The sequence below is a fragment of the Thermostichus sp. MS-CIW-15 genome, assembly GCF_054060575.1.
Genome location: NZ_JBSSDI010000006.1, coordinates 56804 through 112778, shown reverse-complemented (window position 1 = coordinate 112778; position 55975 = coordinate 56804). Strand labels below are relative to the sequence as shown.

51 protein-coding genes and 1 pseudogene (2 of these 52 cut by a window edge) are annotated in these 55975 nt (G+C 60.9%); 28 read left to right on the top strand and 24 right to left on the bottom strand.

All coding sequences use genetic code 11. The features are described from left to right. From ACVW0R_RS03765 to ACVW0R_RS03755, 3 genes are all read right to left on the bottom strand, one after another. On the bottom strand, positions 1–83 hold the beginning of the coding sequence (locus ACVW0R_RS03765; protein ID WP_240530337.1) for a hypothetical protein. Its footprint begins 754 nt before the window's first position; 83 of the gene's 837 nt are visible here — the first part of the coding sequence; it begins with the start codon at positions 81–83; its stop codon lies off the left edge, out of view. 224 nt (positions 84–307) lie between these two features. Then, a complete protein-coding gene (gene nrdR / locus ACVW0R_RS03760) occupies positions 308–910 on the bottom strand; it encodes a transcriptional regulator NrdR (protein WP_011429961.1) in 603 nt (200 codons plus the stop codon). 68 nt (positions 911–978) lie between these two features. Further along, on the bottom strand, positions 979–2520 hold the full coding sequence (locus ACVW0R_RS03755; RefSeq protein ID WP_011429960.1) for a cryptochrome/photolyase family protein: 1542 nt from the start codon (positions 2518–2520) through the stop codon (positions 979–981). Between the two features lie 86 nt (positions 2521–2606). Here ACVW0R_RS03755 and ACVW0R_RS03750 point away from each other — a divergent pair, with 86 nt between their 5' ends. Continuing rightward, on the top strand, positions 2607–5000 hold the full coding sequence (locus ACVW0R_RS03750) for an ArnT family glycosyltransferase (protein ID WP_457501671.1): 2394 nt from the start codon (positions 2607–2609) through the stop codon (positions 4998–5000). Here the strand turns inward: ACVW0R_RS03750 and ACVW0R_RS03745 are convergent. Further along, positions 4882–5910, bottom strand: coding sequence for a LysR family transcriptional regulator (locus ACVW0R_RS03745; protein WP_011429958.1), 1029 nt, complete (start codon positions 5908–5910; stop codon positions 4882–4884). The genes ACVW0R_RS03750 and ACVW0R_RS03745 overlap by 119 nt on opposite strands. Before the next feature lie 283 nt (positions 5911–6193). On the opposite strand from ACVW0R_RS03745, the gene ribH reads away from it, so the two are divergent. Continuing rightward, complete coding sequence (gene ribH, locus ACVW0R_RS03740; protein WP_011429957.1) at positions 6194–6784, top strand: 6,7-dimethyl-8-ribityllumazine synthase; 591 nt, start codon at positions 6194–6196, stop codon at positions 6782–6784. On the opposite strand, the gene htpG is transcribed toward ribH, so the two are convergent. Next, complete coding sequence (htpG, locus tag ACVW0R_RS03735) at positions 6778–8637, bottom strand: molecular chaperone HtpG (protein WP_457392005.1); 1860 nt, start codon at positions 8635–8637, stop codon at positions 6778–6780. The two genes, ribH and htpG, sit on opposite strands and share 7 nt — an antisense overlap. 104 nt (positions 8638–8741) lie before the next feature. Further along, positions 8742–10187, bottom strand: a complete 1446-nt coding sequence (locus ACVW0R_RS03730; RefSeq protein ID WP_049749735.1) for an LCP family protein — start codon at positions 10185–10187, stop codon at positions 8742–8744. Positions 10188–10236: 49 nt separating this feature from the next. Between ACVW0R_RS03730 and ACVW0R_RS03725 the strand changes: the two genes are divergently transcribed. The 4 genes from ACVW0R_RS03725 (at position 10237) to ACVW0R_RS03710 (ending at position 15366) form a co-directional block, all read left to right on the top strand. Next, the gene (locus ACVW0R_RS03725) at positions 10237–10935 is read left to right on the top strand and encodes a 4'-phosphopantetheinyl transferase family protein (RefSeq protein WP_240527694.1); all 699 of its coding nucleotides are present in this window, start codon (positions 10237–10239) and stop codon (positions 10933–10935) included. A gap of 43 nt (positions 10936–10978) precedes the next feature. Next, a complete protein-coding gene (locus tag ACVW0R_RS03720; protein ID WP_457501670.1) occupies positions 10979–11428 on the top strand; it encodes a plastocyanin/azurin family copper-binding protein in 450 nt (149 codons plus the stop codon). A gap of 68 nt (positions 11429–11496) precedes the next feature. After that, a complete protein-coding gene (locus ACVW0R_RS03715) occupies positions 11497–13962 on the top strand; it encodes an HD family phosphohydrolase (protein WP_011429952.1) in 2466 nt (821 codons plus the stop codon). A 180-nt stretch (positions 13963–14142) separates the two neighbouring features. After that, positions 14143–15366 carry a glycosyltransferase gene (locus ACVW0R_RS03710; protein ID WP_457501669.1) on the top strand — a complete coding sequence of 408 codons (1224 nt, stop codon included), beginning with the start codon at positions 14143–14145 and terminating at the stop codon, positions 15364–15366. A gap of 139 nt (positions 15367–15505) precedes the next feature. Here ACVW0R_RS03710 and ACVW0R_RS03705 read toward each other — a convergent pair whose 3' ends face one another. The 3 genes from ACVW0R_RS03705 to ffh all read right to left on the bottom strand — a co-directional run bounded on the left by ACVW0R_RS03705 (position 15506) and on the right by ffh (position 19383). Continuing rightward, a complete protein-coding gene (locus tag ACVW0R_RS03705) occupies positions 15506–17377 on the bottom strand; it encodes a peptidoglycan D,D-transpeptidase FtsI family protein (protein WP_228375456.1) in 1872 nt (623 codons plus the stop codon). Between the two features lie 89 nt (positions 17378–17466). Beyond that, entirely contained in the window at positions 17467–17922 is a 456-nt protein-coding gene (locus ACVW0R_RS03700; protein WP_011429948.1) for a tRNA (cytidine(34)-2'-O)-methyltransferase, read from the bottom strand. A 9-nt stretch (positions 17923–17931) separates the two neighbouring features. Next, positions 17932–19383 carry a signal recognition particle protein gene (ffh, locus tag ACVW0R_RS03695; protein WP_414346866.1) on the bottom strand — a complete coding sequence of 484 codons (1452 nt, stop codon included), beginning with the start codon at positions 19381–19383 and terminating at the stop codon, positions 17932–17934. Positions 19384–19549: 166 nt separating this feature from the next. On the opposite strand from ffh, the gene ACVW0R_RS03690 reads away from it, so the two are divergent. The 5 genes from ACVW0R_RS03690 (at position 19550) to ACVW0R_RS03670 (ending at position 25903) form a co-directional block, all read left to right on the top strand. Further along, positions 19550–20998: a carotenoid oxygenase family protein gene (locus tag ACVW0R_RS03690; protein WP_011429946.1), complete on the top strand. Its 1449-nt coding sequence runs from the start codon at positions 19550–19552 to the stop codon at positions 20996–20998. Between the two features lie 530 nt (positions 20999–21528). Beyond that, the gene (locus ACVW0R_RS03685; protein ID WP_414401482.1) at positions 21529–22329 is read left to right on the top strand and encodes a hypothetical protein; all 801 of its coding nucleotides are present in this window, start codon (positions 21529–21531) and stop codon (positions 22327–22329) included. Positions 22330–22412: 83 nt separating this feature from the next. Beyond that, positions 22413–22697 (top strand): DUF7219 family protein, encoded by a 285-nt coding sequence (locus ACVW0R_RS03680; RefSeq protein ID WP_011429944.1) that lies wholly within the window; start codon positions 22413–22415, stop codon positions 22695–22697. 86 nt (positions 22698–22783) lie between these two features. Further along, complete coding sequence (locus ACVW0R_RS03675; RefSeq protein ID WP_011429943.1) at positions 22784–24511, top strand: ABC transporter permease; 1728 nt, start codon at positions 22784–22786, stop codon at positions 24509–24511. Positions 24512–24529: 18 nt separating this feature from the next. After that, positions 24530–25903 (top strand): ABC transporter ATP-binding protein, encoded by a 1374-nt coding sequence (locus tag ACVW0R_RS03670; protein ID WP_099812237.1) that lies wholly within the window; start codon positions 24530–24532, stop codon positions 25901–25903. 262 nt (positions 25904–26165) lie between these two features. Here ACVW0R_RS03670 and ndk read toward each other — a convergent pair whose 3' ends face one another. The 3 genes from ndk to ACVW0R_RS03655 all read right to left on the bottom strand — a co-directional run bounded on the left by ndk (position 26166) and on the right by ACVW0R_RS03655 (position 27941). Then, positions 26166–26615: a nucleoside-diphosphate kinase gene (gene ndk, locus ACVW0R_RS03665; protein ID WP_011429941.1), complete on the bottom strand. Its 450-nt coding sequence runs from the start codon at positions 26613–26615 to the stop codon at positions 26166–26168. A gap of 74 nt (positions 26616–26689) precedes the next feature. Beyond that, a complete protein-coding gene (locus tag ACVW0R_RS03660) occupies positions 26690–27349 on the bottom strand; it encodes a HupE/UreJ family protein (protein ID WP_414347757.1) in 660 nt (219 codons plus the stop codon). 79 nt (positions 27350–27428) lie between these two features. Further along, positions 27429–27941: a hypothetical protein gene (locus ACVW0R_RS03655; protein WP_457501668.1), complete on the bottom strand. Its 513-nt coding sequence runs from the start codon at positions 27939–27941 to the stop codon at positions 27429–27431. 66 nt (positions 27942–28007) lie between these two features. Between ACVW0R_RS03655 and ACVW0R_RS03650 the strand changes: the two genes are divergently transcribed. The 5 genes from ACVW0R_RS03650 (at position 28008) to ACVW0R_RS03630 (ending at position 32873) form a co-directional block, all read left to right on the top strand. Next, entirely contained in the window at positions 28008–28328 is a 321-nt protein-coding gene (locus tag ACVW0R_RS03650; RefSeq protein WP_457501667.1) for an MGMT family protein, read from the top strand. A gap of 87 nt (positions 28329–28415) precedes the next feature. Continuing rightward, on the top strand, positions 28416–30473 hold the full coding sequence (locus ACVW0R_RS03645; protein WP_457501666.1) for a bifunctional metallophosphatase/5'-nucleotidase: 2058 nt from the start codon (positions 28416–28418) through the stop codon (positions 30471–30473). A 151-nt stretch (positions 30474–30624) separates the two neighbouring features. After that, positions 30625–31815: an FAD-dependent oxidoreductase gene (locus ACVW0R_RS03640; protein ID WP_071813508.1), complete on the top strand. Its 1191-nt coding sequence runs from the start codon at positions 30625–30627 to the stop codon at positions 31813–31815. Beyond that, the gene (thiS, locus tag ACVW0R_RS03635; protein ID WP_011429935.1) at positions 31803–32000 is read left to right on the top strand and encodes a sulfur carrier protein ThiS; all 198 of its coding nucleotides are present in this window, start codon (positions 31803–31805) and stop codon (positions 31998–32000) included. The genes ACVW0R_RS03640 and thiS overlap by 13 nt, the downstream gene beginning before the upstream one ends. 45 nt (positions 32001–32045) lie before the next feature. Continuing rightward, positions 32046–32873, top strand: coding sequence for a thiazole synthase (locus ACVW0R_RS03630; protein ID WP_041438213.1), 828 nt, complete (start codon positions 32046–32048; stop codon positions 32871–32873). A 12-nt stretch (positions 32874–32885) separates the two neighbouring features. On the opposite strand, the gene ACVW0R_RS03625 is transcribed toward ACVW0R_RS03630, so the two are convergent. Next, a complete protein-coding gene (locus tag ACVW0R_RS03625; protein ID WP_457501665.1) occupies positions 32886–33518 on the bottom strand; it encodes a class I SAM-dependent methyltransferase in 633 nt (210 codons plus the stop codon). 176 nt (positions 33519–33694) lie between these two features. Between ACVW0R_RS03625 and ACVW0R_RS03620 the strand changes: the two genes are divergently transcribed. From ACVW0R_RS03620 to ACVW0R_RS03610, 3 genes are all read left to right on the top strand, one after another. Then, positions 33695–34426, top strand: coding sequence for a M50 family metallopeptidase (locus tag ACVW0R_RS03620; RefSeq protein ID WP_457501664.1), 732 nt, complete (start codon positions 33695–33697; stop codon positions 34424–34426). Between the two features lie 124 nt (positions 34427–34550). Beyond that, positions 34551–34682 (top strand): hypothetical protein, encoded by a 132-nt coding sequence (locus ACVW0R_RS03615; RefSeq protein WP_011429930.1) that lies wholly within the window; start codon positions 34551–34553, stop codon positions 34680–34682. Positions 34683–34783: 101 nt separating this feature from the next. After that, entirely contained in the window at positions 34784–35917 is a 1134-nt protein-coding gene (locus tag ACVW0R_RS03610) for a glycosyltransferase family 4 protein (protein WP_011429929.1), read from the top strand. 29 nt (positions 35918–35946) lie between these two features. Here ACVW0R_RS03610 and ACVW0R_RS03605 read toward each other — a convergent pair whose 3' ends face one another. The 5 genes from ACVW0R_RS03605 to ACVW0R_RS03585 form a co-directional block, all read right to left on the bottom strand. Continuing rightward, positions 35947–36933 (bottom strand): ABC transporter ATP-binding protein, encoded by a 987-nt coding sequence (locus ACVW0R_RS03605; RefSeq protein ID WP_011429928.1) that lies wholly within the window; start codon positions 36931–36933, stop codon positions 35947–35949. A 103-nt stretch (positions 36934–37036) separates the two neighbouring features. Next, a complete protein-coding gene (locus tag ACVW0R_RS03600) occupies positions 37037–37993 on the bottom strand; it encodes an NmrA family NAD(P)-binding protein (protein ID WP_011429927.1) in 957 nt (318 codons plus the stop codon). 280 nt (positions 37994–38273) lie between these two features. Then, positions 38274–38564: a 4a-hydroxytetrahydrobiopterin dehydratase gene (locus ACVW0R_RS03595; RefSeq protein WP_011429926.1), complete on the bottom strand. Its 291-nt coding sequence runs from the start codon at positions 38562–38564 to the stop codon at positions 38274–38276. Positions 38565–38631: 67 nt separating this feature from the next. Then, positions 38632–39153 (bottom strand): GNAT family N-acetyltransferase, encoded by a 522-nt coding sequence (locus ACVW0R_RS03590; RefSeq protein WP_011429925.1) that lies wholly within the window; start codon positions 39151–39153, stop codon positions 38632–38634. A 2-nt stretch (positions 39154–39155) separates the two neighbouring features. Next, complete coding sequence (locus ACVW0R_RS03585; protein ID WP_011429924.1) at positions 39156–39326, bottom strand: hypothetical protein; 171 nt, start codon at positions 39324–39326, stop codon at positions 39156–39158. Positions 39327–39448: 122 nt separating this feature from the next. Between ACVW0R_RS03585 and ACVW0R_RS03580 the strand changes: the two genes are divergently transcribed. The 5 genes from ACVW0R_RS03580 to ACVW0R_RS03560 all read left to right on the top strand — a co-directional run bounded on the left by ACVW0R_RS03580 (position 39449) and on the right by ACVW0R_RS03560 (position 44393). After that, a complete protein-coding gene (locus ACVW0R_RS03580; RefSeq protein WP_011429923.1) occupies positions 39449–39640 on the top strand; it encodes a hypothetical protein in 192 nt (63 codons plus the stop codon). Positions 39641–39842: 202 nt separating this feature from the next. Then, positions 39843–41474: a CocE/NonD family hydrolase gene (locus tag ACVW0R_RS03575; RefSeq protein ID WP_457501672.1), complete on the top strand. Its 1632-nt coding sequence runs from the start codon at positions 39843–39845 to the stop codon at positions 41472–41474. Positions 41475–41579: 105 nt separating this feature from the next. Continuing rightward, positions 41580–41840 carry a DUF6761 family protein gene (locus ACVW0R_RS03570; RefSeq protein WP_011429921.1) on the top strand — a complete coding sequence of 87 codons (261 nt, stop codon included), beginning with the start codon at positions 41580–41582 and terminating at the stop codon, positions 41838–41840. Positions 41841–41942: 102 nt separating this feature from the next. Further along, complete coding sequence (locus ACVW0R_RS03565; RefSeq protein WP_414346991.1) at positions 41943–43766, top strand: glycosyltransferase family 39 protein; 1824 nt, start codon at positions 41943–41945, stop codon at positions 43764–43766. A gap of 153 nt (positions 43767–43919) precedes the next feature. Then, a complete protein-coding gene (locus tag ACVW0R_RS03560; RefSeq protein ID WP_457501663.1) occupies positions 43920–44393 on the top strand; it encodes a transposase in 474 nt (157 codons plus the stop codon). Between the two features lie 419 nt (positions 44394–44812). Here the strand turns inward: ACVW0R_RS03560 and ACVW0R_RS03555 are convergent, their stop codons facing one another. Further along, on the bottom strand, positions 44813–46669 hold the full coding sequence (locus ACVW0R_RS03555; RefSeq protein ID WP_099887177.1) for a hypothetical protein: 1857 nt from the start codon (positions 46667–46669) through the stop codon (positions 44813–44815). Between the two features lie 46 nt (positions 46670–46715). Beyond that, positions 46716–47204, bottom strand: a complete 489-nt coding sequence (locus tag ACVW0R_RS03550; RefSeq protein ID WP_099884079.1) for a Tic20 family protein — start codon at positions 47202–47204, stop codon at positions 46716–46718. 249 nt (positions 47205–47453) lie between these two features. Here ACVW0R_RS03550 and ACVW0R_RS03545 point away from each other — a divergent pair, with 249 nt between their 5' ends. Beyond that, positions 47454–47909, top strand: coding sequence for a hypothetical protein (locus ACVW0R_RS03545; protein WP_071813507.1), 456 nt, complete (start codon positions 47454–47456; stop codon positions 47907–47909). Here the strand turns inward: ACVW0R_RS03545 and ACVW0R_RS03540 are convergent. Continuing rightward, positions 47877–49082, bottom strand: a pseudogene (locus ACVW0R_RS03540) (RNA-guided endonuclease InsQ/TnpB family protein). The gene ACVW0R_RS03545 and the pseudogene ACVW0R_RS03540 overlap by 33 nt on opposite strands. Before the next feature lie 234 nt (positions 49083–49316). On the opposite strand from ACVW0R_RS03540, the gene hemH reads away from it, so the two are divergent. Together hemH and ACVW0R_RS03530 are read left to right on the top strand one after the other, a co-directional pair. After that, positions 49317–50342 (top strand): ferrochelatase, encoded by a 1026-nt coding sequence (gene hemH / locus ACVW0R_RS03535; RefSeq protein WP_011429913.1) that lies wholly within the window; start codon positions 49317–49319, stop codon positions 50340–50342. Positions 50343–50511: 169 nt separating this feature from the next. Beyond that, positions 50512–51849: a tRNA nucleotidyltransferase/poly(A) polymerase family protein gene (locus tag ACVW0R_RS03530; RefSeq protein WP_011429912.1), complete on the top strand. Its 1338-nt coding sequence runs from the start codon at positions 50512–50514 to the stop codon at positions 51847–51849. Here ACVW0R_RS03530 and ACVW0R_RS03525 read toward each other — a convergent pair. Then, positions 51846–52577 (bottom strand): response regulator, encoded by a 732-nt coding sequence (locus tag ACVW0R_RS03525; protein WP_049749731.1) that lies wholly within the window; start codon positions 52575–52577, stop codon positions 51846–51848. The two genes, ACVW0R_RS03530 and ACVW0R_RS03525, sit on opposite strands and share 4 nt — an antisense overlap. Before the next feature lie 275 nt (positions 52578–52852). Here ACVW0R_RS03525 and ACVW0R_RS03520 point away from each other — a divergent pair, with 275 nt between their 5' ends. Further along, positions 52853–53755, top strand: coding sequence for a 4-hydroxybenzoate solanesyltransferase (locus tag ACVW0R_RS03520; protein WP_011429910.1), 903 nt, complete (start codon positions 52853–52855; stop codon positions 53753–53755). Positions 53756–53771: 16 nt separating this feature from the next. Here ACVW0R_RS03520 and ACVW0R_RS03515 read toward each other — a convergent pair whose 3' ends face one another. Then, on the bottom strand, positions 53772–55673 hold the full coding sequence (locus ACVW0R_RS03515; RefSeq protein ID WP_457501662.1) for a R3H domain-containing nucleic acid-binding protein: 1902 nt from the start codon (positions 55671–55673) through the stop codon (positions 53772–53774). A 15-nt stretch (positions 55674–55688) separates the two neighbouring features. Further along, on the bottom strand, positions 55689–55975 hold the end of the coding sequence (locus ACVW0R_RS03510) for a Light dependent period protein LdpA domain-containing protein (protein ID WP_011429908.1). It continues 724 nt past the right edge of the window; 287 of the gene's 1011 nt are visible here — the last part of the coding sequence; the start codon falls outside the window, past its right edge; its stop codon occupies positions 55689–55691.

The window sequence follows — 55975 nt, the reverse complement described above, 5'->3', positions numbered from 1 at the left end:
CGAAAGCTGCTGTTGCCGGGCAAGCCATTGGGGTTGCCGTTGCGAGCTTCAGAGGGGCTAGAACCCCGAAAGTCGTACTGCATAAGTTGAATCAATCCGTCAGAAAGGATGAAAAGCTGAGGAAGGTGGGCAGGCGGGGATCCCGAACAGACAAGGCCGCAAGGATCACCCAGGGGTAGCGCTGAACACCGACCGGCCGAGGATGCCTAGCGCTATGCTTAGTGTAAGCGGCAATTGCTAACCCAAGCATACCGCTAAGCTTTTTGGATGGGAGCCCCTTTCTAGCAGTTTTTCTCGCCCGCAAGCGTTATTTCGGGATCTCCGAGAGATTGCTCGAGGTGTCGTTTTGATCGAGGAGTTGGGGAATACCCCCCACCCAGTCTGGAGAAGCTGTGGATTCCGACTCTGAAGGGGGAGAGTTCCGCAACGGCCGCTCCAGATCTCGTCGTAGGTGGGTTTCCAACCGTTCCAACTGTTCCAGTTCGGTAACAAAGTCTTTTATACCCTGGAACTTGCGGTACACGGAGGCAAAGCGCACATAGGCAACTTCGCTCAGGCGCTGTAGGCGCTCCAGTACCATCTCGCCAATGCGTAGGGTAGTTACCTCTTGAACGTCTTCCAGTTGCAGTTTTTCTTCGATTTCGTTGACCAACTCCTCCATCTGCTTGACGCTAACCTGGGTTTTTTGGCAAGCGCGCATCACCCCCTGCAAGATCTTGTTGCGGTTAAAACTCTCTCGGGATCCATCCCGTTTAATGACCATGATGGGCATGAATTCGATGCGCTCATAGGTGGTGAAGCGATAGCCACAGGACATGCACTCCCGCCGCCGCCGCACGCTTTGGCCACCTTCTGCCGAACGGGACTCTAAAACACGAATTTCTTGCTTGCCGCAGCGGGGACATTTCATGACGTGGGCTCCTTGAACCAAGTAACACGTGAAGAGAGGGTGCTCCAATTCTAGTGAATACCAGACAGCTAGGCATTGGGGGTGGACTCCCACCAAGCAGCGGCTTGCGCTTGGATTTGGGCCCTCTGCTCTGGCTGGAGGCGATCCAGGTGGGCCAGTACCCCTTTCATTCTTCCCAAGGGAAGCAAAAGGGGCCGGTGGCGCAACAGGAAATCCCAGTAGAAGGTATTGAAGGGACAGGCCCGTTCGCCCACCTTTTCGCTGGGATTGTAGCGGCAATGGCGGCAGTAGTCACTCATTTTGCGGATGTACTGGGCGGAAGCGGCGTAGGGTTTGGTGGAAAGCATGCCCCCGTCGGCAAAGAGGCCCATGCCGATGACGTTGGGCTGCATCACCCAGTCGTAGCTGTCGATGAACACGTCGTGAAACCACGCTTCTACGGCTTGAGGTTGGATACCGCTGATGAGCGCGAAATTGCTGAGCACCATTAGGCGCTGGATGTGGTGGGCATAGCCATGGCGGCGAATTTGCCTCAGGGTGTGCCGCAGGCAGGCCATGTCCGTTTCGCCTGTCCAAAAAAAGTCGGGCAGGGGGCGGTAGTGGCCAAAAAAGTTGGTCTGGGCATAGCCCTGGGGCATTTGGTATTCGTAGAAGCCGCGCATGTATTCCCGCCAGCCCAGGATCTGGCGGATGAAGCCTTCGGCAGAGGGGAGAGGGATCCCGCCGCGATGGTAGGCCTGCTCGGCAGCGGTGATGACTTCTTGGGGGGTGAGGAGCCCTAGGTTGAGGTAAGGGGAAAGGAGGGAGTGGTAGAGGAAGTCTTCTTCGACTTGCATAGCGTCCTGCCAGGGGCCGAAGTGGGGCAGGCGGTGCTGGATGAAGTCCTCAAGCACCTGCAGGGCTTGGGCACGGGTGACGGCCCAGCCAAAGCCTTCCAGGGATCCAAAGTGGTGGCCGTAATGGCGCCGCACTTTCTCCATCACCGCCTGCGTGATGGCGTCGGGGGGAAACGTCAGAGGCGGCGGGTAGCGCCGGCCAGGTTGGGGAGGCTGCCGGTTTTCCCGGTCGTAGTTCCAGCGCCCGCCGAGGGGCTGGGAGCCGTCCATGAGGATGCGGAAGCGTTTGCGCCCTTGGCGATAGAAGTCCTCTAGGAGGAGGCGCTTGCGGCCTGAGGCCCAGTCGATAAATTGGCGGGCTGTCCAGAGAAAGTGGTTATTTTCCAAGACCAGGAGGGGGCAGGGGAGGGCAGACCTCAGCTTTTCCACCTCATCCCGGACGGGAATATCGGTGGGCTGCATGAGGCGGATCTGTTGCAATCGATGTTGCCTAGCCCAGGCTTGCAGGGGTTCGGCATAGTCTTCGGCTTCCGCATAGGTGACGGGGTGGCCGCGCTGTTGCAATTCTTGGGCAAAGTGGCGCATGGCCGACCAGACCAGGACCAGCTTTTGCTGGTGATGGTTGCGGGAGCTGGCCCAGGCGTGGGACTCGACAAGGAGAACGGGAACGCGGTGGGGGGGGAGGGCTGAGAGGGAGGCCAGGGCAGATTGCTGCGGATGCAGTTGATCCGAAAGGATCCAAACTCCTTCTGAACCCGTGGTCGAGACGGTCATGGGGAATTCTGGATAGCTTAGATAGCTGGATCCAGGTTGAGTTTAGCTCTGGGGCAGAACGCTAAAGGGAGGGGATCCAGCCGGCTATGGGCGAGATAGCCAGAAGGAAGGTCCAAAAGGGGCAAGGGATCCCCTTTCTCCAGGTCTGGGCCGGGCTGGGGATGGTGGCGCTGCTGCTGCTGCTGGTTTGGAACTGGAGCGATCCCCTGCCGCCGGCCTGGGATGAGGCGCAGCACCTGTTGCAGGCGCAGGCGTTTGGGGATCACCTGAGCCGGTTTCGCTGGGAAGGGCTGTGGTGGCAGCAGTTTTTGCACTTGAACCAGCGCTACCCGCCTCTGGCCTATTGGTTGGGGATCCCGTTGGCAGCGCTGCATCCGTTTGGCCGGGCCGATGGGCAGTTGCTCAATTTGGTGTTGCTGGGGATCCTGACCCTGGCCACCCAGCGGCTGGGGTGGCGGGCCTATCGCTCTTGGGAAGTGGGCTGGCTGGCGGCAGTGTTGGTGCTTCTCTATCCGGGGATCACGGCTTTGGCTCATGTCTACATGCTGGAGCTGCCGCTGCTGGTGGCGGTGACGCTGGCTTTTTGGGCGCTGTGGGCCTACGCGGAGGAGCCGTCCTGGCGGGGGGCGGTGGGGGTGGGGGCGGGGCTGGCGGCGGTGCTGCTGACCAAGTGGACGGGGGTGCTGTTTTTGCTGCCGCCGCTGCTGGCTGTTCCGCTGGGGGTGAGGATCCCTTGGCCGCTGCGGCTGGCCCACCTGGCCCTGGGAATGGGGGTGACGCTGCTCTTGTGCTGGCCCTGGTATGGAGCTAACTGGCTGTTTGTGCTCAGCAATGGGTGGGCCTATGCCGACACCGCCCACTACTACGTCACCTGTGCGGCGGGATCCCTGTGCTGGTGGACGGCCTACTTGCGCTGGTTGCCCCTGCAGATGGGCCCTTGGCTATGCCCCTTGCCACTGCTGAGCTTGTGGGGATCCCCAAGCCGGCGGGAGGCTCTCCTCTGGGGCCTCTACGGCTCGGGCTACTTGCTCTACACCCTGGTGGCCATCAAGGATGTGCGCTTTACGCTGCCGCTATTGCCCCTGCTGGCCCTTCTCTCGGCGGGTGGGCTGGACAAAGTCTGGCGTTGGCTGGGGGGACGCTGGGGGCAAAAGGCGCTGCGCCAGGGAGTTGGCATAAGCCTAGCTCTGGGATCCCTGGCCCTCTTTAACCTGGGGCAGCCCCTCACTCCCGGCGTAGCTCCTCTCTGGAAAGGGATCCAAATGCACTGGCAGGGGCAGCACCCTCAACAGGAGCTGACGCGGTGGATTGGATCCCGGGTGCAGCCAGGTTTGACCGCCACCCTAGGCGTTCTTCCCAACACCGAGCTGATCTCGTCGGAAACTCTCAGCTACTTGGCGGCCCTACAGCGCTGGCCCATCACCTTCCGCGGCGCCGGCCAAACCCCCTGGCCAGAGGTGGAGCTGGCGCTTCTGGATGGGTTTGTGGATGCGCCAGGGGAGCAAGGAATTGTCGGCCCCTACGGTCCAGCTAAGGAGCAAATTCGGCAACTCCTAGACAAAAGTCCTGACTGGCAGCAAGAGCATTTTGATCTGCCGGCGGTGGGCCGGCTGTCCACCTACTTCCCCAGCAAGCCCAGGGTTGTGCTGCAAGAGTTGCCCGCTGCGGCAGAGGCGGTGGATCTGCTAGAGCTCCAGGTCTTGCCAGAGGAAGGGATCCCAGCCTGGCACTTGCGCTGGCAGGGGCCAGCCCAGGACTTGGCGCAAACCCTCGTCTGGGCGCGACTGGAAGATCCCCAGGGGCAGGTCTTGGCCAAGCGGGCCTGGGTGGTGGGACAGAACCGCCTGTTGCCCTACGCCGCCGGCAGTTGGCAGGTGGAGGAGATCTTGGCCTGGCCAGAGCTGGCAACCAAAGAAGGAATCCTCCACCTGGAGTGGCAACCTCCCCAGGGAAGGCGTCGGTCGTTCAGTCAGCCCTGGGAGGGATCCCGCAGCGGGAAAGGGGGATCCCTTATCTCCCCTGGAGATCCCCTCTTTCTCCTACAACAGGCAGCTAGGGCGGCTGCGATTGGGGATCTGGAGGCGCTCTCCCTCTACCTCAACGCCTGGACGACGTTGCAATATCCAACTTTCCTCACCGATCCGGATCGGGTTTTGATCCGGCAACTGCTGGAGGGAGAAGAGCAATGGGCAGCCGCCCAGAGCTGGCGGGAACGGCAGATCCAAAGCCACTACGAGCTGGCGTTGCTGGAGGTGGCCCTGCTGCGGCCGCAAGCAGCCCAGCGGCATTTTCAGCGGATTGTCGAGCTGGATCCCGAAGACAATTGGGCACGGGCCTATTTGGCATTTTTACGGGTCTTTTTTACCCATGATTTTCGGAGCCTCCAGGGGTTGCAGCAAGAGCTGGCGGCTGCAATTTATCCCCTTTGCCAGAAAGCCAATCCGGATTGGGACTTGAGTTGGCTCTGCGCGGCTCTTTAGGAGGAAGATCCAGATCTATTTGAGAAACTTGAGAAAGCAGGAAATCGGCAAAAGCTTTGGCTACCACCGAGAGGCGCTTGGAGCGCAAATAGACCAAATGCCAAAATCCACGGATGGGAAACTCTTCCACATCCAAAATGGTCAAATGGTTTTGCCAATCTCCCAGAGCCAACACATGCTGAGACAAAACCGAAATGCCCAGCCCGCCGATAATGCCCTGGCGAATGGCTTCGCCACTGCCTATCTCCATGCGGATGTTGAGCTTGAGGTTATGTTTGTCGAAGAGCCGCTCCACCGCCATGCGGGTGCCGGAGCCGGGCTCGCGGGCCAAGAAGGGCTCTTGAGCAATACGGGCCAGGGGGATCCGCTTCTGGCCCGCCAAAGGATGGTGAATAGGAGCCATCACCACCAAGGGATTTTCTAGAAAAGGTTGCGCCACCACGTCCAAATCTTCCGGGGGCATCCCCATCACATAGAGATCGTCCATGTTGTGGCTGAGTCGCTCCAAAACCTGCTGCCGGTTCAGCACCTTGAGGGATACATCGATGCCGGGATACCGCTGACAAAACGTGCCCAGCAGGCGGGGAATAAAGTATTTGGCCGTAGTGACCACACCAATGCTCAGTCGCCCTTGTTTTAACCCCTTCAGGTCGGCGAGGGTCATCTCAAATTCGTTCAACTGCTCAAAGATTTTTTGACAAGTTTGGTACAAAGCTTGCCCCGCCTCTGTGAGATAGAGCCGCTTGCCCACCTGCTCAAACAGCGGCAGCCCCACCGATTTGCTCAATTGCTTGATCTGCATGGAAATCGTGGGCTGGGTCAGGTAAAGCTCCTCAGCGGCACGGGTGAAGCTGAGATGACGGGCAGCAACCTCGAAGATTTGCAACTGGTGCAGCGTAATGGCCTTCATGGAGAATCAAGGATCACTAAAGGTTTACTCTTAAATCATAAAACTCAATCTATGACCCTTGGCGAGATTTCCCTGAGAGCTCGCCGGCTCGAGCGGGTCTCCGCGGGCTCTTCTTCTGGAGGACGGAGAGGGACTGGCGAGCCGTTTAGCTACTGTGAGAATGTCGAAGGCCAGGTGCTACCACCCCTTTTTGGGCAGATCTGGAGGAGAAGGGTAAATTAGGATAGGAAGACACGGTTGTGCGGTGTGGAGCAGCGCCTGGTTTTTTCCCGGAGCAGCGCAGATGGCAGTTTACGAAGGCAATTTTGTTCAGACGGGGGATCTGCGTCTGGCCATTGTTATCAGTCGGTTTAACGATTTGATTGCCGGCAAATTGTTGGAGGGGTGCCAAGATGCCCTGAAGCGGCATGGCATCGATGTCAGCTCGGAGAGCCAGCAGGTGGACTATTACTGGGTGCCCGGCAGCTTTGAGGTGCCTATGTTGGCCTGCCAACTGGCGCAGTCCCGCCGTTACGATGCCATCATCTGCCTGGGGGCGGTCATTCGGGGCCAAACCCCCCATTTCGACTATGTGGCAGCAGAGGTGGCCAAGGGGATCGCGGCAGCCAGTTTTCGCACCGGCGTGCCGGTCATCTTCGGGATCCTCACCGCCGATACCCTACAGCAGGCGCTGGAGCGGGCTGGGATCAAGAACAACAAAGGCTGGGAATACGCCATGAGCGCTCTGGAGATGGCCACCCTGATGCGCCAAGTAGCTCCCCTCTTGCAAGGGAGCGACAGGGCTGCCAGCAATGGGGCGGCCTCCCGCCCCTCTCTGCCCGGTGGAGCGGAAGCCCTGCAGCCGGGGGTAACTCTGGAGGGTGCCGCCTACTGACGGCGGGTTAAACGGGTGAGCACCTCGTTGGAACGCTGCACAAAGGCCCGTGCGGCTGCCGGGTCAAAGCTTTTCTGGGTAATCAGCGCCAGATCGTAGATGTGGTTGCAGATGAGGTTGACCAGCTCCGGATCCCGCCCCTCCTCGGCCAGAGCCTGCAGGTTTTGGATCAAGGGGTGGGCGGTGTTGAGCACCAGCGTGTGCTCTTCCAAAAACTCCATTGGCTTCTGTTGCAGGATGGCATTAAGCTCCTGCAGGCGCCGCAGCGCCTCCGGCAGCAGGATCATAGCCGGAACCGACTCCGACTTGAGGGCCTCGGCTTTGATCTGCAGCTTCTCTTTGCCCAAAGCCTGACGAAAGAGATCCACCAGCTTTTCGCTGCGGGTTTTTTGTGTTACCGGGTCGACGAGCTCGGCAGCTTTGTCTTTTTGGATCAGCGTCTCGTCCAGCTCGGAATCCACCCGCTTAAATTGGATCCCTTCTTCCCGATACTCCCGCTCCAGGAAGCTGCTGAAGTGGCTGTCGATCCAGCTATCCAGCATAATGACTTCTAGTCCTTGGGAGCGGTGCAGGTCGATATAGGCGCTCTGGGCTGCCTCGTCGGTGGCGTAGTAAACCCGCTTATTCTGTTTCTCCCGCGTGCGCTCCAGGTACTCTTTGAGGGTCACGTACTCAGGTTTATCGGCAGGGGATCCGGCCAATCGGAAGATGAGAATGTCTTTAATCTGGGCGAAGAACTTGTCGTTGTTCATCGCCCCAAATTTCATGAAGAGGCTGATATCCGGCCAGACCTTGACATATTTTTTGTAGTCTTCTTTGTAGAGCTCGTTGAGGCGATCCGCCACCTTTTTGGCCACGTGATCCCCAATGCGCCTGACGGTACGGTCATTTTGTAAAAAACTGCGGGAGACGTTGAGGGGAATGTCTGGGCTGTCGATGGCGCCGCGCAGAGGCAGGAGGAATTTGGGAATGACTTCTTCGCAGTTATCCTGGACAAAAACTTGGTTGCAATACAGCTTGACCTGACCCTTAGTGGGATCGATATCAGGCCGCAGCTTGGGGAAGTAGAGGATCCCTTGCACGATGAAGGGGTAATCTGTGTTGATGTGTACCCAGAAGTGGGGATCCTCTTGGAAGGGATAGAGGTAGCGGTAAAACTCTAGGTAATCCTCATCCTTGAGCTCAGAGGGAGGAATCTTCCAGAGGGGCTTTTGCCGGTTAATGACTTCTCCGTTGAGTTTAATGGGGACGGGAATGAAGTCGCAGTATTTGCGCACCAATTCGCGGATGCGGCCCGGCTCCAGGTACTCCTCGCTATCCGGGCTGAGGTAAAGGGTAACCGTGGTGCCGATGGCGGAGCGCTGGGAATCGGAAAGGGTAAAAGTTGGGCTGCCGTCGCAAGACCATTTCACAGGGGTGCTGCCCGGCTGATAGGAAAGGGTGTCGATCTCCACCCGCTGCGCCACCATAAAAGAGGAATAGAACCCCAGGCCAAAGTGGCCGATGATCGCCTGTTCTGCGTCTTTGCCTTTGTACTTTTGAAGGAACTCCTCAGCGCTGGAAAAGGCCACTTGGTTGATGTATTTTTTCACCTCTTCGGCAGTCATGCCGATGCCAGTGTCGCTGACCGAGAGGGTCTTGGCCTCTTTGTTGAGCGCAATCGTGATTTCTGGCTCCGGGGGATCCGCCACTTCGCCAGCCAGTTTGGCCATCTTCAGCTTGGCAATGGCATCGGCGGCGTTGGAGATCAGCTCTCGCAAAAAGATCTCCCGATCCGAATAGAGAGACTGCTTGATGATGGGGAAGATGTTCTCGGTGTGGATGGTGATGGATCCCTGTTCCAGCACAGTCATAGATGGCTCAGCACGCAAACAAGCTAGTGCCAATCTACAGAGGCAACAGAGGCCCCGACAAGCCGAACTGTTTCCAGAAATCCGCACTCGCCACCGAACCGGCCCTAGAGCTGAGCCCCTCTGGCCGGACTCTGCGCCTGGTCAATATCGAGGGTAAGCTGCTGGGCCCAATCTTGGCCGATGCGAATGGTGATGTCGGAGTTGAGCACGCCGGTGGATTCCACCCGCAGCTCTCCTAGCCCAAGGGCGGCCCGCACCTGCTTGGCTCCCTCGCGATCCCCGCTTTGGGCGAGGATCTCTGTTTGCGGCAACACCTGGGGGCTGTCTTCGACGGCAAAAACCTGGGTATAACCCTGTCTAACCAGTTCTTGCACCATGCGGCGGGCCATTCCCGGCTTGCCGGTAGCATTTTGCACGGCTATGCGCAGGCGTTGCGGCGGAATGCGGGCTACCTCTGCCTCTAGGCCAAAGTGGGAGACAGCCACCCGTCGGATCGCGGCTGGATCCGGCAGCCAATAGCTGGTGGAAAATTCTCCTGGCTGACTGAAGCGGCCCGGCAACAGCACCAGGTCGATGCGATCGCCCCCAGAGGTGAGGACAAACTTGGCCAAGCTCAGAACCTCTTCCCAGGTGAGGTTGGTATCCAGGTGGGTGCGGACGACCTGCAAAACCTTCGGGATCCGAGGCCAAACGGCGGGGGAGAGCAGTTCTCGACTCAGGGCCCGCAGCAGTTCCTGTTGCCGTTGCACCCGACCAATATCCCCCAACCCCAGGTGATCGCGGCGAAAGCGGGCAAAGTGGTGGGCTTGTTCGCCGTTGAGGCGTTGCCAGCCGGGCTCCAGGTTGATGAATAGCCGCTGCGTGTGATCTACGTAGTGCATCGGCTCCGGCACGTAGACTTCCACACCGCCCACCGCATCGATCAGCTCTTCCAGGGCATCGGTATTGAGGCGAACGTAGCGGTCAATCGGGATCCCGCCCAGCAAGGTGCTGACCACCTGGGCCGTTAGAGCTGGTCCACCCACCAGGTTGGCTGCATTGATCTTGGTGACACCAAAGCTGGGCAAGCGCACGCGGGTATCGCGGGGGATGGATAGGACGGTAATCCGCCGCGCTTGGGGATCGAAGCGGGCCAAGAGAATGGTGTCGGTGCGGGTGTTGAGACGCTCCCGTTCTCTGGACAAGGGCAGGGCGGGATCCGGGTTGTCGGTGCCGAGAATGAGAATATGCAACGAGCGATCCAGAGCTGCCGCCCGCAAAGCATCCGGACGGAAGGCTTCTTGTTCGCCGGGAGTGAGGGAAGTGGGGATCACCGGACGGGGCAACATCACAGCCAAGAAGGCGCCGGCGGAGCCCGCCAACACAGCCGTGAATCCCAACAACAGCCAAAGGATCCCCTGGCGAATGGCCTGCTGACGAGCGGCGCGGACACGGTCTGGGCGGGGTGGATAGTGGAAAGAGGACATCAGGTCAAACCGGGCCTCGCGAGCGCCTGCAGGGAGGGGTGTACTGTCTAGGTGGTGTTGCCAACCCCACCAATTCAAGGTCATGTTACCGCATCCTTATTCTCTAGGACTGTCCATACCCAACTTCGGCGAGATGGCAGCTTCCCCGGCGGGATCCCTGCAACTGTTGCTGGCGAAGTCGGAGGTGCACTTGTGGCTCCAAGTCTTGCCGCCGCTGGCGGAGTTGCTCTCTCAGCTTGATCTTCTTTCTCAGGAGGAACGGCAGCGCGCGGAGCGTTTACAGCGGCTGGAGGCTCGGCGTCGCTTTCTGGGTGGTCGTTTGCTACTGCGAACCCTGCTTGGCCGCTACAGCGGCCTCCCTCCCCACGCGATCCCCCTCGGCTACACCACTGCCGGCAAGCCCTATTGGCCGGATCCACCCCTACCGCTGCAGTTCAACCTCAGCCACTCCCACGAGTGGATCCTGGTTGGCTTGACGTTGCAGCGTCGAATTGGCGTGGACCTAGAGCGGATCCGGCCCGTGCCCCGCTGGCAGCGCATTGCCCAGCGCTATTTTTCCGCCGCCGACCAGGCCCGCCTATGGATCTGTCCACCAGCAGAGCGGGAGAGGGTTTTCTTGGAGCTGTGGACGCAGAAAGAAGCTCTCCTGAAAGCCATGGGCGTGGGGCTGGCTGGAGCCAGGATCGGGGCCGGGGATCCCTGTTGGCTGACCCTGCCTCTGCCGGTTGCCGAGGGCTATGTTGCCGCTGTGGCGATGGAACAGCGGGAAGCCGGCGAGGCAGCTCCGACTGTGCGGCTCTATGAAAGTGCCGCTCCCCTGACCCCCACTTGAGCTGCTATCTTGGGTTTCCAAGCTAAGTTTTCAGGGTGTCGCCATGTGGAGTGGGCTGCGTCACTTCCTCATTTTGGGCCTCTGTCTGTGGATTGGGTTCGTCGGGATCCCGCATCCGGCATGGGCGCGAGATCTGTCGCGGCAAACGCCCCAGGACAAAGCTGTCGAGTTAGGTACTGCCGACAACCAGTTGGTCTTTGTGCCCAAAGAGCTCTTTTTTCGCAACGGCAACCTCTATCGTTTGCACTTGAGCAACCCCAGCCAGTTGAAGCACTATTTCAGGGCCAAAGATTTTGCCGATGCCGTTTGGACTCGCAAGTTGGAAGTGGCCGGTGTGGAAATCAAGGGCCAGATCCGAGAACTGGAGCTGAAGCCAGGCGCGGCGGTGGAGTGGCAATTTATTCCTTTGAAATCTGGGGTTTACTCTCTGGTTTGCACCATTCCCGGCCATGCCGAAGCGGGTATGATCGGGCAGATCACGATTGGCGACTAGGCTATCTCCTGGGCTAGGGGAGCAAAAGGGGATAGAAAAGAGAAGAACGCTGCCAGGCAAATCCTTCTATGAGAAACCCCCTCACGTCCCCAGTGCAGCGCTGGAGCCGGCGACCTCAGGCAGCCTCTTCTCGAAAAGCCCAGCCCCCCCTTTCCGAGCGGGTTGTCGGCTACGCCCTAGCGCTTCTCTCCCTCACTGCCGTCCACGGGATCCGCTACTACAACGAGCCGCAACTGACCGTTGGCAGCCGCTCCCCGCAAACGTTTCTCGCCCCTGCAGCGGCAGAGATCGAGGACGTGGAGGCCACCCAGGCCCGGCAAGCCGAGGCGCGACGGCGGGTGGTACAGGCCCTCAAAATCAACAGCGCCGCCAACGAGAGCATGCGGCAAAATCTGGAGGCCCTCCTGGCCGCAGTGGAGGCGATTCGGCAAGAGGCCGGCCCTCTGCCCTACGTTTCCGTTCAGTTGCTCTCCCTGCCTACTCAGATCTATCTGCGCCAACTGCCACCCGAAGAATGGGAGGCCTTACAGGCGGCAGTGCGGGAAACGGCCATCGGCACCCCCTCGACCGCTCCGCCTTTTCCGGCACAAAGGCGTCCGGAGCAGCTTCCCCCCGACCAGCGGGCCAGGCAAGAGCTGGTCCAGGTTTGGCAGCGGGCCTGGTTGGATGGAGCGGCCACTCAGACGGCGGCGACGGATCCCTATACCCAGCTAATTGCCCAGGTGGAGGCGGCACAGCAGCGCTACCAAGGGGCTTTGCCGTCTCTGGAACAGCTCACCCCCCCTGTCCCGGCCACGGTTCTCAACTTGACGGAGGCCGACTGGCAACATTTGCAAAACTTGAGCCGGCGGGTCTTGGAGCGCCTGCAGAAGATAGGCATTGTGGATGGCCTGCCCCGCGAGGTGCGCGCCGAAGGGATCCAAGCCCAACTGGACGATCTGGCCTTTCCGGGCAGTGCCGCCCAGCGGCGGGAGCTGCAGGGGCTGGTCTATCAGTGGCTGCAGCAGGTGCTGATCCCCAATCTGGAGGTGGATCCGCAGCGCACCGAGCAGCGCATTCGCGCCGAGCTGGAAAAAGTTGAGCCCGTCCTGATCTCGGTTGCCGAGAACCAGGTAATTGTGCGAGTGGATCAGGTCATCACCCCCGAGATCTTTTTGATTTTGGATCACTTTGGTTTTACCCAGCGCCGGATCAACATCTGGGGCCTGGTGGGGGTAGCTGGCGTCATGGGCTTGGGCCTGGCTGTCTTCGTGCCTTTGCAGCAACGCTTGCAGCCGGGATTGCGCCGCCGGGATCGGGTGTTGATCCTGATGGTTTCCCTGACTGCTCCCCTGTTGGCGGCCTTGTTCAAGCTGGAGTTCAGCTCTTTGCCGGCGGTGGGGCTGTTGCTGGGCAGTTTTTACGGGGCTGGGCTGGGCCTGGTGGTAGTGGTGGGCCAGGCGTTGTTTTTGCCCTTGGTCTCTGCTGCCAACCTACTCACCTTTGTGCCCTTACTTTCCGGCAGTGTGGTGGCCTGCGCCCTGGCCGGGCGCTCGCGTTCCCGCGAAGAGCTGGCCCTGCTGGGAGGAGGGGCGGCGGCAGTGCAGATGCTCACCTATGCGGCTGCTAGCTTGACCACAACGGGCGGCATCGACCTATTGGCGATGGCCTTGGGGGGAGGGATCACGCTGGGGTGGAGCATTGTGGCCCTGGGGGCCAGCCCCTACCTGGAGCGCCTGTTCGACCTGGCCACCCCCATTCGCCTCATCGAGTTGAGCAACCCCAACCGCACCTTGCTGCGGCGGCTGGCGGCAGAGGCCCCTGGCACCTTTCAGCACACCCTGTTTGTGGCCACTTTGGCGGAACGGGCCGCCCAGAAGTTAAACCTCAACGTGGAGCTGGTGCGCACCGGCACCCTCTACCACGACATCGGCAAGATGTTGCAGGCCCGCTACTTCATCGAGAACCAAATGGGCGGCCTCAACCCCCATACGCAACTGGACGATCCCTACCGCAGCGCCCAGATCATCAAAGCGCACGTCAGCGATGGGCTGCGCCTGGCCAAGCAATACAATCTGCCCACCGCCGTCCAAGCTTTTATCCCTGAGCACCAGGGGACGATCCTGATTGCTTACTTTTACCATCAAGCCCAGATGAAAGCCGGAGATCAACCGGTGCCCGAGGAGCCGTTCCGCTACGATGGCCCCATCCCCCAGAGCAAGGAGACAGGGGTGGTGATGCTGGCCGATGCCTGTGAGGCGGCCCTGCGCAGCATGACCCTGAGCGACGGCTTCGGCCCTGAGGTGGTTGAGCGGGCTAAGGCCGTTGTCCGCAAAATCGCCCAGGCCCGTTGGCAAGATGGCCAACTGGTCGATAGCGGTCTGACGCTGCGGGATTTGGAGGTGGTGGCAGACGCTTTTGTGGAGGTGTGGCGGGAATCCAACCACGAGCGCATTCCCTACCCCAGTCCTGCCCCTGCCCTGCCCTCGCCTGAGTCCGACGCTGCCCAGGCCCAGATGCCCGTGCTGATGACTCCTTCAACGGGATCTCCCTAGCCTCGGCGAGCTGAGTAGGTCGAGAAAAGTCTAGTCCCAGAGCTCATCCATCGGTACGATAAGGGATCATTTGCGCCGGTGGCGCGTGGCGCTGTTGCGAAGCGACACAGCTCCAAGTTTGACCTGCACTCAAGCTCTCCGCTTAGGATCCGTTACCCTCGTTTTTGGATGGCCTGCTGAATGCCTCATGTAGCTCCTGCTTCGTCCACCCATCTGCAAGCTTCGGCAGTCCCTATTCAGATCCCGCCGCTCTCTCAACCCAGCTCTGTCCAACTTTCGCTGGTCGTTCCCACCTATAACGAGGCCTCCAGCATTTGCAGCCTGATCCGGCAGTTGTGCGCCCACCTCGACACGATTCTAGCGGGAGCCTACGAGCTGATTGTGGTGGACGACAACAGCCCGGATTACACCGCCAAGTTGGCCCAGGAACTGCAAGAGGAGCTTCCCCAACTCAAAGTTATCTGCCGCCAGCGGGAACGGGGCCTGGCCACGGCTGTGTTGCGCGGATGGCAAGCGGCCCGCGGCGAGGTGCTGGGGGTGATGGACGGGGATCTGCAGCATCCGCCGGAGATCATTCTCAAGCTATGGCCTGCCATCCAAGAGGGAGCAGACCTAGTGGTGGGCAGCCGCTACGTGGGGTCGGGGGGGGTGAGCCACTGGAACCTGGGCCGGCGCCTCGTCTCTCGGGGAGCTCAAGCCATCGGGCTGGTTTTGCTGCCAGGGGTTTTTAGGCGGGTGTCGGATCCGCTCAGCGGGTTATTTCTGGTCAGACGCCAGGCCATTGCCGGGATCCCGCTCAGCCCCAAGGGTTACAAGCTGCTGATCGAGGTGCTGGCACGGGGCCGGGTGACAACCATTGCTGAAGTCGGCTACATCTTTCAGGAGCGCCAAAACGGCGAGAGCAAAATTCAACTGCAAACCTGTCTTCAGTATCTCCACCATCTCATTCACCTGCGCTTCTCGCTAGGGCAGGTGGGAGCCTTTTTGCGCTTCAGCACAGTCGGCCTGTCAGGCACGGTGGTGGACATGGTTTTGCTCTATTTGTTACACGACCCGGCCAACTTAGGATGGGATCTCATCACGAGTAAGCTGATCGCTTCGGAAATGGCCATTCTCAATAACTTCCTGTGGAACGATCTGTGGACGTTTCGCCATGTTACCCGATTGCAGCCGGGCCTCTCGAACCGCCTGAAGCGGCTGGCCAAGTTTAATATGATCTGTTTGATCGGCCTGTTTCTTAACTCTTCGCTGGTGATTTTGCTGAGCGAGCGCTTGGGCATTCACTATCTGTTGGCCAACTTAATTGCGATCGGTATTGTTGTATTCTGGAACTTCTACCTCAACTCCAAGCTGAGCTGGAAAAGTGCAGAGGCTAAGCTGGATCCCGGGGGCGACAAGTCTTGAGCGTCTGGTTATTTCAGACCCAATTAAGACACTCCTGAAGCGCTCTGCTCCAGTGCCCTCATCCTCAACTCCTCTCCCAAGGAGTTAAGGATCGGCTTCTCGATCGGTTCCATTGCCATTGGATAGAGATCAGGCCATGTCAAGGGGAATTGGGACGGATCCCCTCTAGGGTGATGATCTCCTGGATAACCGAGCGAACCACAGGAGCCGCCGTTGTCGATCCGAAGGCATCTTCTCCCCGCGGCTCGTCGATCACGGCCAAGATCACGTACTGGGGGCGAAGGGCGGGGAAATAGGCCACAAAACTGGTGATGCGCTTGCCAGGCAGATAGCCTCCCCGCGGCCCTGCCTTTTGGGCCGTGCCCGTCTTGCCGCCGATTTCATATCCCTCGATCTTGGCCGATTGCCCGGTGCCAAAATCCACCGCATCTCGCATTTGGATGCGCACCGCCAGGGTAGCCTGCTCCGACAGCACCCGCACCGGCTGGGGTTGCGGGGATCCCCAAACCAAGGTGTCTGTATCCTTTTCGACCAGACCGCGCACCACGTGGGGCCGCACTTTCAGCCCGCCGTTGGCGATGATGCAGTGCAAGGTGGCTAACTGCAAAGGCGTGAGGGCCAATCCCTGGCCAAAGGCGACGGTGGCCCGCTCCACCGGTACAGTTACAAATTGCCGCAGGGGCTTCAGGCGGCTGGGCGGCTCAAAGGGCAGATCGACACCGCTGCGCTCGTTCAATCCCAGCCGCAGGAGGGCATGGTAGTACTGGCGGGGATCCAGCTTTTGCATCAGGTGCACCATGCCTACGTTGCTGGACAGGCGCAGAACCTCGGTAACGCTCAGCCAGCCATGGGCACCCCGCTGGCGGTAGTCGTGGTTTTGGATGGGCCAGCGACCAATCCAGATCTGCCCCGCGTCGTAGACCCGTTCGTTGGCCGTGAAGGCGCCGGCATCGAGCCCAATGGCGATGTTGATGGGCTTGAAGGTGGATCCCGGCTCGTACAAATCCGTAACAGCCCAGTTGCGAAAAAGGGCAGGGTCATACTCGAAGTAGCGGTTGGGATCGTAGGTGGGCTCGCTCACCAGGGCCAGGATCTCTCCCGTGTGAGGTTGCAGGACGATCACCGTGCCCCGTAGGGCTTGAAACCGTTCCAGTTGCGTTTTCAGGGCGGCGCGAGCAGCCCTTTGCAGCCGCATATCCAGGGTGAGTTGCAGCACCGTCTCGTGGGATTGCAACAGTCCTTCCGGCACTTCGGCCGCCAACAACTGGCCGTAGCCGTCGCGGGGAAGGGTAAGGTGCTGAACCGTCCGCTCCAGCAAGACCTGTTGAGAGTACTCCAGCCCCGCTTGGCCGCGGTGATCCAGATCCACATAGCCCACCACTTCGGCGGCCATTTCCTTCTGGGGATAGACCCGCTGCCGCTCGCTCACCAGCTCCAGGCCGTCCAGATACAAGGCCTGAATTTGAGTCGCCACTTCCGGCGACAGCCAGCGCTCCAGCCGTACCGCGTGAGTGGCCGACAACTGCTGGGTCAGTTGCTCAACTGGCCGCCGCAGCAGAGGGGCCAGAGCAGTGGCAATCTCCTGGGGGGTACGCTTGCCGAAGAGGCGGGGATGGGCCCAAAGGGTATAGGCAGGGCGATCTACAGCCAACAGCTCCGCCTGCTGCCGAGCTAAGGAGTGGCGGTCCACAATCGAGCGGCGGGGGATGAAGGGCCGGAGCTGGGCCCGCTGCTGGGCCTCGGCCCGCTTTTGTAAGAGCGGGCCCTGGTGATGTTGTAAATAGACCAAACGTGCCCCCACCCCCACCAGGGCGACAGCCAGAACCAGGCCCACCGCCGCGATGCGAAAGTTTAGTTGTCGGACTGTCGGGATCCGCTCCCCCAAAAGCCACGCCAGCCGGGATCCCTGGGGCCGGTGGCTGGGCGGCCAAGGGGGCCAAGCAGGTCTGCCCCGCTGCCGTTGGGCAAGTTGCCGGCTTCTCTGTCTGGTCTGCAAAGGTTGCTGGCCCAAACCGGCTCCAGACCTGTCTTCCACTGCCACTCCTGTGTAGATACCACCGTTAGTTTGCCGCCCATCGCCTTGTCCGGCCAGCTTTCGCCTCATTGGGTGGAAAATCCCTGTTGACGCAACGCTTCAAAGAGGGCGATCGCCACCGCATTGCTGAGATTGAGGCTGCGCACCGGCCCGCTCAGGGGGATGCGCACACTGGGATAGGTTTCCAAGAACATAGGATCCAGGCCACGGCTTTCGCTGCCGAACACCAGCCAGTCTCCTGGCTGATAGGCCACCTCGGTGTAGAGGGCCTTGCCGCGCACGCTAAAGCACCAGAACCGCGCCTCGGGGTGGGCTTGCACCAGAGCAGACCAAGAGGGATAGCGATGCAGTTGGACGTGCTCCCAGTAGTCCAGCCCCGCCCGCCTGAGGTAGCGATCCGAGAGGCGAAACCCCAAGGGATCCACCAGGTGGAGGGGCGTGCGGGTAGCTGCACAGGTGCGGGCGATGTTCCCCGTGTTGGCCGGGATCTCCGGAGCTACCAAAACAACATGGAAGGGCATGAGCCGCTCTCAATGGCTGCCAAACCCGCGGCTACCGCCTCCCTTTTTGCCCCCACCTTTGCCCGGCTTGCGGCTGGGCTGCTGTCGCGGCGGCGCTGCAGAACGTCCTCGCCACTGGGGGCCGCCCACCGGCAGTGGGCCTCGTCCACCCGGCATCCCTGCAAGGCCGCCCAGGCTCATGCTGCGCATCATGTCGCGCATGCGCTGAAAATCGCTCACCAGCCGGCTGACATCCTCCAGCTTGTGGCCAGAGCCCAGGGCCACCCGCCGCTTGCGGCTGACGCTGCGGGCCAAGAGATCCGGGTTGCGGCGCTCTTCGGGGGTCATGGAGTTGATCATGGCCTCGGCGCGGGCCAGTTGGTCTTGTCCTTTTTGCAATTGTTCCTCGCTGATTTTGCCCATCCCCGGCATCAGCCGCAGCAGCCCCGCCAGGGATCCCATGCGCTTGATCAGGCGCATTTGTTTGAGGAAATCGGTGAAATCGAACTGGGCGGTCATCATCTTTTCCGCCATCCGGGCGGCATCTCCCAGGTCGATTTCCTCCTGGGCTTTTTCCACCAGGCTGAGGATGTCTCCCATGCCCAAAATGCGCGAGGCCATGCGATCCGGGTAAAAGGGATCCAAGGCCTCCACCTTTTCGCCGACGCCGACGAACTTGATGGGCTGGCCGGACACCTGGCGAATGGAAAGGGCTGCCCCGCCGCGGCTATCGCCGTCCAGCTTGGTGAGGATGGTGCCGGTAAGACCCAGCCGCTCGTGGAAGGCCTGGGTGAGGTTGGCGGCCTCCTGCCCGATCATGGCGTCCACCACCAGCAGGATCTCGTGGGGCTGCACCGCCGCCTTGATCCGCTCCAGCTCCGCCATCATCTCCAGGTCGATCTGCAAGCGACCGGCGGTATCCAAGATAACGTAGTCGTAGCCCTGTTCCCGCGCGGCTGCCACTCCCTGGCGGGCGATCTCGACGGGATCCGTCTTGCCCAGGTCGAAGACAGGGATCTGAATCTGCTGGCCCAGGGTCTTGAGCTGGTCGATGGCCGCCGGACGATAGATGTCGCCGGCCACCAGGAGCGGCCTTTTGCCCTGCTTGCGCAAATACAAAGCCAGCTTGGCACAGGTGGTGGTTTTGCCGGATCCCTGCAGGCCGACCATGAGCACAATAGTGGGGGGCTGTTCCGCCTGGGCAATGGGCACATTCGCCTCCCCCATTACCTTCACCAGCTCGTCGTGGACGATCTTGATAAACTGCTGGTCTGGCGTCACCCCCAGGATGACCTCAGCTCCCAGAGCGGCCTGCCGCACGTCCTCGATAAACTGCTTCACCACCTGGAGGTTGACGTCGGCGTCCAACAGGGCGCGCCGCACCTCCCGCAGGGCTTCTTGGATGTTGGTTTCGGTGATCTTGTCCTGGCCGCGCAGTTTTCTCCAGGCCAGTTCCAACTTCTCGGAGAGGGCATCAAACATGAGCGCTGTTCATCCTGTCAAGGGCTGCTAGGGCATTTCCTACCATAGTTCAATTGGGGCAGCTCCATCTTGGGGATCCCGGCCCCAGCCGCTACCTGGGCCGAGAAAGGCTGGCTACTTTACGAAAGTTTAAGCAACAATAGAAGGCGTCGCTTGCAGACTGGCCATGGTCAGCGTCGCTTCCCGCTCCTACAGCACCACCGACTGGCAGTTGGGCTATCGCTCTTTACGCCAGGAGTATGACTATTGGGCGACGGAAATCGAGGGGCGGATCCCCGAAAGGCTGCAGGGAACCCTCTTTCGCAACGGGCCTGGCAAGCTGGAGGCGGGATCCCAGCGCTACGGCCATCCCTTCGACGGCGACGGCATGGTGTGTGCCATCACCTTTATTGACGGGCGGGTGCATTTCCGCAACCGGTTTGTGCGCACTCCCGAGTTTGAGGCCGAGGAGAAGGCGGGACGGGTGCTCTACCGCGGCGTATTCGGCACCCAGAAGCCGGGAGGCTGGTGGGCCAATTTCCTCGATCTGCGCTTCAAAAACCCCGCCAACACCAACGTTATCTACCAAGGCGGCAAGCTCCTGGCGCTTTGGGAGGCCAGCGCTCCCTATCGGCTCAACCCCGCCACCTTGGCCACCGAAGGGAGCGAGACCTTTGCCGGTGCCCTTGCCCCCAACCAGCCGTTTACGGCGCATCCCCGCCGGGATCCAGCCACGGGGGATCTCATGGCCTTTGGGGTGCAGACAGGACCTTCCTCCACGCTGCTGTTTTACCGCGTCGACGCCCAAGGAAGGCTGGTGGAAAAGCGGGACTACCGCCTGCCGGGTTTTGCCTTTCTGCACGACTTTGTCTGGACGCCCCGCTACTGGATCTTTTTCCAGAATCCGGTGGCCTTCAACCCCTTGCCCTATATGCTGGGCCTGCAGCCGGCGGGCACCTGCTTGACCCTAAAAAAAGGAGAGCCCACCCGCATTTGGCTATTTCCCCAACAGGGCGAGCCGCTGCAACTGCAAACGGAGCCGGGGTTTGTTTTCCACTTTGTCAACGGCTACGAGGTTGGGGATCAGGTGGTGGTGGATGCCGTTCTCTACGAAGCCTACCCTGCCCTGGAGCCAGGGGCTGACTACTTGCAAATTGACTTTGCCCAGGTGCCAGCCGGCAAGCTGTGGCGCTTTGAGCTGGATCCCAAGGCGGGCAAGGTTAAGCGGGAGCTACTGCTGGATCGCTCGGTGGAGTTTCCGGCTATCCATCCGGCCCGTATGGGGGGATCCCATCGCTACATCTACATTGGGGCTACCCATGCTCCCGGCCCCAACGCCCCCCTGCAGGCCATTCTCAAGTTGGACACGACAACAGGCCGCAGCGAGCAGTACAGCTTTGCCCCCCGCGGCTTTGTGGGAGAGCCGGTATTCATCCCCGATCCTGAGGACGCTGCAGAGGAAGCCGGCTGGATTGTAACAGTGGTCTTTGATGCCGCCAGTCAGCGCTCGCAGGTGGTGATCCTGGATGCCTCAGACCTGGCTGCCGGCCCAGTGGCGCGGATCCCCTTGCGGCATCACATTCCCTACGGCCTCCACGGCAGTTTCACCCCTCAGACATGGGTAGAGGCCAGATAGGGAAGGGATCTTGGCATGGCTGGGTTAGTCCCGGGCCGCCGGGCGCGAGCTGAGGAAAAGGTGCGGCTCTGTAGCTCAACATTCTGCAACCTGGGCCGGAGCAGTTGCTACTATCGGCTAGACTTCAGCTACAGTGTTGACAACCGCTGAACCGCGACTTGTTGGGCGCAGGCCTTGGGCGGGTCTGCTGAGCTGACGGGAGAAAAAGAGGAAGGCTGGTAAAGCTCGGTGGTGTGTTGAGCGGGTCTTGGGTCAAGGGCAAAGGTAAGCCCTGTTTTGGCAACGGCAGATGTCTTGCACTGCCTCCCAGCGTCGTCGCCCACCGCTGGGCATTCTGGTAAACATCCTGGATTGACTGCAGCGGAACCGTTACGATGTCCTCAGATCTGAGACCTCCCCTTCGAATTGTACGGCCCCCCAGGCCCACCTCAACCAGCGAGCCCAGGGGATCAGCTCAAGATGTCGGGTCAGCTGCTGGTGGGGGCCAGCCTGTTGTCGCCGCCGCCGCTACGCTAGAGCAGAAGAAAGCGATGGAGAGAGAGCGACCTTGCCTGGAGCCCATCCCGCCGCCCGGGGAGAAGATGCAGTACCGGGCGATTGGCCTCATCGAGGGGCGTTACATTCCCTCGCCCAACCACTTCACTCGCGGGATTTTGCGCACCTCGGATGGTTTAGATCTCAATGCGGTACTGCTAGGCCGGGTGATGAGCCTGGTGCGCAAGTACCTGAAGCCGGAACGCAACTATTTGTGGGTGGTCTATCCCCGCACCCGCGACAAGAGCCAGGATCTGCACGTGCAGTTGATGGGGGTGTGGGCCCCAGAAGAAATGGGGCAAACTCTGCCAGAGGGATCCCGTCCGACGGTGGTGCCGGACTGGTTTTCCATTCGCGGCGAGGTCGTTTTCCAATCGCAGGAAAAAGGGTTCATTATCGTCAAAATCCGTCAATCCGGCAAAAAGAACTCCGCCGGCTCTTCCCCTCAGCGGGCCCAGACGGCCAAGGGCGCCGCATCGCCTGCGGCAACAGCTCCCAAGCCTCAGGCTTTTAAACTGCGCCTGATCGGATCCTTGCCGGGCAAAGGAGTGGGCATCTTCTGGGATCTGCAGGTGCGCCGCCGCGGATCCCTGCTCTACGTGGAGGCAGGAACTCCCATCGGTCCTGTGCTCAAGGCGCCGCCACGCCCGAAGCGTTCCACTCCCCGCCCCAAACTCAAGAAACACTCTCCCCCCTCCACTCGCGGGCAACAGCTAAGCTCAGCTCAACCTTATTCGCCCTCGGATCCTGCCAAAGCACCCAAGCCAGCTAAGCCGATCAAGAAAAAACGTCTGTAGCCTCCATTCCTGGATACGAAGTTGTCTCTACTGCACTTCTGATATTGACCTCGTTGTAATAAACCTTTCACCGTGGTTGCGACATGGCAGAGTCAAACCCCCCTCCCAACAAAGATGAATTTATTTCCCCTCGCTATCCCTACTGGGGTGAGATAAAGCCGCAGAACTTAATTTTCGATGCCAATCTCCAAGAATTTAGCAATAAGGTGTCGCTGATTTGTAGCTTAGAAACGGGGGGCAAGATCACGCCGGAAGAGGCCTATCGCCAAATTAAAGAGCTGTGGAAACAGCTCAAACAGACCAAAAAAGCCATCCTTGACGATCCCAGGTGGAATGAACCTCCTCCCGAGTTACCGGAGGAAGAGTAGCGGGCCGGATCCTCCAGTTCGAAGCGCTCCTAGCTTAACCGCAAACAGTGTACACTGGGGGCGGATGCCAGGCCCATTCAGGGGACATGCGGACTTTTCCTTCTCCGGAGGTGCTCCGTCGGCTGCCGGCTGGGGCTGCCGATGGGGCCATCATTTTGGGTACGTTGGTTCTCCTGGGCTTGGTGGCGCAGGTGGGGGCAGGGACTTTTGAGCGGTTTCAGCCGCCGGCGGTGGTACCTCATATCGACTTGGATCCGCGCAACCTGCCCTACTACGCCGCCCGCTCCACCTTGCGCATGTTCATCGCCCTCGCCTTTTCCACCCTTTTTACCCTGATCTACGGGTATATCGCCGCCAAAAGCCGCTGGGCGGAGCGAATTTTGATCCCTTTGCTGGACATCCTGCAATCGGTGCCGGTGTTGGGGTTTCTCTCCATCACCGTTACCGGCTTTATCGCGCTTTTTCCCGGCAGCCTGCTGGGGCTGGAGGCAGCTTCTATCTTCGCCATCTTCACCAGCCAGGTCTGGAACATGACTTTTTCTTTTTACCAATCCTTGCGCACCCTGCCGCAGGAGCTGGTGGAAGCGGTCACCCTCTACCGCCTATCCGGCTGGCAGCGCTTCGTCCAGTTGGAAGTGCCTGCGGCGATGGTGGGCCTCATCTGGAACGCCATGATGAGTTTTGGCGGGGGGTGGTTCTTTGTGGCCGCCAGCGAGGCCATCAGCGTGCTCAACCAGGAATATACGCTGCCGGGGTTGGGATCCTATGTGGAAGCTGCCGTCCAGGCGGAAGATCTGCCCAAGTTGGGTTGGGCGCTTTTGACCATGGCGGTGGTGATTCTGCTGGTGGATCAGCTCTTTTGGCGGCCTCTGGTGGCCTGGTCGGATAAGTTTCGCCTGGAGCAGAGCGCCGGCGCGGCTGCCCCGGAGTCGTGGCTGTACGATCTGCTAACCACGGCGCGGATCCCACGGCTGATTGGCAATTGGCTAGCTCCCTCCAGAGAATTGGCAGATCGGCTGTTGTCCCATTTAACTCGCCTGCGCTGGGGGGATCCACCCAATCCAGAGGCGGAGCGACGCCGCGAGCGGCTGTTGACTCAGCTCTCTTGGGCTGCCATTGCCGGGATCGGGATTTGGATTGTTTATTTTGTAACCACCACCGTGGGCTTTGGGGAGGTGCTGCTGACCTTTGGGCTGGGGATCCTCACCCTGCTGCGGGTCAGCGTGCTGTTGGTTTTCGCCACCGTGATCTGGACGCCGATTGGGGTGGCCATCGGCTTTAATCCAGGCCTGGCGAAGCTGCTGCAGCCGGTGGTGCAATTTCTGGCAGCTTTTCCGGCCAATTTCCTCTTTCCGTTTGCCACCTTGTTTTTTATCCGCACCCAGATCAGCATTGAGTGGGGCAGCATTTTGCTCATGTCGCTCGGTGCGCAGTGGTACATTCTTTTCAATTCCATTGCCGGCGCCCAGAGCATCCCCACCGATTTGCGCGAAATGGCCGTGGATGTGGGCTTGCGGGGATGGCAGCGCTGGCAAAAGCTGATTATTCCGGGGATCTTTTCCGCCTGGGTTACCGGGGGGATCACGGCCAGCGGCGGGGCTTGGAACGCTAGCATTGTCTCGGAGATCGTGGCCTGGGGATCCACCACTCTTAAGGCTACAGGATTGGGCACCTATATTGCGGAAGCAACGGCGGTGGGAGATTGGCCCCGCATCACTTTGGGCATTGGCATGATGAGCTTGTTTGTGGTGGGCATCAATCGCCTTTTCTGGCGGCGGTTGTATCAATTGGCGGAAGAAAAATATCACCTTTAATCTTTGAGGCCATCTGATATGAGCTCTGCGGCTTCTCCGGTTCTGATCGAGGTTGAGAAGGTCTACAAGCGCTTTCCTTTGCCGGAGGGCAAGGGCGAGTTTACAGTTTTAAGCCAGATCGATTTGCAAGTGCGGGCGGGGGAAGTTTTGGCTTTGTTGGGCCGCAGCGGCAGCGGCAAAAGCACCCTGCTGCGCATCATGGCGGGCCTGATCCCGCCTAGCGAAGGGCGGGTGTTGAGCAATGGCCGACCCCTGCGGGGCCCCAACCCGGATGTGGCCATGGTGTTTCAGAGTTTTGCTCTCTTGCCCTGGCTGACGGTGCAAGAAAATGTGGAGCTGGGGCTGCAGGCTCAAGGGATCCCGCGCCAGATCCGGCGGCAAAGGGCCCTCAAGGCCATCGACCTGGTGGGCCTGGATGGGTTTGAGAACGCCTACCCCAAGGAACTCTCGGGGGGCATGAAGCAGCGGGTGGGCTTTGCCCGCGCCTTTGTCTTGGAACCCAAGGTGCTGTTTATGGATGAGCCCTTCAGCGCCCTGGACGTGCTGACGGCGGAGAACCTGCGGGGGGAGATCGACGAGCTGTGGAACACCCAGGCTTTCCCTTCCCAGAGCATTCTCATCGTTACCCACAACATCGAAGAGGCCGTGTTTTTGGCGGATCGGGTGGTGATCCTGGGATCCAACCCGGGGCGGATCCGGGGAGAGGTGAAAATCGACCTGCCGCGGCCCCACGAACGTACGGATCCCCGCTTCAAGTCCTTGGTGGACTACATCTACGAGATCATGACCAATCCGGAGATCCCGGTCACCGGCGAGGTGGCTGTCCCCAGCCGGGTGGGCAGCAGGGCACCCTCTCCCTACGCGCTGCCCCTGCCTCATGCGCGGGTGGGCGGCATCAGCGGTTTGCTGGAGCTGATTGTGGAATGGCCCCAGGGACGGGTGGAGATTGCCGAGCTGGCCGAGCGGCTGCAACTGGCAGTGGACGATCTGCTGCCGATTTTGGATGCGGCGGTGCTGTTGGGCTTTGCCGAGGTAACCGGCAGGGTGGTACAACTGACCGAGATCGGCCAGGACTTTGCCAACACCACCATCTTGCGCAGCAAGGATCTCTTCCGACAGCAGCTTTTGGCACGGGTGCCGGTCTTCAAGAGCATCCTGCAGACTCTGGAAGAAAAAAACAGCCGCTCCATGCGGGCGGACTTCTTCTTGGATCTCTGGGACGAACATTTTCCCCACGAGGAAGCTGAACGGCAGTTTGCTACAGCCGTTGACTGGGGCCGCTACGCGGAGCTCTTTGAGTACGATGCTTCGGAAGAGCGGCTGTATCTCCCGGATCCCAGCGAAAGCTCCGCCGCTTCTGAGCCCGTCGGCCTCGATTCCCGTTCTGGCTAGGGCCGGCTTGGCTCTGCCTTTTCCAGAGCTGTGTTGTAGGGCAGAGGTACGATGCCTGTCTCAGAAAGCCCAAAGATTTATAGCCGTTTCAAACAAAATACATAAGACACCACCCAAGCACCCCGCGCCGCTACCTTCACCCCCAGCTCCTCCCCCTGTGGGAGAGGAGAGCCCCGGAGCGCTGCACAGTTTTCATCTCTAGCTTCTGTTCGAAGGGAGAAGAGAGCTAGGGATCGACGCGACGAACCATTTTGCTGCCGCCCTACTCATAAATCCAGCTTTGGGTGGCGGGCGTCCAATTTACCAGCTCAGATTCCTGAAACCAAAGGGCGATCTCCCGTTGGGCGGTCTCAGGGCCATCGGAGCCGTGGACGAGGTTGCGGCCTATGTCGATGCCGAAATCGCCGCGGATGGTGCCCGGCTCGGCGTCCAAAGGGTTGGTCTTGCCGATGAGCTTGCGGGCGGCGGCAATCACCCCTTTGCCCTGCCAGACCATGGCCACCACCGGCCCCGAGGTGATGAACTTCACCAATCCGGGGAAGAAGGGGCGCTCCCTGTGCTCGGCATAGTGGGCTTCCGCCAGCTCTTGGCTCACCTGCACCAGTTTCAGGCCCACCAACTGGTAGCCTCGGCTTTCCAGGCGCTGGATGATGCTGCCCACCAGCCCCCGCTGCACGCCGTCTGGCTTAATGGCGATAAAGGTGCGCTCCATGGGATCTCCCCTTGTTGTTACTAATCTTCACCGTTATCCTTGTACCGGATTGGGGATCCCCAGTGCAAGGGTGTCTAGGATCCCACCACGGCCAAGGCCAGGAAGCCACTCCCCACCACCGCGATGGCCCAGCCGGCCCAGCGCAGCAAGCCCGGGATCCGCGACCCCCAGGTTTCAGCCGCCCAGAGGGCAAAAAGTGCCACTCCGTACTGAACCAAGCTCAAGCCCAGCAAATAGCCCAGCCAAGGCATGGGTTCGGCGCCGATGATCGCCTCGGCATAGGCATAGCCATGGAATAGCCCCGCCAGGGATCCCCACAGGAGCAAAAGCCAACTTGGGATCTGCCGCGATTGGGCCAGCAGCAGGCCAAAGAGCACCACCGAGCTGGCGATGACCAACTCCGTCAGCCCCAGGGGATCCCAGCCGGCCAGGTGGATCCCGGTGCCCAGCAGGCTGGCCAGCACAAAGCCCAGCGGGATCCCGTAGCGCCAGGGTTGCCTTGCCGCAATTAAGCCAATGGCCACCACAAAGGCCAGGTGATCTGGGCCGATCACCGGATGGGCCAGGCCCGACAAAAACCCCTCCCACCCCGTGGCGGGCAATCTCCCGCCCAAGGCGTGGTGGGCAAAAGCCGGCCCAGAGGCCAGCCAGGCGATCCCCGCCCCCAGTCCAACGGCCCAGCCGCGGCCCACCTGAGCAGGCAAGGACAAAGGTCGCTGCCACTGCCAAGACATGCTTTTTGCTACCTCACGATTGAACCTATGCGAATGGGTCTAAGCTTGCTGTACCAACAGGCGGGTTTTCTGGGCAAGTTCAAAGGCGCTCGCTGTACCCTTGCAAGTTCTCCGGCTCAAATTGGCGCAAGATCCGCGTGGCCTCGCGCAGGCGGGTTTCGTTCTCTTCCTCCACAATGAGCACGTATTTGCCCGCATTGAGACGGTTGCGGTAGGCCAAAGCATCGCCGGAGCCACTGGTCAGGCCCACCCCGCCCCCGACAAAAAAGCTGCCCATGGCCCCGCCCAGCGCGCCCAACAGGCCGCCGATCAGGTGGTTGCCTATAGGTCCCGCCCAGGCAAAGGTATCCAAACCACTCAAAACGCTGAACCCCACCCCGGCCAAAAAGCCAAAGGGCACCAGCCAGATGGCCAGGCGCTGCATCTGGCGGCGCGCGGCTTGGGCCGGGTCGATTAGCCCAAACTCATCCGCAGTTTTGTAGCCTCGCCCCAGTAGGTGCAATCGCTCCAGGGGGAAACCGGCCTGTTCCAGGGCGCTGTAGGCCGCCTCGGCAGCCAGGCGATCCGGCAGTACCGCAATTAGGTAGCTCATAGGTTAAAGGGTCGGTGCCCGTCATCAGCCAATTCCATTGTCTACAGAGTTTAGGGAGGGATCCCTGTGAGCCTCTACCAGCGCTTCTATGAAGTCGTGCGGCGGATCCCGCCGGGGCGTGTAGCTACCTATGGGCAGGTGGCGCGGCTTGCCGGCTGTCCTGGCTATGCCCGCCAGGTGGGCTATGCCCTGTTTCGCCTGCAAGGTCAAGAGACCGACGTCCCCTGGCATCGGGTAATCAACGCCCAAGGGCGCATTTCCTACTCCCCCTTTCGCCTTGGCTACGACGACTTGCAAAAAGTCCTACTCCAAGCTGAAGGGATCCCCTTTGACGCCGAAGGTCGGGTGGATCTGCAGCAGTTTGGCTGGGATCCCCGGGAAGCTTAACCTGCGCTTGACCTAACCTTAAACAGGTCATAGCGAAATCTCCTGTCTAGCCTTGGTAACGTGAATGCGGATGCGTCTTGAGTGGTCATGAAACCAGCTTGTCGTGCTCGAGGGGCTGCCCCTGCTGAGGGAGGGCTTCCAGCTTGGCTGAACGCTCTGGCCAAGTTCCTGCGGGTTGGGCTGTGCTGCTTGCTGCTGAGCCTGGCCAGCGCCTGCGGTACCACCGACAGTAGCTCAGTTCCTCCAGCCGGCGGCGGGGCAGGGTTTATCGCCTCAGATCCCAACGTTAGGCTCTCCTCTCAGCCGCCCGCTTTTACGCTGCAGATTTTGCACGCCAGCGACTTGGAAGCTTCCATTGCCGCCGTTCAGGATGCCCCCCGCTTCTCCGCCGTGGTCAACGCGCTGCGGCCCGCATTTTCCAACACGGTGGTGCTCTCCAGCGGCGACAACTACATCCCCAGCCCCTTCTACAACGCCAGCGCGGATCCCTCGCTGCGGGGCCGGTATGACCGCACTCCTGGCAAAGCCGACATTGAAATCATCAACGCCATCGGCTTCGAGGCGGCTGCCTTTGGCAACCATGAATTTGACCAAGGCACACGCCAAATTCGCGACTTGATCCGACCCGACACCAGCCGCGGCTACGCGGGCGCCCGCTTTCCCTACTTGAGCGCCAACCTCAGCTTCAGCGGCACTGGCGAATTGACCAGCTCTGACTTTGCTGCCGATGGCCAAGAGGCCAGCTCCATCCGCGGCAAGATCGTCAAGACGGCGGTGATTACGGTGGGAGGGCAGCGGATCGGCCTGGTGGGTGCCACCACTACGCGCCTGGCCGCCATCTCTAGCCCTGGCCCTGAGGTGAGGGTGGAAGGCAAAGTGGACGACACCGACCAGGTGAATGCCGCCCTCATCCAGAACTTCGTCAACCAGCTCACCGGCCAGGGCATTAACAAGATCATCCTCCTGGCCCACCTGCAGCAGCTCCAAAACGAGGTAACCCTAGCCAGCCAACTGCGGGATGTGGACATCATCATCGCCGGCGGCTCCCACCGGGTGATCGCCAAGCCCACCGACCGCCTGCGCCCTGAAGATGTGCGCACAGGTGACTACCCCATCCTGCGCTCCTCGGCCAGCGGCCAACCCGTGGCAGTGGTGAACACCGGCGCCAACTACCGCTACGTGGGCCGCCTGGTGGTTAGCTTCGACGCCAACGGGGTGATTGCCCGCATCGATCCGGTGAGCGGCGTCTATGCCACCGACGACCAAGGGGTAGCAGCCGTGCGCGGCACCCCCAACCCCGACGTGGTGCGGATCGCCAACGAAATCGGCAACATCATCCGCACCAAGGATGGCCGCACCTTTGGCTCTACCACCCAATTCCTCAACGGCCTGCGGGCCGAGGTGCGCACCGAGGAAACCAACCTGGGCAACCTCACGGCGGATGCCAATTTGGCCTATGCCAGAACGGTTGACCCCACCACGGTCATCTCCCTCAAAAACGGCGGCGGCATTCGCGCTCCCATTGGGGCTACCACCGGCGGTGGCGGCGGCGAGCCGGTGCGGCGGATCCCTCCGCTGGCCAACCCCGATGCCGGCAAGCAGGCGGGCCAAGTTTCGCAACTGGATATCGAAACTTCCCTTGCCTTTAACAACGGCCTGTCGCTGGTGACGGTTACCGCTGAGGAGCTGAAGCAACTGATGGAACATGGGGTGGCGCAAAGCCAGCCGGGGGCCACGCCGGGCCGTTTCCCGCAGATCGGCGGCTTTGCCTTCAGCTTCGATCCCTCGCGGCCACCGGGATCCCGCGTGGTCTCCTTGCGGGTGGACACGCCCACCGGCCGGGATGTGGTGGTGCGCAACGGCCAGTTGCAAGGGGATCCCCGCCGTACCTTCCGCCTGGTGACGTTGGGCTTTTTGGCCGACGGCGGGGATGACTATCCCTTTCCGCGCCTGTCTAACCCCAACCGGGTGAACTTGGCTCCCAGCTCCGGCAACAGCTTCGATACCCCCGGCAGCGAGCAGGATGCCCTGGCCCGCTACTTGCGGCAGATCGGCGTGTTTACCCAAGCCGACACTCCGGCTGCCCAAGATACCCGCATCCAGAACCTGTCGGTGCGCCAAGATACGGTGCTGCAGGGCTTGTAGGCTGGGCTACTCTCAACCGGTGGATGAAGCCAACCGCCCCTCTCCTCTCTGGGGAGAGGGGATGGTTTTAATGAGGAGCCATTCAGCATTCTCGACCCAATAGAATATGCCACCATAGTGCTGCGGGTAGCGCTAGACACGCCAACGCCCCATGAGCCTGTCAAACCCATCTTCTCTGGCCGCCCCCCCGCTCGCTTCTTGGAGAGTGCAGCCGGATCCCGTCCTCATCCTTGGAGCCGGTCTAATGGGGCGCCTGTTGGCTGCCACCCTGGTCGAGGTCGGGCATTCTGTGCGCATTGTGGAGGCAGCTTCTCCCACTGCCCCTGAGAGCAGCGCGGCCCATCTGGCTGCTGCTATGCTGGCTCCTCTGGCGGAGTCTGCCGTCGCCGAGGCCAGCGTAGTAGCGCAGGGGTACTATGCCCTCTCCCGCTGGCCCGCCCTTCTGGCCAGCCTGCCAGAGCCGGTTTTCTTTCAGCAGGAGGGCACTGTGATCCTTTGGCACCGCCAAGATGCCGGGGAAGCCAAGCGTTTCTCGGCCCTACTGGCTGCTGTAGGGGAACGCCTTCCCCATCTCCCCAAGCCTCAGCAACTAGATGCCCAGGCGCTGGCCGAGCTGGAGCCCTCGCTGGCCGGGCGATTTGGGCAGGGCCTGTATCTTCCCCAGGAGGGCCAACTGGACAACCGCCAACTGCTGGCTGCTTTGCTGGCCAAATTGCGCCAGCACGGGGTGGAGGTGGAGTGGGGCCGCCCCTGGGATCTGGAGCAGGCGCGAGCTTGGCAGGAGCAAACCGGCGGGTGGGTTTTGGACTGCCGCGGCCTGGGATCCCGAAAAGAATGGGGCGGACAGGCACCGCTGCGGGGAGTTAGGGGCGAAGTGGTACGTCTGTATGCCCCGGAAGTATCTTTGCGGCGCCCGACCCGGCTGTTGCACCCCCGCTACCCGATCTACATCGCTCCCAAGCCGGGGCACCTGTTTGTGGTGGGAGCTACCGAAATCGAATCTGAAGATCGCTCGCCGGTGAGTGTCCGCTCGGCTCTGGAGCTGCTCAGCGCCGCCTACGCCGTGCATCCTGCCTTTGCCGAAGCGCGTATCCTGGAGTTAGGCAGCCAATGTCGCCCCACCTTGGCAGATCATCTCCCCGCAGTGGTGGAGCGCTCTCCGCGGCTGTTGCAGATCAACGGCCTCTACCGCCATGGTTTCCTCATCTCCCCCGCCATTCACGATGCCGTTTTGGAGTACCTCCACCACGGCAGTTGCCGCTTGGCGCAGCAGCTTGGGATCCCCTTTCAGGTGCAGGCTGCCCCTCTTGCCGGTGAATCCCTATCGCCATGCGTGTCTTGATCAACCAAAAGCCTTACGATCTGCCGGAGGGCACCACGTTGGCCGAGGCGATAGCCCAGGTGGGGGCCAGCGGCCCTTTTGCGGTGGCGGTTAACTTGGAGTTTGTGCCACGCGACCGCTACGAGCAAACCCGTTTGCAAGAAGGCGACCGGGTGGAGATCGTTGTGCCGGTTGCCGGCGGCTAGTGCCCGATTGCCTCCCCTCAAATCCCGCATTGTTGCCCCTCAGCGATGTCCACTCTTCTTCCTGTCTCCCCTTCAACTCGGGCCGATGAGGATCCCTTGGTGCTCTACGGCCAAGCGCTGCCCAGCCGCCTGCTGCTGGGGACAGCCCGCTATCCTTCGCCGGCTATTTTGGAGCAGGCGGTGGCGCGGGCCCAGCCCTGTTTGTTGACCGTTTCCCTGCGGCGCCAGGGGGCGCTGGGGCCGGAAGCTTCCCAGGGGTTCTGGGCCTTGCTGCAGAAGCTAGGGATCCCGGTTCTGCCCAACACCGCCGGCTGCCACAGCGTGCAGGAGGTAGTCACGACGGCGGAGATGGCGCGGGAGGTGTTCGGCACCGACTGGATCAAGCTAGAGCTGATTGGCGATGACTACACCTTGCAACCGGATCCGGTGCAACTGCCCGCTGCCGCCGCCGAGCTGGTTCGGCGGGGGTTTAAGGTCTTGCCCTACAGCACCGACGACCTGGTGCTGTGCCAGCGGCTCTTGGATGCCGGCTGTGAGGTGGTCATGCCCTGGGCCGCCCCCATCGGCACTGGCAAAGGCCCCCTCAACCCCTACAACTTGCGCCTGCTGCGGGAGCGGATCGAGGCGCCGCTAATTGTGGATGCTGGACTGGGCCTGCCCTCCCACGCCTGCCAGGTGATGGAGTGGGGCTTCGATGGGGTGCTGTTGAATACAGCGGTGGCCCTGGCCCGGGATCCGGTGGCGATGGCCGAGGCCTTTGCGGAAGCGGTGCGCTCAGGCCGCCGGGCCTACTTGGCCGGCGCGATGACGCCTCAAGAAGCAGCTCAGCCCAGCACGCCAGTTCTCGGCACCCCCTTCTGGCACCAGGGTTAACTGCCCTATAACTCAAGCAACAGGCTTTTGCGCCTGGATAACCTGCAGAGCTCCCCCAGCGTGGAGGGTCTGCCGGATGGATTGCCAACCCTGCTGCTGCAAATGCTCGGGCAAGTCCAGCTTGAGTAGCTCCCAGGCGGTCTCGGTTTCAAACAGGGCCAAAAAGAGGGCCAGCCCAGGCCAGATCAAGGGTTGTCGAGGCGCGTGCAGATCCAGAATCAAGAGTCCTCCCCCCGGCTTGAGCACCCGCCACACTTCCCGCAGCACCTGCTCCAAGTCGGCGAAGGACAATTCGTGCAGAGCCAAGCTGGTATGCACCCAATCAAAGCTGGCATTGGGAAAGGGCATATCTTGGGCAAAGGCCTCCACAAACTCCACCTGGGGAAGGCGTTTGCGGGCTGCCGCTAGAGCTTTGGGGGAAGCATCCAGGCCCACCACCTGCTGGCTCAGCTCCGCCAACAGTGGGGTCACTTCAGCCGGGCCACAGCAGAGATCCAACACCCGATCCTGGGGATGAATCTGGATCCCTTGTAGGGGCAATTTCCGCAGCCGCTCGTATCCCCCCACCGCCAGGGCAGCCCCGCGACTGATGCTGCGGTAAAGCCAGGGAAAGCGGTAGCTCCAGTCGCGCAGGAAGGTGGCCACAGACAGGGATCCCTCAGGGGCTCTTTCAGCCTACCTGACCTACATCCATTGCAAACTGGTTTGAGACATATGTTTTTCTGGATTTTCTCGGGGTTGGCTTGGAACTCTCCTCTGCCGGCAGTCGTCTAAGAAGACGAGGCGTTTTAGGCTTTTTTCTGTCTACCCACTGCTGCTCTATGACTCAGTTTGAGCTGCCTCCCTCCCCTTCCGAGAAACCTGGCCGGCACAGCTTGGTTTGGTTGGTGGCTGCTGCAGGTCTGACGGTCTTGCTCTGGCAGCTCCCCTGGGGCAACTACATCCTCTACCCCTTTACGATTCTGGCCACCTGGTTTCATGAGATGGGCCACGGCTTGACGGCAGTGCTGTTGGGTGGGGAGTTTCATCGTCTGGAGATCTATCCCGACGGGTCGGGGTTGGCCTTTCACAGTGGGCACTTGTTTTTGGGGCCGGTGGGTCGAGCTTTGGTGGCCGCCAGTGGGCCAATGGGGCCCCCAATGGCCGGGGCGGTTTTTATCCTGGCTTCTCGTCGTCAAGGTACGGCCCAGTTGGGGTTGTTGGCTTTGGGATCCCTGTTGTTGCTCTCGACGCTGCTCTGGGTGCGCTCTCCCTTTGGCCTGTTGTTCCTCCCGGCCATGGGTTTGGGCATCCTGGCAGTAGCTCGCTGGGCTTCTCCTTGGCTGCGGGGCTTTGCCTTGCAGTTTTTGGGGGTGCAAGCCTGTGTGAGCACCTACCACCAACTCGACTACCTGTTTGTGGAGTCTGCGGTGATTAACGGGCGGCTGGTCCTCTCGGATTCCAGCCAGATTGCCCAAAACCTGTTTTTGCCCTACTGGTTTTGGGGAGGGGTGATGGCGGTGTTCTCTTTGGTCTTGCTGATCACCAGCTTGCAACTGGCCTTTCGCGACTAGGGGGCAAAACCGCAATTTTGGAAGTGATTCCTGTCACCTAAAAATCCGTCGCCCATCACTGCCCAGCCGCAAAAACCGCCGCTACAGTAGGGGGCATGAGGAGTGAGGAGTGTGGGAGCGGATTATGTGGCGAGATGTTATCGGACTGGCCCTGGCGGCCACGCTGTTGTTGATTAGCAAAACGGCGGCTGATACCCTCGGCCAGAACCAAGAGCCAACTCATTCTGTTCCGCTGCAAGACAAGCTGCTGGAATAAAGTTGTGCCGCTGCTGTCCCAAGCCGTTATCTCGTTGCCGTTTTGTGCAACACTCATCCTCAGAGAATCTTTAGAGTCTTTTCATTAGGCTTGGGATCCCAATGCGCATAGCCCTGTTTACGGAGACGTTTCTGCCCAAGGTGGATGGCATCGTCACGCGGCTTTGCCACACAGTGCGCCATCTAACGGCTCGCGGCAACTCGGTGCTTATCGTCGCGCCTCAGGGAGCCCCCAGGCGGTTTGCGCGGGCACGGGTCTACGGGATCCCGGGCTTCCCCTTGCCTTTGTACCCGGAGTTGAAGCTGGCTGCCCCTGGCCCGGCCATCGGCAAGCTGCTCAACCGTTTTCGACCGGATGTGATCCACGTGGTCAACCCGGCAGTTTTGGGGTTGGGGGGCCTCTACTACAGCCAGACGATGGGGATCCCGCTGGTGGCCTCCTACCACACCCATTTGCCAAAGTACCTCAAGCACTACGGGCTGGGTTTCCTAGAGGGGGTGTTGTGGAGCCTCCTCAAGCTGGGACACAATTTGGCGCGGCTCAACCTCTGCACCTCGACGGCCATGATGCAGGAGTTGAGCGCCCACGGCATCGAGCGGGTACACCTGTGGCAGCGGGGGGTGGATACGGAGCTGTTTCACCCGCAGGCTGCTAGCCCAGAGATGCGGGCCCGCCTCACGGCAGGGCAGCCGGAGCGACCCCTGTTGCTCTACGTGGGGCGGCTCTCAGCAGAAAAAGAGGTGGGGCGGATCCGGGTGTTGCTGGAGCAGATCCCGCAAGCGCGGCTGGCCATTGTGGGCGACGGGCCGGAGCGGGGATCCCTGGAGCAACATTTTGCCGGCTACGATGTGGTGTTTACGGGCTACTTGCAGGGGCAAGACCTGGCAGCGGCCTTTGCTTCCGCGGATCTGTTCGTGTTCCCCTCCCGTACCGAGACGCTGGGGCTGGTCTTGTTGGAGGCCATGGCTGCCGGCTGTCCGGTGATCGCCCCCCGCTGCGGCGGCATTACCGATGTGGTGGACAGCGGCCGCAACGGCTTTCTCTTCGAGCCGGACTCCGACAGCGACTTTGTTCGGGCCACGCGGCAGCTGTTGGACAGCGCCGGGCAGCGGCAGCTCTTCCGGCAGCAGGCCCGCCAAGAGGCTGAGCGCTGGAGTTGGTCGGCAGCCACGCAGCAGTTGGAGGAGTACTACCGCGCCGTCATCGCCGAGTCGGGATCCAGGCTCCGGAAATGACGTTCCAGGACACCTAGGGTGGAGTCCACTTAGGCAGAGACGGGCCGATCCCCTTCAATAGCCCGCACCTGGTCGACGAAGAATTCTTCCAAAGATTGCCGCTGCAGATGCAAATCGGTCACCACCGCCCCCGCCTGGCTTAGAAGCGTTAGCAGCTCCGGCAGGGATCCGCCCCATTCCCCCGACCAGTGGGATCCCTGGATGGAGAAGTGCTCGAGGCGGTCGCGGAACTGGTCGATGGCGCCGCCGTGCCCTTGCACGTGGTAGCTTTTGCTTTGGCCCAGCAGCTCGTCCAACGTCCCCTGCTGCACCAATTTGCCGCCGACCATGAGGCCGACGCGGTTGCAGATCACCTCCACATCTCCCAAGATGTGGCTGTTGAAGAACACCGTTTTGCCCTGTTGCTTGAGGGACAAGATGATCTCGCGCATCTGGTAGCGGCCCATGGGATCCAGCCCCGACATCGGCTCGTCTAGGAACACCAGCTCCGGGTCGTTGATCAGGGCTTGGGCCATGCCGGTGCGCTGCAGCATGCCCTTGGAGTAGGTGCGCAGTTGCTTTTTGCGGGCCGTATCGATAGAAAGCCCCACCAGCTCCAGCAGTTGCGGGATCCGCTCCTTGAGGAGGCTATCGGACAGGCGAAAGACCTTGCCGGCAAAATAGAGAAACTCCCATGCCGTCAGGTAATCGTAAAAATAGGGGTTCTCCGGCAGATATCCCACCCGCTGCTTAATGGAGCGATCCCCCAGAGGCTTGCCCAGGAGCGTGCCCCTGCCGCTGGTGGGCTCCACAATCCCTAGCAGGCATTTGATCGTGGTGGTTTTGCCGGCCCCATTCGGCCCCAACAGCCCAAAAGTTTCGCCGCGGGCTACCGTTAGAGAAAAATCCTTCAGGGGGCTGACCACCTTGTTTAGCCAAAAGCCGGTGCGATAGGTTTTGGTCAGGCCGGAGATGGCAATGGCCGGTTCGGGATGGAGGTCAGTCGCTTCAGGGGAGGGGGCAACCGTCTCGCTCATAGAGAGAAAGCCGGGGCTGAGAAAAGAACCAGGGCGAACCCTGGGGGATGCTGGGCCGCTATCCAGTTTACCCTGTCCCAGCTACTGGTTTGGTTGCAGTTTCCTAGAAGGGCCTCTTGACCTTGGGTTGTTTAACCTTCAGCTCGCGAATCCGTTTCAACATCTTTTGGAAATACTCAGCCAGGTAGTCTTCAAGGGAGGTCAGGGAAGCCAGTTCAATGCCCAAGGCTTCGCACACAGGCGTCATGTCGGCATACATCGGCTCTTTGGCGGCAATTACCTCCACAAACGCCAGCCGGTCGGCAATGTTCCAGCTCCACTGAAAAAACTGGGCCACCCTGCGCGCTCCCCGCAAGACCCCCAGTGGTATGGTTCGAACCTTGGCCTTTTTGCCGGAAAGCTGCTCACAGAGAGCGATGACCTCTTGGGAAGTCCAGGCCTTGGGTCCCACCAAGGGAAAGACCTGCTGCTTGGCGGCTTCGACGCTGAGGGCTCGCACGGCAAATCGAGCTGCATCTAGGGTGTCGAGGTAGGCCGTGGGGATGCTCTCGCTGGCTACCCAAACAATTTGCTCTTCCAAAATCGGGATGGCGTACTGGCCGATCAATCCCTGCATAAAGCCCGCCGGACGAAAGATGGTGTAGGGCATCTGGGATCCGATCAAGTATTTCTCGATGTGGTGCTTGAAATTCATCAGGGGCACATTAGGGTACTCGTGCTGAGCACCCATGATGGAGAAAAAGATAAAATGCCCCACTTGGGCAGCCCGTGCCGCATTGATCAGAGCAACTTTGCCATCCCAATCCACCTGGCGGGCGCTGAGGGTGTCGGTCACCCGCACCGTGGCACAGTCGATCACCGCCTCGACGCCTTCCATCGCCGCTCGGAGCGTGCTGGGCTGCAGTAGGTTCCCCACCTTGAGGTGAGCCCCCCACTCGCTCAAGAAAGCAGCCTTGGCTGGGTTCCGCACCAGACAGGTAACCTGATGCCCCTCTTCGATGGCCCGCCGCACCACCTGACGGCCCAGCGTTCCCGTTGCCCCCACAACCAGCACGTTCATAAAATTATCATTTCTTAACCTTAGGCTTAGTCTATCAGACGGATGCAGCTCCTAACACAAGAGGATAGCTTGGTAGCCCCGTACTTTAGTGCGGAGCGGAAAAGCCCTTGAGCCACTTTAGTTGCTTCTTGACAGCGCCTTCGCGAGTCCATTTTGGGCTGCGTAAGAATCCCCTGGGTGGGAGTGTCAAAACTTGACCTGAGCAGTGGCAAACAAATAGGGATCCCCGCGGCGCCGCAGGGATCCCTGGTTATGGCTCAGTCTGCCGCCGAGAGAGTGTCTAGCCAGCCAGCTCGTTCATGCGTTGCGCCAAAGTGAAGTCCAGTTCCGTAATGCCCCCGGCATCGTGGGTGGTGAGATCCACCCGCACGCGGTTGTACACATTGGTCCACTCGGGGTGGTGCCCCATGCTCTCGGCTACCAAAGCCACACTGCTCATCCAGCCAAAAGCTTCCACAAAAGAGCGAAATTGAAATTGGCGATGCAGCTTCCCATCCTGCAAGGACCAACCCGGCAGGCTTTCCAGCTTGGTCTGGATCTCAGCCTCGCTGAGTTTGACAGGTCTGGACATGGGCGTTCCCTCCAGTCGTTGCCACCGCTTTCATCAAAAAATCACCTGAGGGCGGATCCCGGCTTCTTTACAAAACTTCGTAGTCTTCCGGTTCCTGCGAGGCAGCAGCAGGGCCAAGGGGTTTGTACAGCCAGTAGCCTTGCACAGTAAAGTGGGCCTGCCTGTAAAAGTTGAGGGCAGCTTGGTTGTGGCGGTAAACCTGCAAGGTAATAGCCGCTAACTGCTGCTGGGATCCCCAGCGTTCCACCTGTTGCATCAAAGCTTTGCCCAGTCCGCGCCGCCGGTGGGCAGGATCCACCCAGAGCAAAAAGATATAGGCCACTCGCCGATGGGTGGCTTGATCGGTGGAAACGCCGGCCCAGACACCGCCCACCGGCTCCCCTGTTGCTTCCTTGAGGATCCACCAGCAGGGGGTACGGGGAGGGTCGAAGAGGCGATCCAACGTCGCTTCCAGATGATCCCAGTGCCTTTGCTCGGGGAAAGATTCCTGCAAGGTGGCCTGCAATCCCCGCCGCACCCAGGGCCGATCCCAGGCGGAGCCAAGGCGCCAGCGGTAGCCAGCAGGCAAAGGGATCTCCGGTTCAGCCATCCTCAGCCATTCGCGGAAAAAAGAGCGGCAAGGCCCACCGCTGCTGCCTCCTCGATCGGGGCCGGCTGAGCCATATCTTCTGGCAGAAACGAGCGAATGCTCACCACCACCAGAGTGAATAGAAACACCAGCAGGATGAAGGCGGGAAAGATATACTGCCGTAGGATGTTCATATTTCTACACCTTAGCTCCTACAGTATAGTGCAAGTCGGGATGCGAGCGCGAAGAGGCTTCTCCAGGCCAGCCGCTGTTAGACTGGTGTAGCCATAGCTTTTGCGGGCAACTCCTCCGTCCGATGTCCTCCGCACCCTCTGAGCCCAATCCGGAAAACTTGCCTGTCTTGGGGCAGAAGGTACAGGCCAAGCTGCGCGCTCTGGCAACCCTGCCTGGCCTTGGCGAGAAAGGGATCCGGCTCCTGCTGCGGGTTGCTCAAGCCGACCCGGAGTGGAAAGTGCGGGCAAGAGCCTACGAAGTGTTGCCTCTTTAGAAAGAGGCGATCCTGCCCGATGGTTCGGTCTGGTCTTCCGACAAGCCCTCCTGAGCTGGCCTAACTCCAGCAACAGCTCAATCCACCTGGCTGCGGGTTTCTCTTTCAGGGCAGGGAAGAGCTACAGGTCTTGAGCCTAAAATACGCCTATCCCCTGCTGTGGAGATCCTTGGCTTCTTCAATGGACCCCACTGACCCGACCATGCTGCCTGTGCGCCCCCGAGAAACCGTTTCCATGTTCACCCGCGACGGGATCCAACTGGACGCGGATGTCTATCGCCCGCAAGGGGAGGGGAGCTACCCGGTTTTGCTGATGCGGCAGCCCTACGGGCGGGCCATTGCCTCGACGGTAGTATACGCCCATCCGCGCTGGTATGCGGCCCACGGGTACATCGTGGTCGTCCAGGATGTGCGGGGGCGGGGCACGTCCAAGGGATCCTTCTACCCTTTCCGCCACGAAGCCGAGGACGGGTTCGACGCCGTCAACTGGGCGGCCGCTTTGCCGGGGAGCAACGGTGTGGTGGGTATGTACGGCTTTTCTTACCAAGGCATGACCCAACTGTATGCCGCCTCCACCCGTCCCAGCGCCCTGAAGGCCATCTGCCCAGCCATGCTGCCCTACGATCTCTACGCCGATGCCGCCTATCCGGGGGGAGCCTTCGCTTTCTACAACAACCTCAGTTGGGCCCTGCAACTGGAAGCTGAGGGGGCGCGCCTGCGCGGCGATGCCAACGCTTACCAGGCCCTTTTCAAGGCCTCCCGCAACCTGCCCCTTTACGATCCCATCCCCCTCAAGCCAGGCGTGCTGCAGCAATATGCGCCCCAGTCCTATTACTTTGACTGGCTGGAGCACAGCGAGCCCGACGACTACTGGCGCCAGCTCTCCCCCCGTCTGGAAGCGGTGGATCTGCCGATGTTGCACATTGGCGGCTGGTTCGACAGCTACCTAACCGGCAGCCTGCGCCTTTACAAGGAAATAAGCGCCCGCAGCCAAAACCCTCAGTACCTGGTTGTCGGGCCCTGGGCCCACCTGCCTTGGGGGCGCAAAGTGGGGGCGCTGGACTTTGGCCCCGAGGCCGTCAGCCCCATCGATCGGCTGCAGGTGCGCTGGTTCGACCAGTTCCTCAAAGGCAAAGACACAGGGATCCTCCAAGAGCCGCCGGTACGCCTGTTCGAGATGGGATCCAACCGCTGGCGCAGCTTTGAGGCCTGGCCCACGCCGGAGCCGAAGGTTTTCTACCTGCACAGCAGCGGCCTGGCCGCCCTTTCTGAAGCAGAGGGATCCCTTCGCCCAGAGCCCCCACCAAAGCAGCAGTCGGATACTTTTGTTCACGATCCCTGGCGACCCGTGCCGGCCCTAGGAGGCCACCTCATCCATCCCGCCGGGCCGCAGGAGCGCTCTGCCCTCGACTGCCGCGCCGATGTTCTCACCTACACCACCTCTCCCCTGGCAACCGACCTCGTCCTGGCAGGGGACATTCTCGTGGAAGTGTATGTGGAAGCCGACAGCCCCAGTTTCGATCTCTGCGCCGTGCTCTCGGTGGTGAGGCCGGAGGGCCAGGTGTATAACTTTTCCCAGGGCTACCGCCGGCTGCGGGATCCCCAGCCCAAGGCCCCCATTGGGATCCCTTGCCAGCCCACCTGCATCCGCATTCCCCGCGGCCACGCCCTGCGCCTCAGCCTTAGCGCGGCCTGTTTCCCGGCCTACCCCGTTAACACAGGCACGGGGATGCGAGAAGAGCGGCTCATCGAGGCCCGCATTCTCACCCTCGCTCTTCACAGCGGCAGCGACACCCCCTCGCGGCTGCATCTGCCCATTGTCGAGGGGAGTTAGGGGGAGTGACAGTTTAAGACAACACAGCTTCTCATCCCTTCGCAACTCCTCCTCACAAACAGACATCAAACGTTAGGATAGAAGCAAGCAGGGCAAGGGAACCCCATGTTGCAAGACCCGAAGTTGATCCGGCACTATCAGGCTTTGACCGACGCGCTGGTGGACAGTTGGCATCGCGGCTATCGGCGCACTGACGAGCTGCGCCTGCTGGTGGATGGCTACCTGCTGGCCCTGCGAACTGGCAAGCAATTGCAGCCTTTTGAGATCTACCGCCTTGAAGACGAGGTCAACCGCTTCCTCTACGACCCCTCCAACTTCGTGGAGCCGGAACTGGAGCGGGAGACCGAGGCGATGCGGGGCTATTGATATTTCTTATTGATATTGCATAGAGAGGGGCCGGGGGTGAGGGATCGAACACCGGCAGAGGCCTGGTAGGCTGGGGTCAGTGCTGTTCCTCACTCCAGTCCTATGGCGGTTTGGGATACGCTGGCAACTTCTCGGCGTCCGGCCCTGCTGGGATCCGGCTTGGGCTTGGGGATAGCCTTGACCCTTGGGTATGGGCTGTTCGGCTACCACGTCTTGCAGGTTGGCATCTGGTTGTTGAGCATCCTGTTGGTGGGGTTGTACGTGGCCCAGTTTCCCCCAGCTCAGCCCCCTTGGGATCCGACGCGGCTGCGCTGGCGCCAGGAGTTGCTGCACCTGGGGCTATTGGCGTTGGTTTTTGCTCCCATCTACCTCTACGACCTGGCCAACATCCCCTTTCAGATCAACACCGACGAGATTGTCATCACCTCCATGGCCCGGCGGGCTTCAGCGGTACGCTACCCCGATATCTTTGGGCTGATGCCAGAGTACTTCTATTTTCCCCGCTTTATGTTCAGCCTCTTTGGCGGCCTGACGCGGCTGATGGGGGGAGTCACGCTGGTGAATGTGCGCACGGTGCATGCCACCTTCGGGGTTGTCACCATTCTGGTGGCCTACGGGTTTTTTCGGTCGTTCTGGAACCCCCGGCTGGCCTTGGCGGCGGCGGCCCTCCTGGGATCCAACCACGCTCTGCTGGGCATCAGCCGCATGGCGATGCGGGAGAACCTGATTGTGCTGGTGGAGTGTGCAGCCCTGGCCTTGATCTTAAAGGGCGTGCGGGAAAAGAATCCCCTGCTTTTGTATTTGGGGGGAGGGGCAGCGGGTTTCTCCCTCTACGGCTATCTGCCGGGGCGGGTGGTGATCTTGCTGGGGTTGCTGTTTGGCGGCCTCTACCTGCTCCTGGGCCGGGAGGATCTGCAAGGAGAAAACAAGCAGGCCAACCCCTTCTGGACTTTGGCCAAGCTGACGGTGCCGGCGGCGCTGGGGTTTTTCCTGGTGGCTGCGCCCATTCTGGTGGCCACTGCCACTGCTCCGCCAGTGAGCGCCGAGTATGCCCGCCAGCAATTTCTCTTTTTCCCAGAAGGGCGGGCGCTGCAGCAGATGTGGGTGAATGCCGCTACGCCAGCCGAGGCGGTGTGGCGCAACATCCGCAACGGCCTAAGTATGTTCAACGACCCCAGCCAGCACGACCGGGGCTATATCTATCCCAACTACGGCCATGCCTTTGTAGATCCCCTGACAGGGGTCTTGATCTGGCTGGGGCTGGGATCCGGGCTCTACCGCCTTCTCAAAGGGCGCAGCCAACCCCACGACTGGCTCTGCCTGGGCAGCTTCCTGTTTCTCTACCTGCTCTTTAGCTTGGCCATCACCAAAGCCCCCAACTACACTCGCCTGCTGGTGATCCTGCCCTTTGTAGCCTACCTAACCCTGGAAGGGATCCAGGCGCTGGCTGCTCTCCTGGGACGTTGGGGATCCCGGGCAAGAGGTTGGCTGCCGGCAGCGGCGATGGCGGGGGCGGTCCTGTTGATCGGGGGATGGAACTTGGCCATTTTTGGGGATTTTGTCCACAAGGGCTGGACCCAGGGCAACGATGTGGGAGCCACCGGGCGCTACGTGGCGGCTCGACAAGGGGATCCCGACCACCGCTTCTATTTGGCTGCTAGCGCCGCCTACCCCTATTTCAGTTGGGGAGAGCCTGCCTACTGGCAAAGTTGGATTCAATTTTTTGCCAGGCAAGAACAAGAGGTGAAGGTTTTTCCCCCCGAGACGTTGCTTAGCCAAGACCTAGAGCCGCCGTTTACCCTGTTCCTGAACGAGGGGGTATGGGATCAACAGGGGGCGGCGCTGCAGCGGCGCTTTCCCCAGGGGCAGTTGCACCGCATCCCGGCTGAGCGGGGGCTGTGGGCTTTTGAGGTGGGGGATCCCTAAAACGGCATCGCCAGCAACCAGCCATCGCTGGGAAAGCCACGGGTTTGGGTCAAGTACCCCCAGCTTTAGCTGGAAAAGGGCAAGGAAAGACTAGCCTGCCCAGGCAACCTACTCCGGTAGGTTCAACTGGAGCTAGCCGTCCAAAGGCCACCTATGTTGTTGTACCTGTTGTTGTACCTGGAGTGGGTCTATGCCAAGCCTGCTCGACCCCAATCGCTGGATCCGAGAAAAGCTCTAGCAATTGACCACGGAGTCAACAACTGGCTTACGTGCGTTAGCAACTTAGGGCACAGCTTCATCATTGATGGCCGCAAAGTCAAGTCCTTCAACCAGTGGCACAACAAGGAGCTGGCTAGGCTCAAGACTCACAAGCCGCAGAGGTTTTGGTTGCAAAAGCTTGACCGAATTACGGAAAAAAGAAACCGGCGGATGCGGTCCACAAAGCTGCGCGCAAGGTCATTGACTTCTGTTTGCACCACTCAATTGGGAGAATCCTCTTCGGTTGGAACAAAGAACAAAAACAAGAATGCGGTTTTAACCAAAACTTTGTTTTCATCCCAACAGGTCGGTTCAAGGAGCGTATTGCGCAATTATGTCGGCATTATGGCATGGAGTTTATTGAGGTAGAGGAAGCGTACAGCTCTCAGGCAAGCTTCCTAGATGGAGATGAGCTACCTAGTTATGGTGAAAAACCCGACGGGTGGAGACCCTCTGGAAAGCGTATCAAGCGGGGCCTGTACCAAACGGCAAAGGGGTGGTTGGTCAACGCTGAGGCAAATGCTGCCGCCAACCTGCTTAAGAAAGTCAGCAGAACCTTGGAGCTTTGCCTTCAGGAACTGTCTAGAGGCGCTTTGACAACGCCGTTACGGGTTCTTTTGTGGACTGCGTAAGAATCCCCTGGGTGGGAGTGTCAACTCCCTCACCATCCAAGCTGATGCCCTCGACCAACACCGGCCAAGGCGCCGTGCTAGGCGATATCGCAAAACGCCCTGTCCTCAACCGGAGCCAGCCGCACGAGGGGGAGTATTAAGCGCAGGCAGCCCTGTTTAGGTGGAAGTGCTCCCTTCTGCCATCTCTTGTTCAGGTGTCCTAAGCCAGGGCCTCCAACGCAGCAGCCGCCGCAGCTCCACCAGCAGCACTCCGGCTACACCCGTCAGGATCCAGCCCAGCCAGTCCGCCGCCGTGCCCAGGTAGCGCACCTCCACCCGATGCTCCCCCGGCGGGATCCGCACTTGCAACAGCCCCACCCCGTTGGGTTCGGCAGCTCTGAACCGTCCATCGATTTGTAAGCGCCAGGCGGGGTAGTAAAACGTGCGTAAGGCTACCGATTGTTCTTGGGAGGTAGGGTTAACCGCGCGAAAGCGACGGTAGCCATAGCGCCACTCTTCCACCTGGAGCAGTGCGGCTGGATCCTCTACCTCGCCTTGCCACTGCAAGAGCGGATCCACCTGTGGGGGCGGCATGGGCAGCGTCGCCTGGCGGGGCCGGTATTCCAGCGCATCCACCAGCGCCAACCCATCGGGAAAGCGCCAGTGCAGGTGCAAAAAAGCAATGCCCGGCCGCTCTTGCGGCTCGTGGGGGAACTGCTTGGCCGCAGCTAGCTCTTGAAAGGTTTGGACAAGCTGCAGATCGAAGCCGGCTTTGGACATCAGTTGCAAGCCCTGCCAGGTTTGTACTCCCATGGCCAGGCCGATCCCCACCAGCAAAAGGAGCTGCAGGCGCTTGTGCCCCCATCCCCACCCAGCTAAGGATCCCAATAGCCAAGGCACGGTTACTGCCGTCACCGCCATCCAGCGCCAGGAAAACTGGATGCGCCGCAGCGGCAAAACCCACTCGTAGAGCCCAGCCAGCAGATCCGTCATCATCAGCAACGCCACCAGGCTGGCTCCCAGGCTGTAGAGCAGGGTGGCTTTGGCAAGAGGGAATTCGTCAGCTCCGCTTCCCTGCAAGAGCAACGTCCCCTCTGTTCGGCGGGCCAGCCACTCCAGAAAAACCAGGAGCCCCGCCCCCACCAGAACCGCTGCCATCCAGACCCAGTACCCCACCAGGTTGCTCTCAAACCAGTGCTCTGTCCAGCGCGGCTGAAGCTGCATGAGCCCGCTCAGCATCAGGCGATGGTGGGGCGTGTACTCTTCGGCAAAGTTGACAAAGTCCACCTGGACATGGCGCTGATCCCAAAAGGCCGGCAACAGATAAAAAGCAGCCCACCCCAGCCCCAGCCCAAATCCTAGGTAGCAGCGTCCCACCCTGGGCCAGAAGGGATCCCTTCCCCCCAACACCCAAGGCAGGGGCAGCCAAATCAAGGTAAACACCAGCAACGTGGGCAGATGAGAGAGCGTCAGCAACCCATAGCTCAGCGCCAAAACCGCAACCGGCCCAATGGACTGGGGCCGGCAGATCGTCTGCAGCGAGGCCCAGAAAATCCAGGGCAGGATTGCAATGGCCCACACTTCTCCAATTGCCCCCCGTTGGTAGATGTCTACCAACCAATAGGGGCCGGCCATGCTCAGCAGGGCCAAGCCCAGCGCCAAAGCCCAAGGAAGCACTTGCCGCAGCAGGACGTACAGCCCCAGCCCGAAGACTGCCATCGCCAGGCCCATGCTGGCCACCAAGGATCCAGGCATATCCAGCCCCAGCAGGCGAAACGGCAAAGGGGCCACCATGCATAGAGGTGGATAGAAGGCAAAGGTGGGGTTGCCGTAGCCGAAGTTGGAATACTCCAGCCAGCGGGGGTAAAACTGCCCGCCGAAAAACTGCCGCTGATACTGAAAGGCCCAACTGAGGTTGAAGTGGGTGGAATGAGTGATGGGGTAGCCCCGCTGCAGCATCGGCCAGAGCAGGGCCAGCACTCCAGTTAGCAGCGCAAGCCCGACCAGCAGCTTCGGTTGGCGTAACGCTTTCATCCTCACTTCTGGACTAGGCGTTGCCTACCTCCCTCTTTGCCAGGAATTAATAGCGAATCCAGGCATAGGCGGCATCGGAGAGCACCGGCACCTCGGCATAGTGGCCGCGAACGTTCTGCACCCAAGCGTAGACGGTGATGGCGATCACGCCCAGAAGTGCGGTGGTGGCCAAAATGCTGACAAGTGCTGCCAGGCCGAGGTTGCCAAAGAGCATAGCAAACACCTGCATCAACACTTGCACCAAGAACAGGGCAATGTTGAGCAACAGCGCCTGCATGGTGTTGAAGCGAACAAAGTGGGCGACACGGCTGTTGCGGACTAAAAATAGCAGGGCGAGAAATATCCCCACCCCCAACCAGCCTGTGGCCAGGGGCAGCAAGCGCAGCAGTGGACTAAAAATGGGGATCAAACCTGGCAGAGATTGAAACAAACCCGAGGGCACAAAGCCGAAGGGCAGGGCCCATACCAAAGGCAGAAGGTAGGGAAGGGATCCCCACAGCCGATTGATGGGAGTGATGTCGCCGCGCCAGGTCATGTCTCGAGCCCCTCAGTTCAGTGCAGTAGTGCTGGAGTCTGCTTGTTGGTGCGCTTTCAGAATTTCTTTAAACGGCACCTAAGCTTTGCGCTTATTGTAGTCGATGAAGTTGGCCGGCTCAACGCGCCTAGCCCCAAGCTGGCCTCCGCTTTCGAGTGAGGGGGAAACTGTTCAAGATGAGCATCTTGCAGGATTGGGGTTGATATAATCGAAGGCAACTCCCACCCACAGTGATTTTTGGCCTCCGCCATGAAGATTTCGCCATCTCTCGCTGCCCGCCTCTTGGGAGCTGTTCTCTGGCAAGCTTGGTCTGTGCTTGTCGGCTTTTTCAACGACCGCCTGTTGCCGGAGCGCTGCCACGTTCGGCCCGAAGCTCTGCCGGAGTGGATGGCTCAGGTGTGGGCCGGCTATCTGCGCTATCGCAAAGCCTCTCGTCCGGGAGCGATTCAGTTTCGCGGCTTGACGGTGGATCCCGGCCAAGAGGGATCCTCAGCTCACCTTATTGGGGCTGGCCCGCTCCGCTACCGTGGCTGCCCTCTGGAGACAGTTGCCCGGGATGCCGTCCAACCCTTTGGCAAAACCCCTTTTGTGCCCCCCTACCAGCGGCTGCTCAATACGCTGCGCTTGAAGTTGAGCCTGGCCGATGTCGATAGCTATTCGGTCACGCCGGCCCTACAGCGGGTTTACCGCGGCCAAGAGTTGTAAACTACCCGGCTCCGACTGCCCCCCGTATACGGGGGGCAGGGGGATGTAGGGTGGCCGGTTTACAGCAGCCCCCAATAATGCAATGACATAGGCGCTACGCTTCGCTGACGCTAATGCTGCGTTGTAGTCTGCATCCCCTTCCCAACTGCAAGCCGGGTTGACACAACGGAAGCGTTTCCCTTCCCGTTGCCCGATCCACAGGCACTGGTGGCAAATCTGCGAGGTATAGGCAGGCGGCACCACCACAACCGTGACCCCGGCCCGCAGCGCCTTGTAGTGCACAAACTGCCTCAGCTGGTAGAACGCCCAACTATTCGACCGCCGACGCTCCGTTTTGCTCCGTGGCGGTTGGTTGACACGCTCTCCGATTCCAGTTAGGTCTTCCAAGGCAATCGTGCTATTGGTCGCCTTTGCCCTGGAAACAATAGCCTTGCAGATGCAGGGATTGACCCAGGTTTGCAAGCGTCTCTCCTGACCAGACAGCTGTTGCAAGAGTTGGCGGCATCTACGCCGACTAGACCTTGTGCCCTGACTGGCTTTGCATGGGAGCACCGCTCGCAACCAGGATCAACGGCTGTCCATTCCAGGGATCTCCCTCTGAGGTATGGGCAATATCTCTCCTCCCCAAGTCCACCCCAATCGCCTTAGCTGCGGTTTGCAGCTCCGGCGGTTGCGTTTCCACACAAATCGTAGTAAGAACCCTCTTTGCGTTTGACAAGGTGGCCGATTGGGGATTGGTGCCGGCCAGCATCCCTCGTTGATAGTTGCCGATGGACAGCTCCAACCGTTCCCGCCCCTCAACGGTGGTGAGCGATACTGTCCAGTCTTTCGCTCGGAAGGAGAAGATGCGGGCAGCGTAGGTCACGAAGCCCGCCTTGAAGGCTTTGACCGGACGGTTTTTTCTGGCTGGCAGTCTTGCGGGCAGATACCACCCGTCTGCATACCTGTTGTGCCAGGTTGCTGGATAGGCCAAAGCGGGCACGGATGTCGCGGTAACCCAGAGATTGGAGCTTAAGGGCGTTGAGGATCTTCTCCGGCGTGTTTTGGTTGACCCAGTTCAAGGCCTGCACAAAGGCGTCCAGCGTCGCATCTAACTTGGCGGCTTGCGACTCCGATAGGACTCCGTCCCGCTAGCGCGAACAGTTCGCAGGAAATAGTCAAGACTTGGGTCATGCTGTCACTATACATCAACAGACCGCATTCCTCCCGACGCTTGGCTGCGCCAGAGCGCGGGGCTCCTGCGGTTTCTAGCTGACACCGGGCGGAGCAGTAGGGGAGGAGGGGGGATCCCTGGCTAAGGATGGGGGCCGAGAGAAAGCTGAGAAAGGTTGCAAGAAAACTTAATGCCCCTTCCCCGCTGGGGGGCAAGACCTCCTACAGTGGATAAGGAAGGTCATTGGGTTTGTCATGTCCAAAAGCGGCGTGCTCCTGCTGAACTTGGGGGGGCCAGAGACCCAGGCTGATGTGCAGCCCTTTCTCTACAACCTCTTTGCCGATCCCGAGCTGATCCGCCTGCCCTTTCCCTTTTTGCAGAGGGCTTTTGCCTGGGCCATCTCCACGCTGCGGGCGCCCAAATCCCGGCGCAACTACGCGGCCATCGGGGGGGGATCCCCTTTGCGGCGCATCACCGCCGCCCAGGCACAAGCGTTGCAGGCTCAACTGGTGGCGGCGGGCTACGACGTGCCGGTGTATGTGGCCATGCGCTATTGGCACCCGCTGATCGAGTCGGTGGTGCAGCAGATCAAGTCGGATGGGATCACCCGCCTGGTGGTGCTGCCGCTCTACCCGCAGTACTCCATCAGCACCACCGGCTCCAGCTTCAAACTCCTGGATCGCCTCTGGGCCGAAGACCCGGAGCTGGCCCGCATCGAGCGCCGCCAGATCTGCTCTTGGTACGACCAGCCCCAGTATGTCCAGGCCATGGCTAGGGCCATCCGGGAGCAGTTGGATGCCTTCGAGGATCCGGCAGGGGTGCATGTGCTCTTTAGCGCCCACGGCATTCCCGAAAGCTATGTCACCCAGGCCGGGGATCCCTACCAGCAGGAGATGGAGGCCTGCGTCCAGCTCATCTGGCGGGAAGTTGGGCGCCCCAATCGCCACACCCTCTCCTATCAGAGCCGGGTGGGCTCGGTGCGCTGGCTGCAGCCCTATACCGAGACGGTGATCCCAGAGCTGGGAGCGTGCGGGGTCAGGCAACTGCTGGTGGTGCCGATTAGCTTTGTGTCGGAGCACATCGAAACCCTGCAGGAGATCGACATCGAGTATCGGGAGCTGGCCCACCAGGCTGGGATCCGCGAGTTTCGCCGCGTGCCCGCGTTGAATGCCGACCCGCTGTTTATTGCCGGGCTGGTGGCGCTGGTGCGGCCCCATCTGCTCACTTCAGCACCTGCTTTTGTACCGGCGGCGGTGGGCGGCTCGCTGCTGGAGCGATAGCTAAAAGGGATCCAGGCCGCGAGCGGGCCTGGGCAAGCGAGGGTCAAATCCCCAAAAGCAATCGCTTGTTTTTGCGCAGCGGTCAGGTGAGGGTACGGCCTGTCTGGTTGCTTGCGCTCTGGGGATCCTAGCCCTTTAGATCATCGAAGTCTCCCCCCTGTGCACATCGATGAGCGAAGCCCTGCTGAGCAAGTGGCTGCTGACCTATTTCCGCCAACGGCTGCCCTTTCCCAAAGAGTGGCTGCCCCAGGGGAGCTACTGGGTGGGGGGATCCCTGCGGGATGCCTATCTGGCTTGGCTGCGGGGCCAGGCTGGAGACTCCAAGGGGCCGGTGGATCTGGATTTAATGTGTCCGGCGGATCCCGTGGGGTGGGCGGCGGGGGTGGCGCGGCGGCTGAAGGCCGGCTTTGTGGTGCTGGATGCGGAGCGACAGATTGCCCGCATCGTGCTGGGCCAAGGAGGGGCTTCCACCCCCACAGCGGCGACGGTGGACGCGGCCCTGCAGGTGGGCCCCACCCCGGAGGCAGATCTGCGGCAGCGGGACTTCACCTGCAATGCCCTGGCTCTGGAACTGCAGGAGGGGCACCTGTTGGATCCCACGGGGGGGCGGGCAGACATTGAGCAGAGGTGTCTGCGCATGGTTCACCCCGACAACCTCAGTGCCGATCCGGTGCGGCTGTTGCGGGCCTATCGCCAGGCAGCTCAACTGGGGTTTGCGCTGGATCCGGCCACGGCAGAGGCGATTCGTCAGCGGGCCCCCCTTTTGGCCAGGGTGGCGGCAGAGCGGGTGCGGGCCGAGGTGGTGACCTTGTTGGAGACGGGGATCCCCGGCTTGGCCCACCTGCAGGCAGCGGTGGCGGCAGGTCTGCTAGCGGCTTGGCTGCCCCGCCTAGCGCCCCAGAGCCCCGGCTTTGCCCAGGCCCAAGCGGTGTGGCAATGGGCCGAGATCTGGCAGCTTCAGTATCCCCGCACTCTGGCGGAGCTGGCCCAGCCTTTGGCGGATCGGCGCGGCGGCCTGTTGGCAACGGTGTTGGCAGCCCTGCTGTGGGATCCGGCGGGCACCCCTGCCGAGACGGTGGAAGCCGAGCTGGAACGGCTGCGCTTTAGCCGCGCCGAGATGCGGGCCATCCAGAAGCTGCACCAGCTTCTACCCCTGTTGCAAACGCTTCTGACCCATTCCCCCACTCCCGGACAACAGTGGCGGCTCTATCACCAGGCGGGATCCCTCTTCGGCGGCCTGGCCCTGCTGGCAGCAGCCACCGGCAGCAGCCCCCGAGAGATAGAATCCTGGCTCCGGCGCTACGAAGATCCCCAGGATCCCCTGGCCCATTTGGTGCCCCTGCTGGATGGGAACGACCTGCTGCACAGCTTGGGTGCTAAACCCGGACCCTGGGTGGGCCAGTTGCTGCAGGCTCTACAGGAGGCGCAGGCCGCGGGGCAGATCCAAACCCGCGCCGAAGCCCTCTCTTTTGCCCGCCGCTGGCGTGAGAGGAGTTCCCAACCCTAGCCAAAGCGATAGCCGAAGCCGCGCACCGTCACCAAATACTCTGGGTTGCTGGGATCCAGCTCCAACTTTTCCCGCAGCCAGCGGATGTGGACGTCCACCGTTTTGCTGTCGCCCATGAAGTCGGATCCCCAGATGCGCTCCAAGAGCTGTTCCCGCGTCCAGACGCGGCGAGGGTTGGACATAAACAGCTCCAGCAGGCGGAACTCCTTAGGCGAGAAACTCACCTCCACTCCCCGCACCAAGACGCGACACTCTTGGGTAAACATGCAAATATCCCCGTAGCGGAGCACCGTGGCCTCGCTGGCGTGGGACTGCTGCCGACGGCGCAACACGGAGCGACAGCGGGCGATCAGCTCCCGCATGCCGAAGGGCTTGGTCAGGTAGTCGTCGGCTCCCAGCTCCAGGCCCACCACCCGGTCGGTCTCGCTGCTTTTGGCCGTCAGCATCAGGATGGGGATGGTGTTGCCCTCCCGGCGCAACAGCCGGCACAGATCCAAGCCGTTCAAGCCGGGCAGCATCAAATCCAAGATCATCAAATCCAGCCGTTCGGCCGTGTGAACCAGCTCCAGCGCTTGTCGACCATCGGCGGCCTGCAAAACTTGGTATCCCTGTTCTTCGAGAGCAACGGCAACGGTTTCTCGGATTGCATCCTCATCGTCCACCACCAGCAGAGTCTCCAGAAGGGGAGGAGCTTCCTTGACTTGAACTTCGGGAAGTTGACTGGTCATGGAAAGGGTTGCTTGCATGGCAGACTCCGTCTCGCTTGCGCGAACGGCCTCACAGGGGAAAAGCAGCAAAGTTCATCACCCTCAACAGCAGCCCCCCGCTAGGATATCAAACTTCTCAGGCTGGCCAATAGTGGGAAAAGAGGAGCCAAATGCTGGCCAAAAAGTAGAGACGGCGAGGGGGACGACAAGGGTTCCAGGACGGGCCAGTTTAGGATGATTTAAGATCGGTGCGGAGCTCCATTCCTCTCGGCAACTGGCCCTCTTTCGACCTGGCTATGTCTGCCTCTCCTTCTGCACTCTGGGCCACTGGCGGAGCGATTTTACGGCTGTTGCGCTGGCATAAGCCGGCAGGGCGGCTGATCCTGATGATCCCGGCTTTGTGGGGGGCTTTTCTGGCCGGACGGGGAACGCCGCCTTGGCCGCTGGTGGGGATCCTGATTTTGGGCAGCTTGGCCACCAGCGGGGCGGGCTGTGTGATCAACGACCTCTGGGATCGGGATTTGGATCCCTTGGTGGAGCGCACCCGCAACCGCCCCTTGGCCAGCCGCGAACTGACCGTTGCCGTCGGCATCGTGATGGCGCTGCTGACCTTGGCCTGTGCGGCGGGGCTGGCGCTTTTTCTCAACCCGGTCAGCTTTGCCCTCTGCGTGGCGGCAGTGCCGGTGATCCTGCTCTATCCGGGGGCTAAGCGGGTGTTTCCCGTGCCCCAACTGGTGCTAGCCCTGGCCTGGGGATTTGCCGTGCTCATCAGTTGGACAGCGGTGAGCGGCCAAGATCCCCACACACCCCTGTGGGAGGAGGGGCTGGGCTGGCTGTGGCTGGCCACGGTGTTGTGGACGTTGGGGTTCGATACGGTCTATGCTCTATCGGATCGAGAGGACGACGAACGGGCCGGGATCCACTCCAGCGCCCGCTTTTTTGGGAGACAAACCCCAACGGCGGTGGGGCTGTTTTTCTTGGGCGCCGCCCTTGCCCTCTTGGGGGTGGGGATCAGCCTGCAGTTGCACGCGGTCTATTTCCTTAGCCTGGCAGTTGCCGCCGCTCTCTGGGGCCGGCAAACCTGGCAGCTTCACCAGGTCAATCCCCCTCCCACTCTCTACATGGCCATCTTCGGCCAAAACGTCCTCCAGGGCTTCATTCTCTTGGCAGGGATGATCGCCGGATCCCTGCTGGCCTGAGGAACCCTGGCTGGAGCTAGTTGGGATAGATGCGCAGGCGGCGGTTGGGCTCTTCGCCGAAGCTCTGGGCCCGCAGGTGATAGTGCTCCACTAGCTGGTGCTGCAGCTTGCGGATCAGAGGGGAGCGGGGCAGCAATTCCACCGGCTGGGACTTGGGAATGACGATCTGCTCTACCGCCAGCCGGGCCTCCTCCAAGGCTTCCGTTTCGTCGCCCGAGCTGGCCCGAATGAACAGCTCTAGGTCGGAATCGGAGCCGTCCTCGCTTTCGATGTTGAGGATGTGACGCAGGGCGCGGGCAAGGGCGATCAGGGTATTGGCCTTGACGGTGTGAATCGGGATTTGGCGGGCGTGGGCCAGTTGCTGGATCTTGGAGCGGCTGCGCACCTGGGATCGCAAAGCCAAAACAATATCTGCCTCATCCAGATCTTTGGTGACATCCGCCGACAGCTTCAAAGTCTGGATCACCTGCTCCAGATGGAAGCGGCTAACCCCGTAGGGATAGATCCTCAGCGGCCCATCCAGATCCCGTTGCCGTTCTGCCAGGGCAGCCGCAGCAGGTTCCTCCCAGTCGGCATCCTCTTCCGCCTCAGCCCTGGACTCTGCCTTGGGGCTGGCCATAACTTGAGGCTCAGCACGGGATCCCGCTGCTGCTGGCGGGACAGATTCCTCCCTTTTGGCCGAAGGCGAGCCAGATTCGCCGGGCTGGCGCAGACGAGTTTCACTTGGTTCTAGGGGCAGAGCTTCCATCCGCCCAGAACGGCGCCATCCCCCCCGCTCCCGTGTTGGGGACAGGGTGCTGCCGGCAGGGGGGGGCCACTGGGGCCCAGACAGGGTGGGGCGCTCGATCACCACTTGGCCGCGTTCGTCCAGGCTGCGCAGTTGCACCAGCGGCTCGCGGTTGCGCAGGAGGCGATCCACAGTGGCCGCCACATCTTCGTGGATGACCCAGCGATCCCGCTCCAGCATCTCCACCGCAATCTCAAACGTGGGGGGGGCCTTCCGCTCCAAGACGCTCTTCTGGCAGCCCCGCCGCCGCGCCTCTTCGTCTCCGAGCGTGACCGACTGGATCCCGCCAATTAGGTCGGAGAGGGTGGGGTTTTTGATCAGGTTGTCGATGCGGTTGCCGTGGGCAGTGGCCACCAGTTGCACCCCCCGTTCGGCGATGGTGCGGGAGGCCAGAGCCTCCAACTCGGTGCCGATCTCGTCGATCACCACCACTTCCGGCATGTGATTTTCCACCGCCTCGATCATCACCTTGTGCTGCAGCTCCGGGCTGGCCACCTGCATGCGCCTGGCCCGGCCAATCCCTGGGTGGGGCACGTCGCCATCGCCGGCAATTTCGTTGGAGGTATCGATGATGATGACCCGTTTGTGCAGCTCGTCCGCCAGCACGCGGGCAATTTCCCGTAGGGCGGTGGTTTTGCCCACCCCTGGGCGGCCCAGCAACAGCATCGAGCGGCCCTGCTCCACCAAATCGCGGATCATGCTGATGACGCCGATAACGCAACGCCCTACCCGACAGGTGAGGCCGATGATCGTGCCCTGGCGGTTGCGAATGGCGCTGATCCGGTGCAGAGTTGAGGCAATGCCGGCGCGGTTGTCGCCGCTAAACTCTCCCACTTGGCTGATGACCAGATCCAGGTCGGCGCGGGTGACCACCTCCTCCGAGAGGTAATCGGCAAAGCCGGGGAAGCGGGCTTCCGGGCGGCGGCCCAAATCCAGCACCACCTCTACCAGCCGATCCAACTGGGGATGCTGCTCCAGGCGCTGGCGGATGGAGGCGGGCAGAACGTCCAGCAGCTTGCCCAAATCGTCGTTGTAGAGGACTTGCCCGGGAAAAGAGGTGCGTTCGCTGGAGCGGTGCGGAGCACCTTCCCGATCCGCCGACGGGTTGAAGGGCTGTACTAAGAAACTCATGGTCGGGCAACGTTGTTAAACACTGGAAAAACAGGTTTGTCTGGGGGCCACCGCTCGTTGCTTCACTTGCTGCACCAACTGCTTGGCCACTGGGATCCCACCTGCCAATCCAGGCCCCCCCTCCAAGTAGGTGGCCACCAACTGTCGCGCATAGCTGCCGAAGGCCACCCCCGCCACCGGCCAACGGGGATCCAGCAGCGACACCGTTTGCCCATTGGTTCCTCCTGCCAACTGCACATAGCCGGGCAACCCCATGCTCAACACCTTTCGGGCCAACTTCAGAGTGGCCTTGCCGGCGCCAG

Bases quoted from the DNA above. Each gene is read 5' to 3' on its own strand.
- ACVW0R_RS03610 (WP_011429929.1), top strand. From the start codon at position 34,784: ATGCGCATAGCCCTGTTTACGGAGACGTTTCTGCCCAAGGTGGATGGC.
- ACVW0R_RS03655 (WP_457501668.1), bottom strand. From the start codon at position 27,941: ATGAGCTACCTAATTGCGGTACTGCCGGATCGCCTGGCTGCCGAGGCG.
- ACVW0R_RS03580 (WP_011429923.1), top strand. From the start codon at position 39,449: ATGTCCTCCGCACCCTCTGAGCCCAATCCGGAAAACTTGCCTGTCTTG.
- ribH (WP_011429957.1), top strand. From the start codon at position 6,194: ATGGCAGTTTACGAAGGCAATTTTGTTCAGACGGGGGATCTGCGTCTG.
- ACVW0R_RS03575 (WP_457501672.1), top strand. From the start codon at position 39,843: ATGCTGCCTGTGCGCCCCCGAGAAACCGTTTCCATGTTCACCCGCGAC.
- ACVW0R_RS03555 (WP_099887177.1), bottom strand. From the start codon at position 46,669: ATGAAAGCGTTACGCCAACCGAAGCTGCTGGTCGGGCTTGCGCTGCTA.
- ACVW0R_RS03585 (WP_011429924.1), bottom strand. From the start codon at position 39,326: ATGAACATCCTACGGCAGTATATCTTTCCCGCCTTCATCCTGCTGGTG.
- htpG (WP_457392005.1), bottom strand. From the start codon at position 8,637: ATGACTGTGCTGGAACAGGGATCCATCACCATCCACACCGAGAACATC.
- ACVW0R_RS03630 (WP_041438213.1), top strand. From the start codon at position 32,046: ATGTCCACTCTTCTTCCTGTCTCCCCTTCAACTCGGGCCGATGAGGAT.
- ACVW0R_RS03615 (WP_011429930.1), top strand. From the start codon at position 34,551: ATGTGGCGAGATGTTATCGGACTGGCCCTGGCGGCCACGCTGTTGTTG.
- ACVW0R_RS03725 (WP_240527694.1), top strand. From the start codon at position 10,237: ATGGCAGCTTCCCCGGCGGGATCCCTGCAACTGTTGCTGGCGAAGTCG.
- ACVW0R_RS03520 (WP_011429910.1), top strand. From the start codon at position 52,853: ATGTCTGCCTCTCCTTCTGCACTCTGGGCCACTGGCGGAGCGATTTTA.
- ACVW0R_RS03570 (WP_011429921.1), top strand. From the start codon at position 41,580: ATGTTGCAAGACCCGAAGTTGATCCGGCACTATCAGGCTTTGACCGAC.
- ACVW0R_RS03720 (WP_457501670.1), top strand. From the start codon at position 10,979: ATGTGGAGTGGGCTGCGTCACTTCCTCATTTTGGGCCTCTGTCTGTGG.
- ACVW0R_RS03600 (WP_011429927.1), bottom strand. From the start codon at position 37,993: ATGAACGTGCTGGTTGTGGGGGCAACGGGAACGCTGGGCCGTCAGGTG.
- ACVW0R_RS03565 (WP_414346991.1), top strand. From the start codon at position 41,943: ATGGCGGTTTGGGATACGCTGGCAACTTCTCGGCGTCCGGCCCTGCTG.
- ACVW0R_RS03620 (WP_457501664.1), top strand. From the start codon at position 33,695: ATGACTCAGTTTGAGCTGCCTCCCTCCCCTTCCGAGAAACCTGGCCGG.
- ACVW0R_RS03710 (WP_457501669.1), top strand. From the start codon at position 14,143: ATGCCTCATGTAGCTCCTGCTTCGTCCACCCATCTGCAAGCTTCGGCA.
- ACVW0R_RS03560 (WP_457501663.1), top strand. From the start codon at position 43,920: ATGTTGTTGTACCTGTTGTTGTACCTGGAGTGGGTCTATGCCAAGCCT.
- thiS (WP_011429935.1), top strand. From the start codon at position 31,803: ATGCGTGTCTTGATCAACCAAAAGCCTTACGATCTGCCGGAGGGCACC.
- ACVW0R_RS03590 (WP_011429925.1), bottom strand. From the start codon at position 39,153: ATGGCTGAACCGGAGATCCCTTTGCCTGCTGGCTACCGCTGGCGCCTT.
- ACVW0R_RS03645 (WP_457501666.1), top strand. From the start codon at position 28,416: ATGAAACCAGCTTGTCGTGCTCGAGGGGCTGCCCCTGCTGAGGGAGGG.
- ffh (WP_414346866.1), bottom strand. From the start codon at position 19,383: ATGTTTGATGCCCTCTCCGAGAAGTTGGAACTGGCCTGGAGAAAACTG.
- nrdR (WP_011429961.1), bottom strand. From the start codon at position 910: ATGAAATGTCCCCGCTGCGGCAAGCAAGAAATTCGTGTTTTAGAGTCC.
- ACVW0R_RS03530 (WP_011429912.1), top strand. From the start codon at position 50,512: ATGAGCGAAGCCCTGCTGAGCAAGTGGCTGCTGACCTATTTCCGCCAA.
- ACVW0R_RS03595 (WP_011429926.1), bottom strand. From the start codon at position 38,564: ATGTCCAGACCTGTCAAACTCAGCGAGGCTGAGATCCAGACCAAGCTG.
- ndk (WP_011429941.1), bottom strand. From the start codon at position 26,615: ATGGAGCGCACCTTTATCGCCATTAAGCCAGACGGCGTGCAGCGGGGG.
- ACVW0R_RS03670 (WP_099812237.1), top strand. From the start codon at position 24,530: ATGAGCTCTGCGGCTTCTCCGGTTCTGATCGAGGTTGAGAAGGTCTAC.
- ACVW0R_RS03685 (WP_414401482.1), top strand. From the start codon at position 21,529: ATGGAGAGAGAGCGACCTTGCCTGGAGCCCATCCCGCCGCCCGGGGAG.
- ACVW0R_RS03640 (WP_071813508.1), top strand. From the start codon at position 30,625: ATGAGCCTGTCAAACCCATCTTCTCTGGCCGCCCCCCCGCTCGCTTCT.
- ACVW0R_RS03660 (WP_414347757.1), bottom strand. From the start codon at position 27,349: ATGTCTTGGCAGTGGCAGCGACCTTTGTCCTTGCCTGCTCAGGTGGGC.
- ACVW0R_RS03525 (WP_049749731.1), bottom strand. From the start codon at position 52,577: ATGACCAGTCAACTTCCCGAAGTTCAAGTCAAGGAAGCTCCTCCCCTT.
- hemH (WP_011429913.1), top strand. From the start codon at position 49,317: ATGTCCAAAAGCGGCGTGCTCCTGCTGAACTTGGGGGGGCCAGAGACC.
- ACVW0R_RS03605 (WP_011429928.1), bottom strand. From the start codon at position 36,933: ATGAGCGAGACGGTTGCCCCCTCCCCTGAAGCGACTGACCTCCATCCC.
- ACVW0R_RS03730 (WP_049749735.1), bottom strand. From the start codon at position 10,187: ATGACCTTGAATTGGTGGGGTTGGCAACACCACCTAGACAGTACACCC.
- ACVW0R_RS03690 (WP_011429946.1), top strand. From the start codon at position 19,550: ATGGTCAGCGTCGCTTCCCGCTCCTACAGCACCACCGACTGGCAGTTG.
- ACVW0R_RS03745 (WP_011429958.1), bottom strand. From the start codon at position 5,910: ATGAAGGCCATTACGCTGCACCAGTTGCAAATCTTCGAGGTTGCTGCC.
- ACVW0R_RS03545 (WP_071813507.1), top strand. From the start codon at position 47,454: ATGAAGATTTCGCCATCTCTCGCTGCCCGCCTCTTGGGAGCTGTTCTC.
- ACVW0R_RS03515 (WP_457501662.1), bottom strand. From the start codon at position 55,673: ATGAGTTTCTTAGTACAGCCCTTCAACCCGTCGGCGGATCGGGAAGGT.
- ACVW0R_RS03755 (WP_011429960.1), bottom strand. From the start codon at position 2,520: ATGACCGTCTCGACCACGGGTTCAGAAGGAGTTTGGATCCTTTCGGAT.
- ACVW0R_RS03700 (WP_011429948.1), bottom strand. From the start codon at position 17,922: ATGCCCTTCCATGTTGTTTTGGTAGCTCCGGAGATCCCGGCCAACACG.
- ACVW0R_RS03750 (WP_457501671.1), top strand. From the start codon at position 2,607: ATGGGCGAGATAGCCAGAAGGAAGGTCCAAAAGGGGCAAGGGATCCCC.
- ACVW0R_RS03715 (WP_011429952.1), top strand. From the start codon at position 11,497: ATGAGAAACCCCCTCACGTCCCCAGTGCAGCGCTGGAGCCGGCGACCT.
- ACVW0R_RS03675 (WP_011429943.1), top strand. From the start codon at position 22,784: ATGCGGACTTTTCCTTCTCCGGAGGTGCTCCGTCGGCTGCCGGCTGGG.
- ACVW0R_RS03550 (WP_099884079.1), bottom strand. From the start codon at position 47,204: ATGACCTGGCGCGGCGACATCACTCCCATCAATCGGCTGTGGGGATCC.
- ACVW0R_RS03680 (WP_011429944.1), top strand. From the start codon at position 22,413: ATGGCAGAGTCAAACCCCCCTCCCAACAAAGATGAATTTATTTCCCCT.